General features: G+C 44.5%; 49 protein-coding genes, 2 tRNA genes, 1 pseudogene and 1 CRISPR repeat array. Of the genes and pseudogenes, 32 read left to right on the top strand and 20 right to left on the bottom strand.

Features of this window, described 5'->3' with window-relative positions; genetic code table 11:
• The 7 genes and pseudogenes from BT127_RS16895 to BT127_RS12740 form a co-directional block, all read right to left on the bottom strand.
• Nucleotides 1-522: pseudogene (locus BT127_RS16895) on the bottom strand (hypothetical protein); the annotation flags it as partial.
• A gap of 261 nt (nt 523-783) precedes the next feature.
• Complete coding sequence (gene rsmA / locus BT127_RS12765) at nt 784-1,647, bottom strand: 16S rRNA (adenine(1518)-N(6)/adenine(1519)-N(6))-dimethyltransferase RsmA (protein ID WP_075425368.1); 864 nt, start codon at nt 1,645-1,647, stop codon at nt 784-786.
• Nucleotides 1,647-1,922: a hypothetical protein gene (locus tag BT127_RS12760; RefSeq protein ID WP_075425367.1), complete on the bottom strand. Its 276-nt coding sequence runs from the start codon at nt 1,920-1,922 to the stop codon at nt 1,647-1,649. Before BT127_RS12760 ends, rsmA begins: the two co-directional genes overlap by 1 nt.
• Before the next feature lie 4 nt (nt 1,923-1,926).
• Nucleotides 1,927-3,066: a hypothetical protein gene (locus BT127_RS12755; RefSeq protein ID WP_075425366.1), complete on the bottom strand. Its 1,140-nt coding sequence runs from the start codon at nt 3,064-3,066 to the stop codon at nt 1,927-1,929.
• Nucleotides 3,067-3,098: 32 nt separating this feature from the next.
• Complete coding sequence (locus tag BT127_RS12750; RefSeq protein ID WP_075425365.1) at nt 3,099-4,694, bottom strand: NAD(P)/FAD-dependent oxidoreductase; 1,596 nt, start codon at nt 4,692-4,694, stop codon at nt 3,099-3,101.
• Nucleotides 4,691-5,932: an aminoacetone oxidase family FAD-binding enzyme gene (locus BT127_RS12745; protein ID WP_075425364.1), complete on the bottom strand. Its 1,242-nt coding sequence runs from the start codon at nt 5,930-5,932 to the stop codon at nt 4,691-4,693. The genes BT127_RS12750 and BT127_RS12745 overlap by 4 nt, the downstream gene beginning before the upstream one ends.
• Nucleotides 5,933-5,957: 25 nt before the next feature.
• Nucleotides 5,958-6,809 (bottom strand): mechanosensitive ion channel family protein, encoded by an 852-nt coding sequence (locus tag BT127_RS12740; RefSeq protein WP_318257251.1) that lies wholly within the window; start codon nt 6,807-6,809, stop codon nt 5,958-5,960.
• 658 nt (nt 6,810-7,467) lie between these two features.
• Between BT127_RS12740 and BT127_RS12735 the strand changes: the two genes are divergently transcribed.
• The 5 genes from BT127_RS12735 to BT127_RS12715 all read left to right on the top strand — a co-directional run bounded on the left by BT127_RS12735 (nt 7,468) and on the right by BT127_RS12715 (nt 13,445).
• Entirely contained in the window at nt 7,468-9,903 is a 2,436-nt protein-coding gene (locus BT127_RS12735; RefSeq protein ID WP_075425363.1) for a clostripain-related cysteine peptidase, read from the top strand.
• A 101-nt stretch (nt 9,904-10,004) separates the two neighbouring features.
• Nucleotides 10,005-10,712 carry a dockerin type I domain-containing protein gene (locus BT127_RS12730; protein ID WP_075425362.1) on the top strand — a complete coding sequence of 236 codons (708 nt, stop codon included), beginning with the start codon at nt 10,005-10,007 and terminating at the stop codon, nt 10,710-10,712.
• Between the two features lie 205 nt (nt 10,713-10,917).
• Nucleotides 10,918-11,484 (top strand): RNA polymerase sigma factor, encoded by a 567-nt coding sequence (locus BT127_RS12725; RefSeq protein WP_075425361.1) that lies wholly within the window; start codon nt 10,918-10,920, stop codon nt 11,482-11,484.
• 17 nt (nt 11,485-11,501) lie between these two features.
• Nucleotides 11,502-12,878, top strand: coding sequence for a hypothetical protein (locus BT127_RS12720; RefSeq protein WP_075425360.1), 1,377 nt, complete (start codon nt 11,502-11,504; stop codon nt 12,876-12,878).
• A 363-nt stretch (nt 12,879-13,241) separates the two neighbouring features.
• A complete protein-coding gene (locus BT127_RS12715; RefSeq protein ID WP_075425359.1) occupies nt 13,242-13,445 on the top strand; it encodes an alpha/beta-type small acid-soluble spore protein in 204 nt (67 codons plus the stop codon).
• A 266-nt stretch (nt 13,446-13,711) separates the two neighbouring features.
• On the opposite strand, the gene BT127_RS12710 is transcribed toward BT127_RS12715, so the two are convergent.
• Nucleotides 13,712-14,365: a formate/nitrite transporter family protein gene (locus tag BT127_RS12710; protein WP_075425358.1), complete on the bottom strand. Its 654-nt coding sequence runs from the start codon at nt 14,363-14,365 to the stop codon at nt 13,712-13,714.
• Between the two features lie 296 nt (nt 14,366-14,661).
• Between BT127_RS12710 and BT127_RS12705 the strand changes: the two genes are divergently transcribed.
• Nucleotides 14,662-16,152 (top strand): penicillin-binding transpeptidase domain-containing protein, encoded by a 1,491-nt coding sequence (locus BT127_RS12705; protein ID WP_075425357.1) that lies wholly within the window; start codon nt 14,662-14,664, stop codon nt 16,150-16,152.
• Between the two features lie 143 nt (nt 16,153-16,295).
• On the opposite strand, the gene BT127_RS12700 is transcribed toward BT127_RS12705, so the two are convergent.
• Nucleotides 16,296-17,159 carry an AraC family transcriptional regulator gene (locus BT127_RS12700; protein ID WP_075425356.1) on the bottom strand — a complete coding sequence of 288 codons (864 nt, stop codon included), beginning with the start codon at nt 17,157-17,159 and terminating at the stop codon, nt 16,296-16,298.
• 223 nt (nt 17,160-17,382) lie between these two features.
• On the opposite strand from BT127_RS12700, the gene BT127_RS12695 reads away from it, so the two are divergent.
• The 8 genes from BT127_RS12695 to BT127_RS12665 all read left to right on the top strand — a co-directional run bounded on the left by BT127_RS12695 (nt 17,383) and on the right by BT127_RS12665 (nt 25,902).
• Nucleotides 17,383-18,279, top strand: a complete 897-nt coding sequence (locus BT127_RS12695) for a hypothetical protein (RefSeq protein ID WP_075425355.1) — start codon at nt 17,383-17,385, stop codon at nt 18,277-18,279.
• Nucleotides 18,280-18,292: 13 nt separating this feature from the next.
• Nucleotides 18,293-20,371, top strand: coding sequence for a glycoside hydrolase family 3 C-terminal domain-containing protein (locus BT127_RS12690; protein ID WP_075425354.1), 2,079 nt, complete (start codon nt 18,293-18,295; stop codon nt 20,369-20,371).
• Between the two features lie 13 nt (nt 20,372-20,384).
• Complete coding sequence (gene xylA / locus BT127_RS12685) at nt 20,385-21,698, top strand: xylose isomerase (RefSeq protein ID WP_075425353.1); 1,314 nt, start codon at nt 20,385-20,387, stop codon at nt 21,696-21,698.
• Nucleotides 21,699-21,750: 52 nt separating this feature from the next.
• Nucleotides 21,751-22,380: a hypothetical protein gene (locus BT127_RS17270; protein WP_318257250.1), complete on the top strand. Its 630-nt coding sequence runs from the start codon at nt 21,751-21,753 to the stop codon at nt 22,378-22,380.
• 48 nt (nt 22,381-22,428) lie between these two features.
• Nucleotides 22,429-23,169: an extracellular solute-binding protein gene (locus BT127_RS17260; RefSeq protein ID WP_350339285.1), complete on the top strand. Its 741-nt coding sequence runs from the start codon at nt 22,429-22,431 to the stop codon at nt 23,167-23,169.
• A gap of 76 nt (nt 23,170-23,245) precedes the next feature.
• On the top strand, nt 23,246-24,226 hold the full coding sequence (locus BT127_RS12675) for a carbohydrate ABC transporter permease (protein ID WP_075425352.1): 981 nt from the start codon (nt 23,246-23,248) through the stop codon (nt 24,224-24,226).
• Nucleotides 24,217-25,074, top strand: a complete 858-nt coding sequence (locus BT127_RS12670; RefSeq protein ID WP_075425351.1) for a carbohydrate ABC transporter permease — start codon at nt 24,217-24,219, stop codon at nt 25,072-25,074. Before BT127_RS12675 ends, BT127_RS12670 begins: the two co-directional genes overlap by 10 nt.
• A gap of 201 nt (nt 25,075-25,275) precedes the next feature.
• Nucleotides 25,276-25,902, top strand: coding sequence for a DUF4230 domain-containing protein (locus BT127_RS12665; protein ID WP_075425350.1), 627 nt, complete (start codon nt 25,276-25,278; stop codon nt 25,900-25,902).
• A gap of 350 nt (nt 25,903-26,252) precedes the next feature.
• Here BT127_RS12665 and BT127_RS12660 read toward each other — a convergent pair whose 3' ends face one another.
• The 5 genes from BT127_RS12660 to BT127_RS12640 form a co-directional block, all read right to left on the bottom strand.
• Nucleotides 26,253-26,552 (bottom strand): DUF1294 domain-containing protein, encoded by a 300-nt coding sequence (locus BT127_RS12660; protein WP_318257247.1) that lies wholly within the window; start codon nt 26,550-26,552, stop codon nt 26,253-26,255.
• A 10-nt stretch (nt 26,553-26,562) separates the two neighbouring features.
• Nucleotides 26,563-27,702 (bottom strand): cation diffusion facilitator family transporter, encoded by a 1,140-nt coding sequence (locus tag BT127_RS12655; RefSeq protein ID WP_075425349.1) that lies wholly within the window; start codon nt 27,700-27,702, stop codon nt 26,563-26,565.
• Nucleotides 27,703-27,705: 3 nt separating this feature from the next.
• Nucleotides 27,706-27,912 (bottom strand): hypothetical protein, encoded by a 207-nt coding sequence (locus BT127_RS12650; protein WP_075425348.1) that lies wholly within the window; start codon nt 27,910-27,912, stop codon nt 27,706-27,708.
• The gene (trmB, locus tag BT127_RS12645) at nt 27,912-28,577 is read right to left on the bottom strand and encodes a tRNA (guanosine(46)-N7)-methyltransferase TrmB (RefSeq protein ID WP_075425347.1); all 666 of its coding nucleotides are present in this window, start codon (nt 28,575-28,577) and stop codon (nt 27,912-27,914) included. Before trmB ends, BT127_RS12650 begins: the two co-directional genes overlap by 1 nt.
• 536 nt (nt 28,578-29,113) lie before the next feature.
• A complete protein-coding gene (locus BT127_RS12640; protein ID WP_075425346.1) occupies nt 29,114-29,830 on the bottom strand; it encodes a replication protein in 717 nt (238 codons plus the stop codon).
• A 713-nt stretch (nt 29,831-30,543) separates the two neighbouring features.
• Between BT127_RS12640 and BT127_RS12635 the strand changes: the two genes are divergently transcribed.
• The gene (locus tag BT127_RS12635) at nt 30,544-31,395 is read left to right on the top strand and encodes a prephenate dehydrogenase (protein ID WP_075425345.1); all 852 of its coding nucleotides are present in this window, start codon (nt 30,544-30,546) and stop codon (nt 31,393-31,395) included.
• 161 nt (nt 31,396-31,556) lie between these two features.
• Here the strand turns inward: BT127_RS12635 and BT127_RS12630 are convergent, their stop codons facing one another.
• Nucleotides 31,557-32,306, bottom strand: a complete 750-nt coding sequence (locus tag BT127_RS12630; protein WP_075425344.1) for a sporulation initiation factor Spo0A C-terminal domain-containing protein — start codon at nt 32,304-32,306, stop codon at nt 31,557-31,559.
• 263 nt (nt 32,307-32,569) lie between these two features.
• Here BT127_RS12630 and BT127_RS12625 point away from each other — a divergent pair.
• Both BT127_RS12625 and BT127_RS12620 read left to right on the top strand, forming a co-directional pair.
• Nucleotides 32,570-32,654: transfer RNA gene (locus tag BT127_RS12625), tRNA-Leu, on the top strand.
• Nucleotides 32,655-32,686: 32 nt separating this feature from the next.
• Nucleotides 32,687-32,778: transfer RNA gene (locus BT127_RS12620), tRNA-Ser, on the top strand.
• Between the two features lie 429 nt (nt 32,779-33,207).
• Here the strand turns inward: BT127_RS12620 and BT127_RS12615 are convergent.
• From BT127_RS12615 to BT127_RS12600, 4 genes are read right to left on the bottom strand one after another with little or no spacing between them, the layout of a single operon-like run.
• Nucleotides 33,208-33,747 (bottom strand): hypothetical protein, encoded by a 540-nt coding sequence (locus tag BT127_RS12615; RefSeq protein WP_075425343.1) that lies wholly within the window; start codon nt 33,745-33,747, stop codon nt 33,208-33,210.
• Between the two features lie 22 nt (nt 33,748-33,769).
• Nucleotides 33,770-34,258: a rhodanese-like domain-containing protein gene (locus BT127_RS12610; protein WP_318257246.1), complete on the bottom strand. Its 489-nt coding sequence runs from the start codon at nt 34,256-34,258 to the stop codon at nt 33,770-33,772.
• Nucleotides 34,239-34,703 carry a GNAT family N-acetyltransferase gene (locus BT127_RS12605; protein WP_075425342.1) on the bottom strand — a complete coding sequence of 155 codons (465 nt, stop codon included), beginning with the start codon at nt 34,701-34,703 and terminating at the stop codon, nt 34,239-34,241. The genes BT127_RS12610 and BT127_RS12605 overlap by 20 nt, the downstream gene beginning before the upstream one ends.
• Before the next feature lie 10 nt (nt 34,704-34,713).
• Nucleotides 34,714-35,247 carry a flavodoxin family protein gene (locus tag BT127_RS12600; protein ID WP_075425341.1) on the bottom strand — a complete coding sequence of 178 codons (534 nt, stop codon included), beginning with the start codon at nt 35,245-35,247 and terminating at the stop codon, nt 34,714-34,716.
• Between the two features lie 477 nt (nt 35,248-35,724).
• On the opposite strand from BT127_RS12600, the gene BT127_RS12595 reads away from it, so the two are divergent.
• The 15 genes from BT127_RS12595 (at nt 35,725) to BT127_RS12525 (ending at nt 55,588) form a co-directional block, all read left to right on the top strand.
• Nucleotides 35,725-38,370 carry a CRISPR-associated helicase/endonuclease Cas3 gene (locus BT127_RS12595; RefSeq protein ID WP_075425340.1) on the top strand — a complete coding sequence of 882 codons (2,646 nt, stop codon included), beginning with the start codon at nt 35,725-35,727 and terminating at the stop codon, nt 38,368-38,370.
• Nucleotides 38,363-39,991 carry a type I-E CRISPR-associated protein Cse1/CasA gene (gene casA, locus BT127_RS12590; RefSeq protein WP_075425379.1) on the top strand — a complete coding sequence of 543 codons (1,629 nt, stop codon included), beginning with the start codon at nt 38,363-38,365 and terminating at the stop codon, nt 39,989-39,991. Before BT127_RS12595 ends, casA begins: the two co-directional genes overlap by 8 nt.
• A 26-nt stretch (nt 39,992-40,017) precedes the next feature.
• Nucleotides 40,018-40,560, top strand: coding sequence for a type I-E CRISPR-associated protein Cse2/CasB (casB, locus tag BT127_RS12585; protein WP_175541969.1), 543 nt, complete (start codon nt 40,018-40,020; stop codon nt 40,558-40,560).
• Complete coding sequence (gene cas7e, locus BT127_RS12580; RefSeq protein ID WP_075425338.1) at nt 40,557-41,642, top strand: type I-E CRISPR-associated protein Cas7/Cse4/CasC; 1,086 nt, start codon at nt 40,557-40,559, stop codon at nt 41,640-41,642. The genes casB and cas7e overlap by 4 nt, the downstream gene beginning before the upstream one ends.
• 2 nt (nt 41,643-41,644) lie before the next feature.
• Nucleotides 41,645-42,298, top strand: a complete 654-nt coding sequence (gene cas5e, locus BT127_RS12575; RefSeq protein ID WP_075425337.1) for a type I-E CRISPR-associated protein Cas5/CasD — start codon at nt 41,645-41,647, stop codon at nt 42,296-42,298.
• An 8-nt stretch (nt 42,299-42,306) separates the two neighbouring features.
• Nucleotides 42,307-42,945: a type I-E CRISPR-associated protein Cas6/Cse3/CasE gene (gene cas6e / locus BT127_RS12570; RefSeq protein WP_075425336.1), complete on the top strand. Its 639-nt coding sequence runs from the start codon at nt 42,307-42,309 to the stop codon at nt 42,943-42,945.
• Between the two features lie 132 nt (nt 42,946-43,077).
• Nucleotides 43,078-43,834: direct repeats of the CRISPR family, unit length 25 nt; unit sequence TTCCCCGCACATGCGGGGGTGATCC.
• Between the two features lie 246 nt (nt 43,835-44,080).
• Entirely contained in the window at nt 44,081-46,570 is a 2,490-nt protein-coding gene (locus BT127_RS12565) for a dynamin family protein (RefSeq protein WP_075425335.1), read from the top strand.
• A 32-nt stretch (nt 46,571-46,602) separates the two neighbouring features.
• Nucleotides 46,603-50,286 carry a helicase HerA domain-containing protein gene (locus BT127_RS12560; protein ID WP_075425334.1) on the top strand — a complete coding sequence of 1,228 codons (3,684 nt, stop codon included), beginning with the start codon at nt 46,603-46,605 and terminating at the stop codon, nt 50,284-50,286.
• Entirely contained in the window at nt 50,283-50,792 is a 510-nt protein-coding gene (locus tag BT127_RS12555; protein ID WP_075425333.1) for a hypothetical protein, read from the top strand. The genes BT127_RS12560 and BT127_RS12555 overlap by 4 nt, the downstream gene beginning before the upstream one ends.
• A complete protein-coding gene (locus tag BT127_RS12550; protein ID WP_075425332.1) occupies nt 50,789-51,166 on the top strand; it encodes a hypothetical protein in 378 nt (125 codons plus the stop codon). Before BT127_RS12555 ends, BT127_RS12550 begins: the two co-directional genes overlap by 4 nt.
• Before the next feature lie 208 nt (nt 51,167-51,374).
• Nucleotides 51,375-51,995: a hypothetical protein gene (locus BT127_RS12545; protein ID WP_075425331.1), complete on the top strand. Its 621-nt coding sequence runs from the start codon at nt 51,375-51,377 to the stop codon at nt 51,993-51,995.
• Between the two features lie 271 nt (nt 51,996-52,266).
• Nucleotides 52,267-52,605: a hypothetical protein gene (locus BT127_RS12540; protein ID WP_075425330.1), complete on the top strand. Its 339-nt coding sequence runs from the start codon at nt 52,267-52,269 to the stop codon at nt 52,603-52,605.
• Between the two features lie 303 nt (nt 52,606-52,908).
• On the top strand, nt 52,909-54,795 hold the full coding sequence (locus BT127_RS12535; protein ID WP_075425329.1) for a leucine-rich repeat domain-containing protein: 1,887 nt from the start codon (nt 52,909-52,911) through the stop codon (nt 54,793-54,795).
• Nucleotides 54,796-54,941: 146 nt separating this feature from the next.
• The gene (locus BT127_RS12530) at nt 54,942-55,310 is read left to right on the top strand and encodes a hypothetical protein (RefSeq protein ID WP_075425328.1); all 369 of its coding nucleotides are present in this window, start codon (nt 54,942-54,944) and stop codon (nt 55,308-55,310) included.
• 50 nt (nt 55,311-55,360) lie between these two features.
• On the top strand, nt 55,361-55,588 hold the full coding sequence (locus BT127_RS12525) for a dockerin type I repeat-containing protein (RefSeq protein WP_175541968.1): 228 nt from the start codon (nt 55,361-55,363) through the stop codon (nt 55,586-55,588).
• A 97-nt stretch (nt 55,589-55,685) separates the two neighbouring features.
• Here BT127_RS12525 and BT127_RS17375 read toward each other — a convergent pair whose 3' ends face one another.
• Complete coding sequence (locus BT127_RS17375) at nt 55,686-55,907, bottom strand: IS3 family transposase (protein ID WP_350339284.1); 222 nt, start codon at nt 55,905-55,907, stop codon at nt 55,686-55,688.
• Nucleotides 55,908-55,977 lie beyond the last annotated feature (70 nt).

Here is a 55,977-nt window from a genome sequence, read left to right as displayed (position 1 = left end):
CTGCTGTTTCGGTTCGGACTTGGGCGCAGTCTTCTCCGCAGGCTTTGCCTCTTGCTTGGACTGCGGTTTCGGTTCGGACTTGGGCGCAGTCTTTTCCGCAGGCTTGTTTTCCTGCTTGGACTGCGGCTTCTGCTCGGACTTGGGCGCAGTATTTTCCGCAGGCTTGTTTTCCTGCTTGGACTGCGGCTTCTGTTCGGACTTGGGGACAGTCTTTTCCGCAGGCTTGCTTTCCTGCTTAGGCTGCGGCTTCGGTTCGGACTTGGGCGCAGTTTTCTCCACAGGCTTCTCCTCGGCGGTCAGATCCTCCATAAGCGGCTGTAAACTCGGCAGTTCCGCCTTTTCCGGTGCCGCCTTAAGTCTGACAACTCTTGCCTTTATCCCTTTACGCTTCTTCAGGACAGTTTTTCCCGAAACTGTTTTATTATCTTGCTTAGCAGATCTCTCCGCTTTTGCACAGATAGGACAGCTGCTGTATATATCAGCATCATAGTAATGTCCGTTTCTGCATTTGAAATCTTCCATTTCTTGATCACCCCGGGTGGATACGATACGTTAAAAGTGCAAATTATGCTAATATAATTGTATCACATCTTTAGTAAAAAATCAACAAATCGCAGGAGCATTTTTGGCATTTTGTATAAAACGTCAATTGAATCGCCGTCCTGCAAGCCGAAAACCTTTATTTTCCGAACGTGGAATTTTCACAATTTGTTCATTTTGCACAACACAAAAAAATGCAGCCGCTTTTCGTGGCTGCATCAATGATACGGATATGAGTCCGACTTATTCTTTTGTCTGCTCCATCAGCATGACGGAAAACTTCATCAGCTGCTCCATGCTGAGCTGTTCTATCCTTGCGGCTTCGGGAAGTCCCAGTTCGGAGAGTACGCTGTAAACCGCCGATTTACCGATACCCATGAGGGACGCTATCGAGTTCGCCATAGTCTTGCGGCGCTGTGAGAAGCCTGCCTTGACTACGCGGAAAAAGAACTTCTCCTGTTCTTCCGTAAGCTCACTTTTCTTGTTCAGGTCAATGCGGATAACTGCCGAATCAACATTCGGTGAAGGCATGAAGCTGCCCCTTGATACGCCGAAAAGCTGCTTTACGGTACCGTAATAGTTGACTCCGACGGTTATTGCTCCCGATTCTCTCGTACCAACAGCCGCACATAGACGCTGTGCCGCTTCCTTCTGCACCATTACCGTTATGGAGTCGATAGGAAGTCTGCTCTCCAGCAGAAGCATTATCACGGGAGAAGTGATGTAGTAGGGCAGATTCGCACATACCGCACAGCGGAGTCCCGCAAATTCCTTCTCTATGATGCCACGAAGGTCCGCTTTCATGACATCCTCGTTGTATATCTTAACGTTGTCGAAGTCCGCAAGAGTCTCATCCAGTATGGGAAGCAGTCTCGTGTCTATCTCAACCGCAGCTACCCTGTCCGCACGGAGAGCGAGTTCCTTTGTCAGAACTCCTATTCCCGTACCTATCTCCAGCACTCCGTAGCCCTTTTTAGCATTGCCGTTTTCCGCTATTTTAGGGCAGATATCGGGATTGATTATGAAATTCTGACCAAGTCCCTTTGAAAAATTGAAACCGTGTCTTCCGAGTATGTCCCTGACCGTGCCAATGTTTGTAAGCTCCATTATACGCTCTCCTTGACGCCGTGACGCTGTTTATCGGCAAATTCTTTCTGTTTTGCGTCGTTAAGCTTTTCCATTGTGTTGACCAGATAGTCCGCTGAACGGTAGGCGTGCTGAAAATCAGCGTCCTTGAAATAGAATTTCAGGTCAACGAATTCACCGTCGATAGTGATATCGAGTCCGCAGATCTGTCTTCCGACGTATTTTTTTCTTCCGTAGTCGATATACTCATCGATCTCCCGTGTGCTCATTTCTCCGCCGATAACGTTGATTTTCATAAGATCACTCCTTTACTTCGCAAATGCTGTGTGCAAGCTTTGCCTTTGCTATCACATTTTCATTACCTTCTGATATATGTATGAGCTGCGAACCGTTTGAGCAGATGATGCTGCCGTCATCAAGCAAAGCGTAATCCAGTACGCCCTTTTTAATAACAGTTTCTTTACCGTCCGCATCCACTTTCACAAGAACTCTGCTCCGTGAGATAATACCGGGATTCTTGTCACCTGCCGCAGCGTTCTCCTTTTCATTTTTCTCCGCTTCGATGAGTCTGCCCTCGAAATAGATGTCTCTCTCTGAGCGCTGCTTCGACTTTATGTCACCGTTCTGCGGATTGCCGCCTCTCAGGGAGCTTCCGCCAAAGAGTACGCTGAAGGCGTTGAGGAATCCCAGTATAGCTTTCAGCAGTCTGAATGGGAAAAGCAGTATATCCTTCCAGAGGGGTTCTTTTTCGGGGCCCTGCTGCTTGTAGGGCTGTCTTATATAGTAGAAGCTGCCGCTGCTGTCGTTCTTCGGCTTTAAAAGGTCCGATTTTTCATCGCTGTACAGCTCGTCCATCTCACCTGCATCGAGGTCTATGGAGAGGATGCTTCTCGGAGCTTCGGCTGCCACCATTCCAACGGAGTCCCTTGCGTATCCTGCGCTTGAACAGAATATCCTGCCGTCCGTCGCGGACCAGAAAGGATCACTCTCGCAGGTATCGCCGTCGATTATCTCCCTGAAGCTGCCGTCCTTTTCAAGCACCGCAAGGTGTCCGTCGGCAATAGCGGCTATCCTGCCGTCCTTGATATCTATTTCGCCGATACTCATATCCATGCTTGCGAAGATGTGATCCTCGGGAGCTTTGTCCGATGTTACGTTCTTTCCGTAGATACCGCCCATTCCGCCGAGGTCCGCCGAATAGATGATGCCCGTATCGTTCTTTGCTATGCCGTTTATCCTTACGAGCACCGCATCATCGGAGGGTGTCGGTCTGTAGGCGCCCGTGAACTTCGCACCTGTACCGCTGTGTTTCCACTCGTTCCTGTGGTTTATCTGGATCATGTTCTCTCTGTACTGCGAAGCCTTTTCACTGTTAAGCTCCTTTATTTTGCCGTCGCTGCAAAGGAAGAGCTTGTTGTCCGAAATATAAACTATCTTCATAGCTTTCTCCTTAATTTGTTCTTACTTTATGATCATGCCTTTCTGTCTGCTATTTGTCCGCAGACTGCCTCGGCGCACTTCATGCCGTCAACAGCTGCGGAAACTATGCCCCCTGCATAGCCTGCGCCCTCTCCACAGGGGAAAAGTCCCTTAAGGGAACAGGATTGCAGGTCCTCGCCGCGGTTTATCCTTACGGGAGAGCTGCTTCGGCTCTCGATGCCTGTCAGGAGGGCTTCCCTGTCATCGAATCCCTTTGTTTTCCTGCCCATTTCCGTGATGCCGAGCCTCAGTGACTCGCACACGAAATCAGGGAGATATTCCTGGGGAAGTGCTTTCTTTATCTTCGGTCTGTAGGAGGGCGATACCCTGCCCTTTGCGTCGGAGAGCCTGCCGTCCATGAACTCGCCCACTGTCGAACAAGGTGCGCTGTAGTCGCTTCCCCCTGCGATGAACGCCTTTTCTTCAAGCTCTCTCTGGAAGTACATTCCTGCAAGGGGATGCTCACTTCCGTAGTCCGATGTATCTATGTTCACCAGCAGTGCGCTGTTGGAATTCTCCGCATCACGGGCAAAACAGCTCATGCCGTTAACTGCGAGCCTGCCCTCCTCAGAGGAAGCCGCTACCACCTCGCCTCCGGGACACATGCAGAAGGTGTAAAGCGTCCTGCCGTTGGGAAGGTGTGCAACGAATTTATAGTCAGCGGCTTTCAGTGCAGGATGTCCGGAAAACCTGCCGTACATCGCCTTGTCTATGTCGGTTCGCAGATGCTCTATGCGAACTCCCACCGCAAAATTCTTCTGGGTAAGAGTCTCGCCCTTTTCATAGAGAAGCTGAAAAACGTCCCTTGCACTGTGTCCCGTTGCAAGTATCACGCTGTCCGTTTCAACGGTGTGAACTCCCGATCCGTCCTCGTAGAGCACCGAAACCAGTCCGCCGTCCTTTGTTTCATATCCGCAGAATCTCGACCTGAAACGTACTTCTCCGCCAAGCTCCTCCACCTTCAAGCGGAGGTTCCTTACTGTCTCACGGAGCCTGTCCGTACCGATGTGTGGCTTTGCCTGCCACAGTATCTCGTCGGGAGCGCCGAATTCCACAAGCTTTTCAAATATCCACCTTATGCGCCTGTCCTTTACGCCCGTAGTGAGCTTACCGTCCGAGAAGGTACCTGCGCCGCCCTCGCCGAACTGCACATTGCACTCGGTATCGAGCCTGCCGCCCGACCGGAACTCCTCAACTGCCTTTACACGGCTGTCCACGTCGCCGCCACGTTCAAGGACCAGAGGCGAAGCGCCTGCCATAGACAGCACCAGTGCCGCAAACATGCCCGCAGGTCCGAATCCCACGATAACGGGACGTTTGCTGCCGCTGAAATCAGGTACGCTGTATTCGTACTTCTCTACCCTGACGGCGTTTTTGTTGGTGCGGAGTATCTTCTCCTCGCCCTTTGCGGAAATATCCACGGAAATGATGAAATGCACATCGTTTTTCTTTCTTGCGTCCACGGAACGCTTTGAGAGCCGTGCAGTTTTAAGCTGTCCCGCAGGTATGCCAAGCTTTCGGGTGCAGAAGTCTTTAAGTCCCGAAAAATCGAAATCCAGAGGTACTCTGATGTTGTTTATCCTTATCATTTCCTGCCGCCTTTCAGTGACTCGGCACAGTTCATGCCTGCCCATATGCCCGAGGACCACGCCCACTGAAGATTGTATCCGCCGCAGTCGCCTGCAACGTCCAGTATCTCGCCGCAGAGGTAGAGTCCCCTGTAAGCCGTGGAGCAGAGTTTATCGTCCACACAGCTTCGGTGTATGCCTCCGCAGGTCACCTGTGCATTCTGCCATGCAGCGCATCCCGTTATGGGGAAGACAAGTCCCTTAATTGCCGAAGCAAGCTGTTTTATCTCCTTGCCGCCGATGTTCTCCGCCTTTTCATCGGGAGAACGTCCCAGCACGTTCTTTATGAGGTATACCGCAAGATTCTTCACGAATATACCTGTAAGTATCTCATACGCAGGAAGCTCTTTGCGGTTTCTTCGTGCAGTGAAGAGGATGTCCGCAATTTCCGCCTCGGAAAGATCGGGAAGCAGGTCAGCCGAAAGCTCCAGTTTCCCCTCGTATTCCTGAAACAGGTAAGCGAGGTTGAAAACGCATATACCCGATATGGTGTTCTCGTTGAACTGTATCTCGCCCTGTTCCGTGCGGAGAGTCCTGCCCTCTGAAACTGCCGATATACTGCCTTTTATGCGGACTCCCTTAAGTCCTTTCAGTCTGTCCGCACCGACTTTCAGAGGTCCCACCGCAGGGCATATCTTCGCTGTACGCAGTCCCATGTCCTTGAGTATGCGGAGGAATGAACCGTCCGTACCGAAAGAGGGACCTGCATATCCGCCTGCTGCTGCGATGACTCTCGATGCAGTCACCCTGCCTGTTGAGGTTTCAAGCTGAAATCCGTTCTTAACGGGAGAAAGTCCCGTCACCATGCAGCCGCAGACCTCCTCTATGCCGAGCTCAGCCGCCTTGATACGCAGGGCGTTCAGTACAGTTGCGGAGCTGTTGCTTCTCGGGTAAACGCCGCCTGTACGTCCCTCGCTGCCAACCGAAAGCATAACTCCAAGCTTATCCGTGAAGAAGCTTTTACAGTCGGGAGTCTTTCCCAGTATCTCCATAACATCGAATGAACCGTGATAGTTTGCGGCAGTTATATCCACATTGCTGAGGTTGCATTTTCCGTTGCCCGAGGCTATTATCTTTCTGCCTGTTTTATCGAGTCTCTCGTATATAGTCACCGACGCAGAGGGAGCCTTCTCCTTTGCGGCTATAGCTGCGGCATAGCCCGATGCTCCGCCGCCTATGACTGCTATATCTGTATACATCTTGTCTCTCCTTAGGGGATATCTCTCATTTATCTATTATGTGAACGTCAAGCTGATTGTAGGGTATCTTTATGCCGTTTTCGTCGAATGTCCTCTTGACGCCTTCGATGAGGTCGTATCTTGCGCTGAAATAGTCATCGTTGTTCACCCACACAAGGACGTCGATGCTGACCGAGCTTTCCTTGTGGTCGCTCATGCGTACTATGGGCGAAGGGGAAACGAGTATCTTTTTATTGGCGGTCAACAGCTCGTTGATAACACGGCATGCCTTGTCGAAGTCCGCAGAATATGCGATATTGAAGGTCAGGTCGATACGTCTTGTGGGACTCTCGGTATAGTTGATTATCTTTCCCTCCGAGACCTTGCCGTTAGGGATGAATACCGCCTTGTTATCGAATGTCACTATCTTGGTATAGAGTATGCTTATCTTTTCGACCTTGCCCACGGTTCCGTCCAGTTCAACCGTATCTCCCGATGAAAATGGCTTGGAAAAGAGGATTATGAAGCCTCCGCAGAGATTGGCAAGGCAGTTCTGGAGCGCAAGGCTGACTGCAAGTCCTGCTGCGCCGAGTATCGTTATGACCGAGGACATGGGCACTTTAAGCACAGACAGCGCCATGATAAGCACTACTGCATACAGTACTATCCTTACGACCGAAGCAAGGAAACCTGCTGCCGCATTATCCAGTTTTGAGCGCTTAAGGGTACGTGCGAACATCCTTGAAACAAGCTTTGAAACAAACACGCCGACCACGAAAACAACAAGTGCAAGAAGCAGCAGCGGAAGCGCATCGCGCAGGTAATCCCCTGCATCGCTGAAGAAATCCGCAGCCTTTCCTACCTGTTCCTGTATAGCTCCTGTATCGGTAGCATCCAAATCAATCAGCTCCTAATTTTTCAGAATTTGCGTTCCCCGAACATAGTTCGGGACAATGACCGCCTGATGTCGGTTATTGAGTACACATTAATTATATCAAATATATATCATTTAGTCAACCTTAACAGCGATTTTTCCGCAGAATGAGTTGATTTTTCTTATATTCCACCCTTTTCAATCCGTAATATGTAATTGCAGTATCTGATGTATTTAATTGTAGGGACGACCATTGGGCGTCCGCATCGTATAATGCAAATACTGATGATAACGGACGGCGGATCGCCGTCCCTACGATCGTTTTTTTCGTTGGTTGATGTAGGGGCGAGTTCCGCTCGCCCATTGGAATACGTACAATTAACCGTCCCCTGATACCATGTAGGGACCGCCTTTGGCGGTCCGTTATTGGTAACCGAATTATTGGATTATGCGGGCTGCCAAAGGCAGCCCCTACGATCGTTTCGTCATAATTATACAGTTATTTGAGGGCGCTCGGAAAGCGCCCCTACTGCTTTCTGATTTCTGCGCACTGATTTCTGATTTCTGAGTTCTGAAAAGCTTTTTTCTTGACAATTTATGACGAATAGTGTAAAATGTATTTGTATAAGTGCGTTCAGATCGTTCTGCGCACCCATAAACTATGTAAAAACGGAGGAGTATTATGGATCAGAATCAGAAAAGACCTCGCGCAAGAGAAAAAGACGTAACTACAGGCGGAAGCGGTGTTCATAAAAGAGAAGAAGGACTCGGCACAGGCAAAGTCGGTTCACATGATTATTCGGGCAGGCGTCCCTCAGGCGGAGGCGGCGCAAAACGTGCTGCTGCAGGCGGCGGAGGCGGTCTGCTTCTGATAATACTTGCAGTTATCTTCCTTCCGAAACTCCTTGGAGGAAGCGGCGGAGGCGGTATCGACCTCGGCGGTCTTACAGGCGGAAGCGGTTCTTCGGGCGGACTCGGTCTCGGAGATATCGCAGGTACACTTCTCGGCGATGTGGGTTCCGTCCCCGAGGGCTTCTCATTCAGCAATGAGGACACTGTCTCAGGCGGAAATATCGCTGCATCAGAATCCACAGTCGATAACAATGTTGCAGCAGGTTCACGCGCAAAGAGAACCGTCATCAAGGGCAACAATGAGGATACTGTTACTATAATGGTATATATGTGCGGTACCGACCTTGAATCAAAGTACGGCATGGCTTCATCGGATATGCAGGAAATGGCTCAGGCAAAGTACGGCGACAACGTTAACATAATCGTATTCACAGGCGGATGCAGCCAGTGGAAAACAAGCGGCATCAGCAACAGGGAAAATCAGATCTATCAGGTAACTCAGGGCGGACTCCGTCAGCTTTCCTCAAACGCAGGAAACAAGCCTATGACGGATCCTTCAAACCTTGCTTCGTTCATCCAGTACTGCGCTCAGAACTTCCCCGCAAACAGAAACGAACTCATCCTCTGGGATCACGGCGGCGGATCAGTCAGCGGCTACGGCTACGACGAGAAGAACAAGTCGGCAGGTTCTATGGACCTTGCAGGCATCAGCAAGGCACTTAAGAGCGGCGGAGTTAAGTTCGATTTCATCGGCTTCGATGCCTGCCTTATGGCTACTGCCGAAACTGCCCTCATGCTCGACGATTATGCGGACTATATGATCGCATCTGAAGAGACTGAACCCGGCGTCGGCTGGTACTACACAAACTGGCTCACCAAGCTCGGCAGCAACACTTCCATGCCTACAACAGAGATCGGCAAGAACATCGTTGACGACTTCGTTACTACCTGTGCAACAAAGTGCAGAGGTCAGAAGACAACTCTTTCCGTTATCGACCTTGCTGAATTCGCAAATACAGTTCCTTCAAAGCTCAACGCTTTCGCAAACAGCGTGAGCCAGCAGATAGCTTCAAACAACTATCAGACCATTTCCGACGCAAGATACGGCGCAAGAGAGTTCGCTCAGAGCTCACGCATCGATCAGGTCGATCTCGTAAATCTTGCCGAAAATACAAATACAGAGGCAGGCTTCCAGCTTTCATCCGCTATCAAGAGCGCTGTAAAGTACAACCGCACCTCATCAAACATGACCAACGCTTACGGCGTTTCGATCTATTTCCCATATCAGCGTACTTCCTACGTTGATACCGCATGCAGCACCTACGATCAGATAGGTATGGATTCGGCTTACTCAAAGTGCATCAGACAGTTCGCAAAGCTTGAAACAAGCGGACAGATCTCCGCAGGCGGTACAGGTTCGCCCCTGGGCTCACTCCTCGATCTGGGAAGTGCTTTCGGCGGTTCATCGGCTGCTTCGGGCGGAAGCGCTGATATGATAGGTTCACTCCTCGGTGCATTCCTCGGCGGCGGCACTTCGGGACGTTCTATCGCAGGCCTTGACAGCTCCAACACAGACTTCATGTCCGACAGCGCTATTTCAAACGACGATGCTGCAGACTACATCTCAATGAACTACTTCGATCCTACAAACCTCGTTTGGAACGAAGAGAACGGCGAGTACAAGATGTCCCTCCCCGAGGAACAGTGGGGACTCGTTCATACCCTCGACCTCAACATGTTCTACGATGACGGCGCAGGCTATGTGGACCTCGGACTCGATAACGTATACACCTTCGATGACGACGGAAACCTCATTGCAGATACCGCAAAGAACTGGATCTCCATTAACGGTCAGCCCGTGGCTTACTACCACACAGATACAATGGAGAACGGCGACGACTATACTATCTCGGGCTACGTTCCCGCACTCCTTAACGGAGAGAGAGTAAACCTCATCCTCGTATTCGATCAGGACAACCCCAAGGGCTATATCGCAGGCGCTACAACCGACTATATCGGCGGCGAGACAGATACCGTTGCAAAGAGCATGACAGAGCTCGAAAACGGCGATAAGCTGGACTTCATCTGCGATTACTACACCTACGACGGCGAGTATCAGGACAGCTACATCCTCGGCGATACACTTACTGTTTCCGACAATATGCGCATCAGCAATACGGACGTCGGCGACGGCAATATCAAGATAATGTACTGCTTCACAGATATCTACAATCAGGAGTACTGGACAGAGGCTATAGTTAAATAAGAAAAATATATCATATTGCTGAGAAATAGCCCTCTCTCATACGTCTCTTTAATGAAAGCAGAAATGCTTTGCTGAAAAGTAACTACACAGGAGGGATCACTATGAATAAAAAGCTGTTAAGTTTTATCACCTCAGCAGTAATCACTGCATCAGCGCTTCCCTTTACAGTCAGTGCGGCAGAAAACACCGCTCCGAAGCTCACTAAAGAGGAATTCCTTGACTTAGTCATTTCAGAGGACAGCGACTTCTCGGACGGCGGATATATTTACAGCGACGTCCTGAAATTCGACGCTGTCGATAATCAGTACGGCGGCTATGACCTGATAGTTTACGGCATTGATCCGAAGAATGTATATTACGGAGCCTATCACGGCAATGAAAAACACGAGAACTGGAAGGATTACACAGTTGCAATGCCTGCGATGTTCTTCTGCGGAGTAGGCTATTATGTAATTGCTGATAAAGAAAAATCCGCAGCCTACACAGAAGGCTTCGATGTTTATTACTTCATGAACAATACTATCCCGGGCGTCATGCCGACCAACAAGACTATCGTGGACGCTTCTGCCAATCAGCACCTTGATATCGCTAAGTACATCTACCCTGTCATCACCTCGGGCGATATCGATAACGACGGCATGATAACAGCTTCCGACGCTACCCTCGTGCTTCAGGCTTACTCCTACGCTTCAACAGGCGCAAATATGAACCTGAACACCACACTGTTCGATTACAACAAGGACGGTTCGATAAATGCGTCTGATGCAACGGATATTCTCGAAGAATATGCCGCTCGTTCCACCAGATGACACTTCTATCCATAAAACCACGGGGACAGCAAGTCTGTCCCCATTATATTTTCCCGAAGGGTACTGAAATACTGTACCCTGTTATGCTTACAAAACATTTCATAACAAAAATATTCCGCATCGTGTTATAAATCATTGTTTCCCTGCGAGTGTAGTGTATAGAAAGCCAAATACACTCCGCAGTCATTTACAGGAGGTACCATATATGACAGACAGCGAGCTTCAGAATCTGCTGAAAAGCTCGCCGCAGGCTGGCCATAGAGCTGTTATCGAAGAATATACGGGTTATGTCTACGCCATAGTTTACAATAAACTCAGAAGCTGCGGTACGAATGAGGATGTGGATGAGTGCGTCAGCGACGTTTTCGCTTCATTCCTTATGAAATACAAGCCCGACAGCGGTTATGAAGGTGACCTGAGAGGATATATCGGTACTATCGCAAAACGTACCGCCATAAGCCGCTACCGAAGCCTTTCAACGAAATTCGGAAGGTCGGTCTCGATAGAGGAGGAATCCGTCGGTGAACTCAGAGACACCGCCGATATCGAAGAATCCGCAGAAAAAGCTGATACGCAGCGAATACTGATAGATGCAGTCGAAAATCTCGGCGAACCCGATTCTACCATAATTTTGCAGAGTTTCTTCTATAACAGGACCGCTAAGCAGATAGCGGAAATGGTCTCTATGACCACAGCGGCAGTTCTTATGCGAAAAGGCCGCGCCCTGAAACGCCTTAAAGATATATTGTCGCGTTCAGGCATTACCCTATAGAAAGGAGGAGGTTTTCTATGAAGGATAAGTTCGATATCCTCGAAAATGCGGAGAACGACGTTCTCGAACGTCTTGCTTCGTCACATCCAAAGCCCGACAAAGCCTATATAGACAAAATTTTCGCTATGACAGAACAGAAGCTTTCCGAGAACGAGACCTCCTCTGATGAGTTCTCTCCGAACTCGGTAATAGGCGTTGAGCATTACAGGCGCAGCATCGGTGTTCGTTCCGCAGTTGCAGCTGCTTTTGCAGGTCTGCTTCTTATCGGCGGCGCTATCGGTGCATTCAGACTAATGAAAAACGTAAAAGTCGTTGAACCTGATCCCGTTATCCCACCAAACATAGTTACAGCAGTCGTTACTACTGCTACAGATATATCAAATGAAACCAATACAACTTCAAAAACAGATACAAAAAACACAAGAACTGCTGCGGTAACTGTCAAGGCAGATACCGAAACCACAGCCGTTACGGTCAATGCAACTGCGGTCAATACAAATGCCGCTTCGGCAAATGCACAGCAGCCTGTCGCTACAAATGCGGGAGGACGTCAGATAGTTCGTGTATCTCCGCCAACTACTACAAGAGTTACCACTACCGCCGTTACAACGTCCGCCGAACCTGTTCCCGCACCTACAGCCGCAGCCACCGAACCTGCCGCAAATACCACGGAACGTCCGCACGTTGAAATGAACAGCAATGACATAGGACTTCTGCTGAATAACTACCTGAAATACGACAATATTATAAACAAGGTCAATGTTTCAAAGAGTCCAACCGATATAATCGAGTTCAGGTCGTTCAATTACCACCGTCCCGACGGCACTACCTACGTTCCCGACCACGACGGCAATACGGTATTCAGATACGCTCTCGTTACCGACAGCGCTTTCAGCGATCCCGATGACTTCACCGAGTATATCACCAATATCGCGGCAGACCAGAACAGTATCATCGATAACCTTTCCGCCCGTATGCCTGCACCTGTCTTCACGAACTATACTCCCGACTATGAAGGTCCCAGCGGAAACGTAAGGATACCCGAACTTGATGAATACTTCGCAGAAACGGAAAAAACCAACGTAAATATAACATTCCCGCTTTTCCTTGAATATAACGGAAAACTCTATGCAACTCTCGACATGAGCTCCAATGACGATTTCATCTGCTCAGGCTTCGATACAGCAAATATGACTACAGAGGTCAGAGAGGACGATCCGGACACTATCTACGTAAGCTGTCCATACGCAAACGCAGATCCTAACCTCTGGTACTGCAATGATTTCATGTTCTACTGCGAACTAAAACACGATACCGAAAATGACGTATGGTACGTAAAGAACGTCAAGCACTCATACCGTGAATGGTACGATTTTGCTGACGAAGAAAACTGACATAAGATCACCGTAACTCACTGTGATTTTGTGGTATACGGGTGTGTTCCTTTCAGGCATCCGTATCAAATAGATATATGTTATGATTTTGTAATCATTTGTTATTGATTACAGAGGATACATATGCTATAATATTACTGAGAGGGTTGGTACCAATGAGACTGCACACTCATTTCAAGTACCTGATTGGGTTTGTATCCTTCGGGATGAATCAGTGAACAGCCGGTGTAATGCCGGCTGTTCGTCATTTTTTACCAATAATAATTGTCATGCTCAGTGTTATAATACTATTGCTCCACCGTAATCGATAAAAACGGCAGAGCATTTTCGGCATCAAATACTATTTCAAAGGAGATAAACATTATGAGCAGCAATAACAACGGAAGCAACAACGGAGAAATGACTCAGAAGGGCAGAGACGCTCTCGAGAGATTCAAGATGGAGTCAGCAAGTGAGCTCGGCATCAATCTTAAGAACGGCTACAACGGCGACCTTACTTCACGTGAGGCAGGTTCGATCGGCGGACAGATGGTCAAGAAGATGATCGATTCCTACAAGATGCAGTAATAAACAGGGGCGGATGCAACATCCGCCCTTAACTCTTGGTGTAATGTGGGACTCTGTCCCACAATGCACAAAGCGCTCCGCAAGAGAGGACGTTCCCTTAAAAGCAAAAGGGCGGATAAATTACCCGTCCTTTAAGTGTCAAAAACTGATTTAAAATATGAATTCAGCGGGCGACCAATGGTCGTCCCTACACCAGCAAATGATAACAGCCAAATTGTAGGGATGCCCATTGGGCATCCTCATTCATTTTTATGGTTCAATTATTTTTATACAGCTCTTTCAGTGTTCTCGTCAAACAGTTTTTTCACAAGTGGTATAAGCATACCGCCGCAGGCATTTCCAATTGCAACAATAAGTATGTACAGCGCTCCCTCCACCGACGCATCTGCCGCAAACATATAGAAACAGTCCGCAACGGAATGATTGAATCCGCAGAATATAAACAGCATTACAGGTATTACCGTACCGAACACGTATGACATGTCACTCTTGCATTTCTTGCACCTTTTTCCGTTATCAACCGCAAGATACATAAGAAGTCCGCAGAACACGCCCATTACAAGCTGACTCAGGACGCTGTCCCCCATTTTGACTTCCATACAAGCCGACGCATTCTCGTGTACCTTTGCACCTATCCTCGTAAGTCTCACAAGAAGCGCCGCTCCCCCTGTACCGATAACGTTGCCGAGTAAGGTGATAGCCACTTCTCTGAGGTATTTCGGCTTGTTTTCGGGGATATACCCGACCTTTCCCGTATAGAGCGCAAATCCGCACTGTATTATGGTGAACAGTCCGAAGCTGAACATGAATCCGCCGATATACTTGTTATCCACCATGAGATAGACGATACCGCCTACACCGATCATGAGTCCCGAAAGTACTGCTTTTGCCAATATGCTTATGAATGATTCCGATCTCATTTAAAATGCTCCTTTACTGACAGTCAAAAAGACTGTTAATATTATAACATTATGTGAAAAAAATGTCAATATCTCTTTTGAATCATTTTTTATCAGCAAAAAAATGTAATAAACACCCGTTTTTTTTGAAAAAACTATTGAATCGATATTATTTTTATGTTATTATATTATATGTAACAGCTCCGACATAAAGAAACAAAAATATCGGGTAAGTCTCTGCAGCAGTGCATGAACGTTCTGTCAGACTCCGCCCGGAAAAATGCTGTTGCTGAATATGATTTAAGGGATGAATATTAATGGAACTTGGTCTCAGAAGAAAATTAGCTGCTTTTCTTTGCGTTTCGATGTCCGCATCGTTCGTGTCATGCGGAGATATCGTGGAAAAAGCCTCCGACAGTCCGACAAGCTCTGCTGTAACCTCGGAAGCTGTCAGTGAAGTGTCGGAAGACGCCGAAGCTTCGGCTCAGACGACTGCTCCCGCTGTAACTACCTCCGCAGTTTCAACAACTACAGTTGCCGACGTTAAAAAAGGCATACTGTACGATGCAGACGGCGATGTACTGGTCAGCGGTGACGTAAATGAGGAAAACGAGGAGATACGTGTCCTCAACCCCGATTACAAGATACCTATGGCTAACCTCGTAAGCGAGATGTCGGAAGGACTTGACATGACTTTTGAGAAAAAGCTCCGTACTCCCAACCCTTCGCCCGTAAGCGGTGACGAAAAAGTGGGACAGTCCATACAGCTCACTCTTGACGCCGATAAGCAGAACGCCGTTTATCAGTACATGGCTGACATGAACATAGTCGGTGCGGCAGTGGTAATGCGTTCGGACGGTTCGATCATGGCTGAGGTCTCATACCCTTCCTACAATCCCGATGACTACTACAAGGTGAAGCACAACGAGGACCTTGCATGGGGAACCTACGGCAACAAGGCTTTCCAGAACGCCGAACCGGGTTCGGTATTCAAGATAATGTCCGAAGTCATCTCGGATAAGCACGGCATCTATTCGCTCTACGACGACGGCACATGGTACTACGACGGCACCTCTATCGTCAACTGGGATCACGATACGAATTTCTCCTACCCCATCCCCGACAGGTCCCTTTATTCGGCATTCATAAACTCCAGCAACATCTACTTCGCAAAGGCTTTCGACCAGATCGGTGCAGAAGCGGTTCTCGCCGACCTTAACGATATATTCCACTTCGGAACCGATATCGACTGCGATTTCGGCAACCTCCACAACAACGTTGAGATCTACTGTCAGGACGACCTGAGAAGAACTGCCTTCGGACAGTCCTACGTCCTCACCTCTCCCATGTACCTTGCGGCGCTTACCCGTGAGGCAGTGTTCGGAGACATGGTACGTCCCTTTGTACTGAAGAACGTTGTGGATACAAACGATTTCGGTACGGTCATTGAAGAAGGAAGCAAGCCGAACGAGGTCATAGCCTCTATCCCGACGAATTGCAGAGAGGGACTTCTCAACTGCATGAGCGGCGTTGGTGCAAATATCGGCATCTACGCACCCGAAGGCTACAATTTCTACGCCAAGACAGGTACCGCAGAGACATGGATGGGCGATTTCCTTTACATAACAGGCTGCATGAAGAACGTCAACGATAACGGAACGGCAGTCTACGGCGACTACTCCGATTATGCGGGACAGGGTTCCTACATAGTGGTCATACAGATAAGAAACGGCGGCGATCACGGCTTCGAGTTCGCAAGTGAGTCCGCACAGGTGTATCAGGGCATAGTCAACGCAGTAATGAACTGATCTCACCGCAATTTTTGGTAAATAAAACAGGGCATAATTTGTTTTATGCCCTGTTTTTTATATAGTCTGGTTTTAAAAATGTCAGCAGAGAAATTTTTCATTTATTGCGAAACGGTTACAAAAGAAAAATGACCGATCGTTTTTTACATCTTCTCCGAGAGCTTGTACAGCTTCTTGAATTCGCTCGGAGTGCAGTTTTTAGCCTTCCGGAAGGCTCTGTTGAAGGTCGTGAGGCTGGCAAATCCCGAACGCATGGCAACTTCCGTTATGGATAATTCGGGATCCACGAGAAGTCTTTCCGCCGCCTTAATGCGCTTGTTGTTGATGTACTGTATATAGGACATGTTGTTGTATTCCTTGAAAATACGGGAGAAATGATACTTGCTGTAGCCTGCGATAGATGCCAGTTTTTCGAGGGAGATCTCCTCTGTGTAGTTCTGGTTGATGTACTTCATGACATAGCTGAATTTCCTGCTGTCGTCGGTGCTTATGGAGTTCATTGCGGCTTCGTTCACCTGACGTATCTGGAACTCCCTTACCGCCGTAAGCATACGGATAAGATTGATATAAATCTTCACATCCGCCATAGGTTCGCGGGAATAATACTCGGTATAGATGTCGAGGATGCCCTTTCTTGCGATAACATAGAGGTCCTTGTCGAGTTCGGGAGTTATATGTATAGCAGAGGCAAAAACAGGGGTTATGGCTTCAAGGGTAGAGACCTCGCTAAGTACCGAATTATCGCACTGAAAGATGATCCTTCGTCCCTCTCTTGCAGGCATCTGATGGAGTTCGCCCGGAGGGATTATTATGATCTCCTTTTCATTTAAATTGTATTCAACTCCGCCCGAAGTTACGGAGAAGCCGTTGTGGAGCGGTATGATTATCTCAACCGCATTATGCCAGTGTACAGGGTATTCCTCGTAGTCATCATTATCATATAGCATGACAAAACGCTTGTTTTCGTACTCGACAGTCTCGTACATGCCTGACAGATTTTTAATCATGGTTAGCCTCCTTGACCAAATATTGTTATCAAAACAACGGAAAACGGCGTTCTGTTTCGATCCCATTGTCACTATTATACATCAAAACAACAATATTTGTAAAGAGTGTTTGATTATTTTGTGCAAAGATAGCAATAGTTGACCAGATAGGCGCAATATTTGATTAGTACAAAATGACAGAAAGTACTATAATATGTTTAGAGCATATGAAAAGGTGATTGTTATGGCTATAAAATGCTATCAGACAAATTACAAAAATTTTGGTAATTGTGTCTGCATTGAAAACGGTACTATCAAACTGATCGCTACTATAGATGTAGGTCCGAGGATCGTCTTCTTCGGCTTCATCGACGGGGATAACGTTCTCTTTGAAGATACCGAAAGAAATTTTTACGAGATCAATAAGGGCTACGGAGTCTGGTACGCTTACGGCGGCCACAGGATATGGTGTGCTCCCGAAAAAATGCCCGAGACTTATTTCCCCGACAACTCAGCCGTTAATGTCGAGTTCAGGGACGGTGTCCTCACACTTACCCCCGAAAAGACAGCCTTCGGCAAGCAGTTCAGTCTTGTCTGCACTATGGACGAGTCAAACGCAGTCCGTATCGAAAACAGGATAACAAATTGCTCGGGAAAGACCGTAAAGTTCGCCCCCTGGTCCGTAACTGGACTCGCAGCAGGAGGTACGGAGATCATCCCGCTTTGCAGTGACGATAACGGATTCCTTCCGAACAGGACAATGTCCCTCTGGAGCTATTCCGATATCAACGACAAGCGCTTCACGCTGTCGGATAAATACGCTCTCCTGAAACATGATTCCGATGCAACCACTCCTTTTAAAGTAGGATTCAATGTAACAGGAAAGCAGGTCGTTTACGTTGTAGGCGATCAGATATTCAAAAAAACGTTCGCAGACTACAAGAACGCGGATTATCCCGATTTTTGTTGTAATTTTGAAACTTACACCAACAAGCTGTTTCTCGAATGTGAGCTTCTCGGTGAAATGAAGAATTATCACAACGGAGAAACTGCCGTGATTTCCGAGCTTTGGGAAATAACTCCTGCTGAACATGATCATGATATGATCGTAAATCAATATATCAAAGCTATGCAAAGCTAAAGGAGGATCAGGCTTGGATAAATACAAAGATAAATCACTCTCACCTCTCGAAAGAGCAGAGGATATCACACAGCGCCTTACGGTGGAGGAAGCTGCAAGTCAGCTCAAATACGACGCTCCGAAGGTAGAAAAGCTCGGCATTCCCGAGTACAACTGGTGGAGCGAAGGTCTTCACGGTGTCGCAAGAGCCGGAACTGCTACAATGTTCCCGCAGTCCATCGGTATGGCTGCAATGTTCGATGAGGACGCTGTTTTCCGCGCAGGCGAGATAACTTCCACAGAAGCAAGAGCAAAGTACAACGAGTACTCCGCTCACGGCGACAGGGATATATATAAAGGTCTGACTCTCTGGTCACCTAACATCAATATATTCCGCGATCCGCGCTGGGGAAGAGGTCAGGAAACATTCGGCGAAGATCCTTTCCTTACAGCACGTCTCGGTGTTGCTTATACAAAAGGTCTTCAGGGCGACGGTGAGGTCCTCAGAACTGCTGCATGTGCAAAGCACTTCGCAGTTCACAGCGGTCCCGAAGCTACACGCCACGAGTTCGACGCTGTTGCCGGTGCAAAGGATATGGAAGAAACTTACCTCCCAGCCTTCGAGGCACTTGTCAAGGAAGCTAAGGTAGAAAGCGTCATGGGTGCTTACAACCGTGTGAACGGTGAGCCCGCATGTGCAAGCTCCTTCCTTATGAAAAAGCTTGAAGAATGGGGTTTCGACGGCCACTTCGTCTCAGACTGCTGGGCTATCAGAGATTTCCATACAAGTCATCATGTTACAAAGACCGCTCCCGAATCAGCTGCTATGGCACTGAAGGCAGGATGCGACCTTAACTGCGGTAACACTTACCTCCACCTCCTCATAGCTTATAATGAGGGACTCATCACAGAGGAAGAGATACGCAGATCATGCACAAAACTCATGCGTACAAGAGTTAGACTCGGAATGTTCGACGAGTCCACAGAGTTCGACAAGCTGGATTACAGCATCGTTTCCTGTGAAGAGCACAAGGCTCATGCATTAAAGTGCTCGGAGAACTCAATGGTACTCCTTAAAAATAAGGGTATCCTCCCTCTTGACGCTTCAAAACTGAAAACTATCGGCGTTATCGGTCCCAATGCGGACAGCCGTCCTGCACTTGAGGGCAACTATAACGGTACTGCCGACAGATATATAACATTCCTTGAAGGAATACAGGATGCTTTCAGCGGAAGAGTTCTCTACTCTCTCGGAAGCCACCTCTATAAAGACAGGGCAATGGGACTCGCAATGGCTGACGACCGCCTTGCAGAAGCCAAGATAATCGCAGAACACTCCGATGTCGTTGTATTGTGCGTCGGACTTGATGCCACTATCGAAGGCGAAGAAGGCGATACAGGAAACGAGTTCTCCTCAGGCGACAAGAACGACCTGAGACTTCCCGAAGCACAGCGCAAGCTTGTAAAGGCAGTAATGGAAACAGGCACCCCTGTTATAATAGTAACTGCCGCAGGAAGTGCTCTCAACGTCGAAGCAGACTGCGATGCTCTCATCCAGGCTTGGTATCCCGGACAGATGGGCGGTAAAGCCCTCGCAAACATACTCTTCGGCAAGGTCTCTCCTTCAGGAAAGCTTCCCGTTACCTTCTACGAGAACGCCGATCTCCTTCCCGATTTCAGCGACTACAGCATGAAGGGACGTACCTACAGATACTGTAAAGGCAATGTACTTTATCCTTTCGGTTTCGGTCTTACTTATTCCACTGTTGAATGCTCGGACCTGAGCTTCGCAGACGGTAAGGCAAAGGTTACTGTTACAAATACAGGCAATTACGATACCGATGAAGTAGTACAGTTCTACATAAAAGGCACAGGTGCAAACTTTGTACCGAACCACAATCTCTGCGGATTCAAGCGAGTTTCCCTTAAAAAGGGTGAGTCCGTGACCGTTGAAGCCGACATCTGCGAAAGAGCTTTCCAGTCAGTCGACGAAAACGGAAACAGAATAGTTGAAGGCAATGAATTCACTCTCTTTGCAGGTGTTTCACAGCCCGACGAATTAAGTGAAAAACTGTCTGGCAGCAAATGCCTCTCAGTCAAAATAAATATCTAACGGAGGATGTTAAATGGAATTTTTCAGCAATATCGGAAAAATAAAGTATGAAGGCAAGGACAGCACAAACCCTCTTGCATTCAAGTACTATAATCCCGATGAAGTCATTGCAGGAAAGCCAATGCGCGAGCAGCTGAAGTTCGCTCTTTCCTGGTGGCACACAATGGGCGGCGACGGTACTGATATGTTCGGTGTCGGAACTGCTGACAAGACATGGGGTCAGGCTGATCCCGCTGCAAGAGCTAAGGCTAAGGTCGATGCAGCTAAGGAGATCATGGATAAGCTTTCCATCGATTACTACTGCTTCCACGACCGTGACCTCTCTCCTGAGTACGGCAGCTTAAAGGACACTAATGCACAGCTTGATATCGTTACAGACTATATGAAGTCTGCTATGGGCGACAAGAAGTGCCTCTGGGGTACAGCTAAGTGCTTCGATCACCCTCGTTTCATGCACGGTGCAGGTACTTCTCCTTCAGCTGATGTTTTCGCATTCAGCGCTGCTCAGATCAAGAAGGCTCTCGAGTCTACTGTAAAGCTCGGCGGTACAGGTTATGTATTCTGGGGCGGCCGTGAGGGTTATGAGACTCTCCTCAACACAGATATGGGCATCGAGCTCGACAATATGGCTCGTCTCATGAAGATGGCTGTTGAGTACGGACGTTCGATCGGCTTCACAGGCGATTTCTACATTGAGCCTAAGCCAAAGGAGCCTACAAAGCACCAGTACGATTTCGATACAGCTACTGTTCTCGGATTCCTGAGAAAGTACGGTCTTGACAAGGATTTCAAGATGAATATCGAAGCTAACCACGCAACTCTCGCTCAGCACACATTCCAGCACGAACTCGCTACAGCAAGAGTTAACGGCGTATTCGGTTCTATCGATGCTAACCAGGGCGATCCGCTCCTCGGATGGGATACAGACCAGTTCCCAACAAACGTCTATGATACAACAATGTGCATGTACGAGGTCATCAAGGCTGGCGGCTTCACAAACGGCGGTCTCAACTTCGATGCCAAGGCTCGCAGAGGCTCATTCACTCCCGAGGACATCTTCTACAGCTATATCGCCGGTATGGATGCATTCGCTCTCGGTTACAGAGCAGCTCTCAAGCTCGTTGAGGACGGCAGGATCGATAAGTTCATCGCTGACCGCTACTCATCATGGACAACAGGTATCGGTAAGGATATCATCGACGGCAAGGTCAATATGGCAGACCTCGAAAAGTATGCTCTTGAAAAGGGCGAGGTCACAGCTTCTCTTACAAGCGGCCGTCAGGAAATGCTGGAGTCTATCGTTAATAACGTTCTCTTCAGTCTCTAATTCACGTTCCAAATAACATTGGTATAAAAAAATTATATTGGAGGTTATTAAAATGAAAAAGGTATTATCATCAATCGCAGCACTCGCTATGATCGCTTCTTTCGCATCATGCGGAGCACAGGGCTCATCCAGCGAGACACCCGCTTCTTCAAACGGCGATGCTTCATCAGCATCTTCTGAGGCAAGCAACGGCGGCAGCGGCAACGGCTCAACAACTCTGAACTTCTGGTCATTCACAGACGAAGTTCCGGGCATGGTTGACAAGTTCATGGAGCTCAATCCTGACTTCAAGGATCAGTACAAGGTTGAAGCTACTGTAATCAACACAGATAGTGGTTATCAGGAATCACTCGACCAGGCTCTCGCAGCTGGCGGCAAGGACGCTCCTGACCTTTACTGTGCTGAGGCTGCTTTCGTTCTTAAGTATACAAAGGGCGATGCAGCAAGCTATGCAGCTCCTTACAAGGATCTCGGAATCGACGTTGACAAGGAGATCGCTGACGCAGAGATCGCTAACTATGCAGTTGAGATCGGTTCAAATGAGAGCGGCGACGTAGTTGGTCTTGGTTACCAGGCTACAGGTGGATGCTTCATCTATCGCCGTTCGATCGCTAAGGACGCTTTCGGTACAGACGATCCGGCTGAGATCTCAAAGGTTATCGGCGGCGGCACACAGAGCTAGGATAAGTTCTTCGAGGCAGCTGAGACTCTTAAGGGTAAGGGCTACGGCATCGTTTCAGGCGACGGCGATATCTGGCACGCTGTTGAGAACAGCTCCGATCAGGGCTGGGTTGTAGACGGCAAGCTCACAATCGATCCTAAGCGTGAAGCATTCCTCGATCTCTCTAAGCAGCTCAAGGATAACGGCTATCACAACGATACTCAGGACTGGACAGACGCTTGGTATGCTGATATGGCTGGTACAGGCGATAAGGGCATCTTCGGATTCTTTGGTCCTGCATGGCTCATCAACTACGTAATGGCTGGCAACTCAGGCGGAACTAAGCCGGGCGAAGGCACATACGGTGACTGGGCAGTTTGCGATCCGCCTGTAGGCTTCTTCTGGGGCGGTACATGGCTCCTCGCTAACAAGAACGGCGCTAACAAGGATGCTGTCGGCAAGTTCATCGACTGGGTAACTCTCGATGCTTCAGATACAGGTCTTCAGTACATGTGGGCTAACGGCACACTCAACGGCGAGGGCGGTACTAAGGACGCTGTTGCTTCAGCAGCTGTAATGGCTAAGTCTGACGGTACTCTCGACTTCCTCGGCGGACAGAATATGTTCGATTACTTCGTTCCTGCTAACGATTATGCAAACGGTAAGAACCTCACACAGTACGATCAGACTATCAACGATCAGTGGCGTGACCAGGTTCGTCAGTATACAGCAGGCAACAAGTCTCGTGAAGACGCTATCAAGGACTTCAAGTCAGCTATCACTGACAACCTTGATGTAACAGCAGATTAATAACCATTCCAATATAATGTGCGGCGGCAGAGGTCCTCTCTCTGCTGCCGCATAAAACAAAAGGAGGTCAAGCAAATTGGCAAAACAGCCTAAAGGTATCAGTTATGCCAAGTACGGATACCTTTTCAGCATACCTTTTGTTGTTGCATATCTGATTTTCTCGCTGTATCCGACTATCTATACTGCTGTCCTGGGCTTTACGGACTGTAAAGGTATGGGCAACAAAAACTGGCATATACTTGAACATCCCTTTGAGAATTTTAAAATGGTTCTGAGTAATGATTCATTCATTACATCCCTGAAGAATACCATAGCTATCTGGCTTATGAACTTCTTCCCTCAGATCGTTATTGCCCTTCTTCTTACCGCTTGGTTCACTTCTCATACCAACGAGATCAAGGGTAAAGGTATATTCAAGGTAATCTTCTATATGCCGAATATTATTACAGCGGCTACTGTTGCAATACTCTTTACCGCTCTGTTCGGCTATCCTGTCGGCCCTGTAAACGATATCCTCGTTTCAACAGGTATCAAGGATTCTGCTTTCTACTTCCTCGTAGACAGAAAAGCCGCTCGTGGTATCGTTGCTTTCATACAATTCTGGATGTGGTACGGAAATACTATGATCGTACTTATCTCAGGTGTTCTGGGTATCAGCCCTGATATCTATGAAGCTGCCGATATCGACGGAGCTAACGGTATACAGACATTCTTCAAGATCACTATCCCGAACCTCAAGACTGTTCTTCTTTATACTCTTATTACAAGTCTTGTCGGCGGTCTTAATATGTACGATATACCAAAGGTATTCCTCAACGGCGGTCCTGATAAAGCAACACTTACAACAAGCGTATTCATTTATAACCAGGCATTCAGCGGAAGCTATCTGTACAACCGTGCAGCCGCTGCAAGTATGATAATGTTCCTTATTATTGCTGTCTGCTCCGCAATTCTCTTCTATATCATGAGAGATAAGGACGAGGAAAAGCTCAATAAGGAGATCAAACGTGCTAAGAAAAATGCTCAGAAGGCAGCAAGGGGGCAGTCATGGCGGTAGTAGATAAAAAAAGTGCAGGAACTATAGCATTCAAGGTATCAGCTTACGTTTTCTGTGCACTCCTCACAGTTATGAGTTTGCTTCCTTTCATCATAATGATCGTGAATTCAACAAGAAGCTCTGTTCAGATACAGCAGCACGCTATATCTATTATCCCGAGCAAATACCTCTTCAGTAACTTCGAGGTTCTTAAGGATAAGGATATGTTCAGTCCTATCCGCGGATTCGTCAACTCGATCATTATCTCAACAGGTTCAACTATATGCAACATCTACTTCTCAACAATGACAGCTTTTGCTCTTGTTGCATATGACTGGAAACTGAGAAAACCGTTCTTCACATTCATCATGGCGATCCTTATGATCCCTGCACAGCTTACAAGTATCGGTTTCTATCAGTTTATGTACAGCATCGGAATGAATAACAATTTCCTGGCACTTATCCTGCCATCAATTGCAGCTCCGACAACTGTATTCTTTATGAGACAATACATGATACCTTCACTTCCGATGGAAATATTACAGTCTGCAAGAATAGACGGTGCGAGCGAATTCCGTATATTCAACCAGATCGCTCTTCCTATGATGAAGCCGGCTATGGCTACACAGGCTATCTTCTCATTCGTAGGAAGCTGGAACAACCTGATGCTTCCATCGATCCTTCTTACAAAGAACAATTTATATACCATGCCTATGATGGTACAGCTCCTTACAGGAGATACTTACAAAACTGAGTATGGTGCAGTTTATCTTGGACTGCTCCTGACAGTTATACCGCTTCTGTTAGTATACTTCCTCCTTTCAAAGTATATTATCGCGGGCGTTGCCCTCGGCGGTGTCAAAGGATAATGATTTTCTTCTCCTCACTTTCACTTTAATACATAGTCACAGGGTTCGCATTAACTGCGGACCTTGTGGCTTGTTTTTTTGCCCCTCGGAAAAGTCGGTATATGGATACAATAAAGTTACAATTCAGTGCATTTCTTGACTTGATGCGCCGTTTATGGTATACTAAATTCATCAATCGACACGATCGGAGGTCTGACCTGTATGAAAATGAGAATAGGGACGAAAATTTTTGCAGTGCTGCTTCTTGCAGGCGGCTGTACCTGCGGCGGTATGCTTGCAGGCGCAAGACTGAAAACCGAAAAGCCTCCGAAAGAGATAATCAAGGAAGTCAACACCGTCGATTCCGTAACTCTCGAGGAGATTCTCGCTCCGGCAAGCGAACTCGTAACGCTTAAGTATACCTACACCGACCTCGATATTTTCGAGAACCACGTAGAGATGTTCGGAGTGAAGGTGCCCTTCTCATCGGATAAGATAGTCTTTACCTATACGGGTACGGTGAGCGCAGGAATAGAGCTTGCGGACGTTAAATACAAGATAGACGACGAGCATAAGGTCATCTACCTCACCCTCCCCCAGCCGAAGCTTTTCTCCCACGAAATGAACGAGGACGACTTCAAGTATTACGACGTTATGAACTCTATCATGACCGAGACAAAAATGGAGGACTACACCCGTCTTATTTCCGAGCTGAAAGCCGAACAGGAGCAGAAGCTTGCAGCTGACGGAGAGTTCTACCAGTCCGTGACAGATAACGCCAAAGAGGTTCTTACAAGCTTCCTGACGCTCTCTGACAATACCAAGGACTATACTGTAATATACAAATAAATCAGTTCAGCAACGTATTATACAGATGTTTTATGTGTTATTGAGGGAAACTCTTTGAGTAAGGGTTTCCCTCAATCATTTTCAGAGCCTTTACTTTAAATTTTAAGCCTTACAGGGTACTCATGTATACTACCGTTTCAGTAATACTATGAGAGAGTACCTTGTAAGGCTTAAAATTTGGGGCAAAAAGTCTTTGGAAAAGGGGTTCGGGGGAAGAACCTTTCCTCAGAAAGGTTTTCCCCCGATAATAAGGGAACGCCCTCTCTTGCAGGGCTCTGCCCTGCACCTGCCAGAGGCGCCGCCTCTGGACTCCGCTAAAGGGATGGTATCCCTTTAGAATCCCCAATTATTTATGACTTTTTACTCATCAGGTACAGCAGTCCGACTGCGGCGGCTGTCTGCCATATCGCTCCAAGAACATTGATGACCGTGAAATACCAGTGCTTAGTCTTGTGGCGGAAAGCCTTCATTCCTGCAATAGCTCCGAAAGCTCCACCAAAGAATCCGAACCCCAGCAGCACCGACTCTTTAATGCGCCATTTGTTCTTTTTCGCCTTCCTCTTGTCCGCACCGTAAAGTATGAACGCCGTGATGCTCATTACAAGGAGAAAGCCGATATAGCACAGAAAATAAAGCGTCATTTTATCCATAGTCTCCACCTCACTCGCTTACACTGAAATCAGTGTCCAGCGCACAGATAACGCTGTAATCGGGGTATTTGCTCTTTACAGCGTTGATGACTTCAAGGTAGACCTTGTTCCTGTCCTCGGCGTCGAAATCCACTATAACATCGAATTGCAGGCGCTTTTCCTCCTCACGAAGGTAAAAGCCGTGGACCTGTATTACGTGGTCGATATCCATAGCTGTCTTGTAGACGTCATTGCGTATGGCGATGATTTTCTCGTCGGTAGTGTTCACCGCATAGACGCTCAGCGCCGTAAGGATGATACCGTGCTCGCAGTAGAGCTTTGCGGTAACGTTGCGCTGAAGCTCGTCTATCTCGTCCGCAGTCATCGTGTGTGGTATCTCAATGTGAGCCGAGCAGTTTATCCTCTCGGGACCGTAATCGTGGAAGATAAGGTCATAAACGCCCTGAATCTGCGGAAAACTCATAATCGAATCGTGAACTGCCTTAGCGGTCTCTTTATCGATACGCTGTCCGAGAAGCTCCGAAATGGTGTCACGGAGCATATCGATTCCCGACTTGATGATGAGGAGCGATATCACTGCACCGAGCCACGCTTCTGTACGTAATCCCGTAACAAGGAATATGATAGCCGCAAGAAGAGTGGATGCGGATATTACCGAGTCCATGAGAGCGTCCTTGCCCGAATTCACAAGCGACTCGGAGTTGACTTCCTCGCCTTTCTTCTTGACGAACCGTCCCAGAACTATCTTGACCGCTACCGCCGACGCCACGATGATGAGTGAAGCCGCAGAATAGTCGGGTACTTCGGGAGAAATTATCTTCTTAAGGGACTCTATAAAGGCGGTAACACCTGCATAGATGATGATGCCCGAAATCAGCATAGCGCTGAGATATTCTATCCTGCCGTGTCCCCAGGGATGCTTCTTGTCAGGCTGTTTCTGCGCCAGACGGGTACCTATTATCGTGATGAGTGAAGAACCTGCATCGCTGATATTGTTTACGGCATCAAGCACGATAGCAATGGAGTGGGAGAGCGCTCCAACAGCCGCCTTGAACGCTGCAAGGAGCACATTTGCGGCAATACCTGTGATACTCGTCCTTATGATGACTTTGTCACGGGACGCCCTGTCCGTTTTCCGTTCTTTACCCATAGGTTATTTCCTCTTTTTTCTGCGTCTGCCGAGGCACACGATGCCTGCAACTGCCGCCGCCTTTGCACCTGTTTTCAGTATAGCCTTCACATCGGGCTTATACTTCATGGAACGCGGTACTTCCTCGGAGTGTGCAAGGTCTCCCCTGCCCGCGGTTTTTGCAGTTCCGAAGCCGAAAGAGAATTTGCCGAAGTCTTTCTGGTATTCCATTATTTTTCCTCCGTTATAGGTTCGGCAATAAGGAATTTTATCTTCTTGCCTTCCTCTGTGAACATATTCTCGTGCTCTGTGATGAAGTTCTCGATACCTGTTTCGCTGTGCAGGTCACGGGTGCTGAACTTTATCCTGTAGCCTGCCTCTGCAAAGTACTCGAAGGACTCGTCGAACAGCTCGTCATCATCGGTCTTGAACCACAGTTCACCTCTCAGGAACTTCTTGTAGTTAAGAAGCTGACGGGTGTGAGTGAGACGTCGCTTCTTGTGCTTCTTCTTAGGCCACGGATTGCAGAAATTTATGTAGATGCGGTCCGCACGGTCATTCTCGTCCCATGCCAGTTCAAGGCGCTCGATATTCTGGATAGCTATGCGGACATTGTCGGGAGCAGTCCCCTTTTCCTTATACGCCGCTTCAAGCTTGCGCTTTGCCAGCACCAGCATCTCGTTCTTTATGTCCATTGCGACGAAGTTGACCTCGGGATGTGCAGGTGCAGCCTGAGAGATAAAGCCTCCCTTACCGCATCCCAGCTCTACATAAAGCGGCCTTTCGGGATGCTGAAAGAGTCCGCACCAGTTGCCCTTCTGCTCAGCAGGCTGAGCTATATAAAACGGACATGCCTCCAGTTCAGGCTTTGCCCATGGTTTATGACGTATTCTCATTTTTACCTCCGATAGAATTATTTTTGCTTTTCTTTTCATTCCATTATATCACACTTCGCCGCTTTTTTAAAGAGTTTTTTGCATTTATTTTCCCCGTACAGTTAGACAGTGAAAATCAATTCGTAATGCATAATTGTGGTAAACGTACAATTAACCTTCCCCCTGATACCCTGTAGGGGCCGCCTTTGGCGGTCCGCATGTATAATGTAAATACGGATGAAAACGGACGGCGAATCGCCGTCCCTACAATCGTTTTTTCCGTTGGTTGATGTAGGGGCGAGTTCCGCTCGCCCATTGGAACACGTACAATTAACCGTCCCCCTAATACCATGTAGGGGCCGCCTTTGGCGGTCCGTTATTGGTAACCGAATATATTGGATTATGCGGGCTGCCAAAGGCAGCCCCTACGATCGTTTCGTCATAATTATACAGTTATTTGAGGGCGCTCGGAAAGCGCCCCTACTGGTTTCTGGTTTCTGATTTCTGAAAGGAACGCCGAGGGCGGCGTCCCCTACACTGCTTTCTGACTACTCCAATCAGGGAATGTTATTTATCACGAACCTGTATTTCTCCATATCGAAGGAGTCCTTTTCAACGCCGTCCCTCTGAAGCCACAGCCTTATGGTCGCATCATAGTCCGAGAAGCTCCGTCCCGTGGACTGCACCCACCTGTCCACACGGTTTATATAGTCCTTTGCGACGCTTTCTCCGTAGTCATCAGACAGCTTTGTGAACTCCTCATCAGTCAGTCTTACATTGCCGTATTCTCCGCGCGGGACTATCTTTCTCCTCTTTTCTTTATATCTTTCTTTTATTTCTTTATATGTATCATTCCCGTTTTCGGGAACGTTAGCATTCCTGTTTTCGGGAACGTCAGGGTTCCCGTTTTCCGGAACCTCAGTATTCCCGTTTTCGGGAACAGTTACGGTTTTCGGGAATTCCTGTTTTTGGGAACCTGTATCAGCTTCGACAGAGATGACCTGCGGTTGAACTCCCTGACTGTTCCTGCGGTTTATCAGTCCCATTTCCTCAAGCTTTTTCAGCGATTCTGAAACGTGATTTGTACGCATCCCAACTGCCTTTGCTATCTCCGAGAGAGGAAGCTCCGCAGATGTACGGTTGAAGCCGTAAGTTTTGCGGATTATCCAGAGCATTATCCGCATTTCGTTTCCCGATACTCCGAGAGCGCACAGGGATTCAAGGAGCTCATTTGGTATACGTGTAAAGCCGCTTTTTATCTGTAGTTCAGCCATTGTGAACACCGTCCTTTCATAAGAGGGCGGTAAAGTAAGGCGGTTCAACCTAAAAAGGTTGAATGAAATCCCACATTTAACAGAAAATTTACATCTTAGCTGTCAGAGCGCAGAAAGCAGTGTAGTATGCACAGTAATCAGAAATCAGAAAGCAGTAGGGGCGCATTCCGTGCGCCCGTCATTACACGTACATCCACCTGTAACCATGATACCATGTAGGGAACGCCGCCTCGGCGTTCCGTTGGCGCACGTACATCCACCTGTAACCCTGATACCCTGTAGGGACGGCCATTGGCGGTCCGCATGTATAATGTAAATACGGATTAAACGGACGGCGAATCGCCGTCCCTACGATCTTTTTTTCGTTAATTGATGTAGGGGCGAGTTCCGCTCGCTCATTGGAACACGTACAATTAACCATCCCCCTGATACCATGTAGGGGCCGCCTTTGGCGGTCCGCATGTATAATGTAAATACGGATTAAACGGACGGCGAATCGCCGTCCCTACGATCGTTTCGTCATAATTATACAATTATTTGAGGGCGAGCGGAACTCGCCCCTACTGCTTTCTGATTTCTGGTTTCTGATCTCTGAAAAGAACGCCGAGGGCGGCGTTCCCTACACTGCTTTCTGACAACTAAATGATCGGGTTGACTTTTCCCTTTTAAAGTGATATACTATGTATATATTTCTCTGAAAGGTGTGTTTCTTTATGAAAATACTCGTTGTCGGTCTCGGACTCATAGGCGGTTCGCTCTGTAAGGCAATGAAAAAATATACCGACCACTTCGTAGTCGGCTCCGACCTGAAACAGGATATCGAATTTGCAGCTCTCCGTGATGTTGCTGTGGATGACTCTTTCAACGGCGATTTCAGCGGCTTCGACCTCGTCATCATGGCGCTCTTCCCCGACGCTACCGAAAAATACCTCCGCGAAAACATAAGCCGTATGGACAAAAATACCCTGATTACCGACGTCTGCGGCATCAAGGGCGCTTTCTCCGAGAGGATAAAAAAACTCGCCGCCGAAAACGGTATGCGCTATGTCGGCATACACCCTATGGCAGGCAAGGAGTTCGGCGGATATCATAACAGCTTCGCTGACCTCTTCCAGAAAGCCAACTTCATAATCGCTCCCGACGAGGACAGCCTTCCCGGGGACGTTGAGACTCTCCGCAGTCTCGCCGCAGAGATAGGTGCAGGCAAGATAGTTGTGACTACTCCCGAAAACCACGACAAGATGATTGCCTATACCTCCCAGCTGGCTCACATAGTTTCAAGCGCTTACGTAAAGAGTCCCGAACTCAGCCTTGAATGCGGCTTCAGCGGCGGAAGCTTCCAGGATATGACTCGTATCGCTACCATGAACGAGAAAATGTGGACGGACCTCTTTATGCAGAACCGTGAAAACCTCCTCTACGAGCTTGATACTCTCATCGAGAACCTCAATAAGTACAGCAAGGCGCTGAAAGAAAAGGACTCCGAGGAAATGTGCCGCCTTATCGCAGAGGGACGTCAGCTTAAGGAGGATAACCTCCGCCACCGTGTCGGTCAGCCTAACTGACGGACTGCATGTCCCGCTTCGGAAAGTTCTAAATAAATAAAACGATCCCCGACCGCTTATGTTAGTCGGGGACCTTCTTTCCCATTAGTATATTCAATTCAATTCACACCCTTTTAAAACTAACATTTATTTACCGAAATTAACCGCTTACCTGTTCAGATTCAGTTCCCTGCCCTCATATCCAGACGAAGTTTATCCGCCGCAAGTGCTATGAACTCGGAATTTGTCGGTCTGTCCCTTTCTGACATGAACGGACACCCGAATGTGTCTATAAATCCTTCCATTCCGCTCTTCACCCACGCTGTCTCTATCGCATGTCGCATCGCTCTTTCAACCCGTGCAGATGTGGTGTTGAACTGCTTCGCTACCGCAGGATACAGGTTCTTGGTAACTCCTTCAAGTATGTATCGGTTGTCCGCAGCCTTCATTATCGCCGAACGCAAATAGTAGTATCCCTTTATGTTCGCAGGCATCCCTACCCGACGTATAACATCCGTTACCATAAGCTCGATATCCTTCTTGCTGCCCTCTGTATTTCTGTCAGCAAGCGAACTAACTATTCCCGCAAGTTCCTCAGCAGTGTAAGGCTTCGTCAGATAATATGACGCACCATTGCTCAATACCTGCTTTTCAATGAACCTGTTGTCCAGATCGGACATAACTATGAATGCAGGCGTTTCGTCAGCTTCCTCCCTTAACGAATGGATCAGCGTCAATGCATCTGTGTCACTCAGCGTTAGATCAAGTATCACCACATCAGGTTTATCGCTGATTATCGACTTTGTTATCGTTTCTCCGCTGTTCCTTCGTGTGTAGGCGTACATCCCTGCATCCCGAAGCTCGGATGCTATGTGTACTCCCTTCTCCGCTGTGTCGTCCCCGACAAGTACTTTAATTGTTTCTTTTTCCATTGTTTTTGCTCCTTCTCTTTTTCCTACGATTATATTTTACACCTTTTTCAGTTTTTTTCAAGTAGCAGCTCTGACATCATTTGTCGGAATATCGGCACTTTTACGCATTTCGTCACTTGATAATACTATTTCTTCCGTTTACATACCAATTTTATATAATTTTAACAGTCCTCGTTTTTTATCAGTCAATAAAAGTTAAATATAAATTATTTTTATTCCCCTCTTGACTTCTGCGTGTCAAAGTAGTATAATATATTAGTAATGCGAGTGTGCTGGAATAGGCAGACAGGCACGTTTGAGGGGCGTGTGTCGAGAGACGTATGGGTTCAAGTCCCATCACTCGCACCACGGAGACTTCTTGTTAAGTCTCCCTATATTATGGACAGATGGCTGAGCTGGTCTAAGGCGCACGACTGGAACTCGTGTATACGTTAATAGCGTATCGAGGGTTCGAATCCCTCTCTGTCCGCCAGAATGGTAAATGAGATAAATGGCTGTATCGCGTAAAATAGCGGGATAGAGCCATTTTTCTTTTTGTCCGGAATTGAAGCCGCTTTCAAATAATTGAAATGGAATGAACGTAAAATAGGCATTTTTCAGACCTATTCCATACAGAATTCCATACGACTTACTCTATGAACTCCTTTTTTTGAGGCTTGTATATCAGACCGGTATCTGAATTATCCCGTTCTTTGTATTTAGCAATTTGGGGTTATTTTACGATTTGATTATTCCTTGCTCCATAAATTTTCACCGTTGAAATTAACGATATATAGCCAAATAATTATGGAATGGCATACATCATTACATACAAAGCCGTATTTATCGCCGCAAAATGTTGCTAATGCAACAAACATGAGTTGATATAGAGAAACCGCCCACACGGGCGGTTTTAAGTTTATTAATCATAATATCCACAGAATCTTGCAAAATCTTCTACAAGTTCAATTCCATTCGCACGAATATTCTGCTCACCTATCTCGTAATAGTATTCAAGTTCATGAATAAGTACTGGTATTTCACGTCCAAATGTCTCTTGAATAAAACCTGATTCGTGCAGTTCTCTTACAATATCAACAAGTATTTCTACGAACGCTTCCGTTATCTCGGACGCATATTCAACAGGAGTAGTATCACAAGCCTGACAATACGCAAAGCCGCTGTTTATTATCCACTGTCTGACAATATTAGCTGTTTCACCCTTTCCAAACACATAGTCATCATTTTGCAGCCAAAACGCATAGTTCCAGCGTGCTTCCTCTTCATCTGAAGCGAATTCAAGCTGCTCGTTCAAATATGATTCCGTATTGTATCCGACTGTTACGGTAGGACGGCACGGGTCATCGTTGTCATCATACACATAAAGAGAAACAACATATATATCAGACTCGTCCCACGACGCTATTGTCTGCATTATCGCTTCTTTAAGCTGTTCTTTCATATGTTCACTCCATTATCTATCATTAGCTTGTAACTATCTCACCGGTCCAGTCGATGATTCCGCCGAACTCGTAAATGTTGGTATATCCCATATCAGCCAGCTTCTGCGAAGCCTCCTTGCTGCGCCGACCGCTTCGGCAGTATATGAGAATGACCTGGTCGAGGTCGGGCAATTCCTTTGGCTGCTCCGTACCTATGGACTCGTTGGGAATAAGTATCGCACCGGGGATATGACCGCTGTCGTACTCGTCCTGCCGCCGTACATCGACGATAATGTGTCCGTCCTCAGCCTGCATCATTGCCTTTGCTTTTTCCTGCGTTATCTGCTGATAGGTCGCCGCCGCAGAAGTTGTTGTCCGTACTTCCGACTGAGCACCTTCCGACGAACTTGTCCCATTGCCGCAGGCACACAGTAACAAGCATAAAGAAGCGAGAACTGTCAGAGCTATTGTTCTTCTCATTTCACACACTACCTTATGGCAGGTTCTGCCTTTAATACTGATCTTTTCCATTTTTCTCCAAATACACAAATTCAAGTTCATCGTTCACGGCTTTTCGGGCAAATATTTTATATCCCAGCTTCTGATACAGACGGATATTGCCAATGCTTCTTGTACTCGTAAAAAGTTCGTACCGCTTATCAGGAAAGCATTTCTCTATCTCGGACAGAAGCATTGTACCATAGCCCTTATGTTGATGGTCAGGGTGTACCATAAGCTTACCTATATAAACAGTACCGTCGATTTCTTTGGCACGAACTGAGCCGATAATATTATTTTTACCGTCAATCATTTTCAGTATAATGCCGCTATTGAATTCCGCAATGACTTCATCAAGAGTCTGCTTCAGCGGAGGGATATCTCTGCTACCAAAAAGGTCTGCTTCGCTCTGATAGGCAAGGTATTGAAGCTGCAATATTGTTGGCAGGTCAGCATGTTCAGCATTTATTATAAACATACAAATTCTCCTAAATCGAAGCTCCCAGCTCATACGCCTCTTCCAGTGCAGAGCTATTTTCAATGTCGCCTATGTCCTTTACTCCGCGAACCAGCACATTGCCGATACTTTCAAGCTTGAAGAAGTCCAGCACCATTTGATACTGCATCAGTATCGGATCAAACAGATTCGGAAGTTCAGCCGCTCCCACGAGGATAAGTCCGAGCTTCTTGATATGAAACATGTTTCTCATGGGAGTGTGAAGTCTGTCCACGACTGCTTTTAGTTGTGAGCTGATACCGTAGAAGTACACAGGCGAAGCGATGACAACGATATCCGCCTTCCTTAGCTTCTCATATATCTGCACCATGTCATCCTTCTGAAAGCATTGGTTACCTTCGCGCGTGAAACAACTGTTGCAGCCTAAGCAGGGATTCACCTCATAATCGGCAACAGACACTATCTCAACGTTATTATTGGCAGCTCCTTCTGCAAAGCTCTGCGCCAGCCGCGAAGTATTGCCGTTTTTTCTCATACTGCCGACAAGTATTACTATGTTGCTCATTACAGTCCCCCACTAATCTCAAATCTTATATGCATATTATAGCACATTGCAGATAGTATGTAAATACATAAAACAGAACCGCCCATATCAATAAATGGACGGTTATAAGCATAATAGCTTTAGATATGTTTTAATCAACTGTAAATAGAACTCTGTTTTTCTATTTTACCATTTTTTCCGATAGTTACCATTGGTTTTGCTAACTCATTTTTCATGAAGACGCTTCCTATAAATAAGCTCAAGATTATTACAACATAAAAAAATATCCCTGCGAAAGTCAAAGCGGATGTTGAAGTACATATGTACCCCAAACAGGAAATTGATCAAATAATAGTATTGAACTTATAATCATAAAGGAATAACAGATATTTTTTTGCTCGTCTCTTGATTATTATTGTTGAATATGCTATAATTATTTAAATGCTATTCTTTTTATTTGTGACTTTGAAAAATATCTTGAGAGCATCTTAAAAGGAGATGATTGATATAGATAAGCTGCTGATTGCTAAATCAGGCGGAAATAACAACGAATGGCTGCCACTACGTATGCATCTTAAGGATACAGCCGGAATAATGGAGAAGCTTCTTAGTGAATTTATATCAGGTTCATTTTCTGTTTCATGTGATCTCAACAAATATGAATTGATCCAAACTGCTGTATTCCTGGCTTATGTACATGATATAGGCAAGGCTACGGTTGGATTTCAATATAGGATATCTCGAAATGTTCCAGGACGCATCGGAGAAATCGAACGGAATGGTATTAATCTGGATGGGACTATAAACAGCCATTTTTCTCATGCATTGGCTGGCGAGGTTATTTTGAGATTTTTCGGATGTTCTGAAAGTGTTTCTGCTGTAGTTGGTGCCCATCATGGAGTTCCGACTGAATCAAAGGAACTTCGTGACCGCGATCTGACTCAATTAAAAAGTGAAATAGTTGATTATGAAAATTTCTTTGGTGTCTGTGAAGAGAACAGAATAGTCCTTGAAAAATTGTGGAAAGAAATAATAGATCATGCTTTGTCTGAAGTTAATTTGACATCGATAGAAGAATTGCCGGAACTCAACTCAAAAGCACAATTACTGCTCACCGGTCTGCTGATAACTGCTGATTGGATAGCAAGCAATACAGTTTTTTTCCCGCTTATAGATGTTGATGATTATGTTACTGAAAAATATTATCCCGGACGCATTGAATCAGCATGGGAAAAAATAGAATTTCCTGAAATGTGGAGATCATTTACAGAAATCTATCATGATGATTTATTTCAGGATAATTTTGGTTTTGTTCCAAGAGCAACTCAGCGAGCTATGCTGAATTTGGTTGCTGAAGCAAATGAACCGGGAATAATTATTCTTGAAGCTCCGATGGGAATAGGAAAATCAGAAGCTGCACTTGCATCAGCTGAATTGCTTGCAGCTAAAAATAATAAAAATGGATTGTTTTTCGGACTTCCGACTCAGGCAACAGCAAACGGAATATTCCCACGCATTAAGTGTTGGGCAGAAAAGCAATCTAATGAGTATTTTCATTCTATTCAATTGAAACACGGAAGTGCTGCAATGAACAAAGCTTTCCAGAAGATACAGCGCGGCATACCTGATGAAGAAACAGATAGCGGACTTATTGTTCATTCATGGTTTTGTGACAGTAAAAAGGCATGTCTTGCAGATTTTGTTGTGGCAACAGTGGATCATATGCTTATGTCTGCATTGAAACGACGTCACGTTATGCTGCTTCATTTAGGTCTATCCGAAAAGGTCGTAGTGATAGATGAGGTTCATGCTTATGATGCATATATGAATCAATATCTTGAACGTGCATTACAATGGTTTGGAGCATACCATACTCCTGTGATACTTCTTTCGGCAACATTGCCATCGCAGAGACGAATGTCACTTATTCGTGCATATCTTCAGCAGAATAGTTCTGATAGCGAATTTGAAGAAAATGAGGCATATCCGCTTCTTACATGGACTGACGGAAAAGAGATAAAGCAGTCACCTCTTCCTTATGATGGTCGTCATAGTTCTGTAAGTGTAGCCAAGTGCAATAATAATGATATACCGGAAGTTGTAAAAAAGGCAATAAAGGCAGGCGGATGTGTTGGAATTATCCTTAATACAGTTTCAAGAGCACAGAATATTTCCGAGATGATACGAAGAGAGATAACCGATAATACGCTTCTTTATCATGCTCAATATATAATGCCTGACCGAAGCAAAAAAGAAAACGAACTTTTGGCAAAAGTTGGTAAAACAAGTAATTCCTCTACGCGAAGTGGATTTGTAGTTATAGGTACTCAGGTTCTTGAGCAATCTCTGGATATTGATTTCGACCTGTTGATAACCGATATCTGCCCTATGGATCTGCTATTGCAGCGTATCGGAAGACTTCACAGGCATGAGCGTGACAATCGTCCTGATGAATTGAAAGAGCCTGTTTGTTATGTTATCACCGATGAATTTGAAAATGATAAGACAGGTTCAAAATATATATACGGCGAATGGCTTCTTAAAGAAACTCTGGAAGTGCTTCCGGAAACGCTGATGCTTCCTGATGATATATCACCTTTGGTTCAAAAGGTTTATAATGCTTCTGACGAAAGTGAAGAATTCTATGAATATCAAAACTCCTTAGAAGATTCAAAGAGCCGTGCAAAAGCATTTCTTCTGAAAAAGCCTAAATGTAAAGATATTCACGGATTTCTTGACAGAACGGTTGAAACTAAAGATACGGAGGCAGAGGCTTCTGTACGTGACGGTATATCGTCAATTGAAGTTCTTCTAATGCAAAGATGCGGTGATGGACAGATAAAATTTATTGACGGCTCATTACTTTCAACGGAATTGGGCGAAGAAGAATGTGAACATATTGCAGAGCAGGTTCTAAGGCTTCCGAGCAAGTTCTGTCAGAAATACAATATAGAAAAAACGGTATATGCTCTTGAAGAAAAATGCATGGCTTTCATAAATGAATGGCAACGTTCACCATGGTTAAAAGGCAAATTGGTATTGTTCCTTGACGATAATATGGAGGCTGAATTATTGGGATACAAACTCAGATACAGCTATGAAAATGGTCTGATCTGTGATAAGGAGAGTGATGAATGTGAATGATACAGAATTTAATCTTATTGACGAACCGTGGATAAGAGTTACAGATAAGAACTGCAATATTATTGAAGTTTCACTCAAAGATGCAATAATAAATGCTCATGAATACAAGGCATTGAAAGGTGAATTGCCGACTCAGGACGTGGCAGTTATGCGACTGATCCTTGCGGTCATTCATCCTGTGATATCAAGGTATGATGAAGATGGTGAAGAAAATTTACTTGATGATGACGAGGATGAAGCTCTTGAACGTTGGAAGTCATGGTGGGATAATGGCAGATTTCCCGAAAAAGCTGTATCGGAATATCTTGATAAATGGCATGAAAGATTCTGGTTGTTTCATCCTGAGAGACCGTTTTTTCAGGTCGGAGGACTACATATAGGCACAGATTATGGTTCGCCTAAATTGAATGGAGAGATATCTGAAAGCGGAAATAAAGTCAGGCTTTTTTCTTCTTATTCGGGTAATAAAAAGAATAGTCTGACATATTCTCAATCTGCAAGATGGCTGTTGTATCTTAATGCTTATGATGATACTTCCGCTAAACCTTCAAAAGAAGGTAAGATAAAAGCAGGAGGAAGTCTTCCGTCTCCGGGAGCAGGCTGGTTGGGAAAACTCGGACTTATCTATCTCACAGGAAATAATCTGTTTGAAACTCTTATGCTTAACCTTGTGCTGATAAATGAAGATAAAGTTCAGTATGACCAAAAGCCGATATGGGAATGCGAAAAAGTATCCGATGCGGAACGTGTTCAGATTTCTATTCCTGATAATCTGGCTCAGCTATACACATTACAATCGAGAAGAATACTTCTAAACAGGAAAGGAAATGAAGTGATAAGCTATAAACTTCTGGGAGGTGATTTCTTTGATAAGGAAAATGCCTTCTTTGAGCCAATGACTGTTTGGAGGGTTCCTAAAAATGATAAAAATAAGAATGAGCCTGTAACGCCTAAAAGACACGATTCATCAAAACAGATGTGGCGTGAATTTTCAGTAATCTATAATGACGAGAAAACCGAGGATAAAAACAGACGCTCCGGCGTTGTTAATTGGTATTGCAACTACCTTTATGGCCGATCCTGTTTATCGAATAATCATTTCCTGACAACTGCTATAACAGCAGTAGAATACGGAGACAAGGATTTCTTTGTCAAAAACATTTTTTCCGATTCTTTGACATTGCATTCAGCTTTACTTTCAGATCTGGGAAGAAACTGGAGAAGCATTATTGAAGATGAGATAAAAAAGTGTGAAAAACTTGCAGGATATACTGTTTATCTGGCCAAAGACCTGTATGTTGCTTCGGGCGGAAGTAACAGTTCAAAAGACAAGCATTATAATGAGATAACAAACACAGCAAAAGAACAGCTATATTACAGGTTGGATATGCCTTTCAGAGAGTGGCTAAGTAATATCGATCCGGACTGCGAAAAACAGAAAATACTGAACGATTGGCAGAAAACAGCCAAAAATATAGCATTGAAATATGCAGAAGAACTTGTCTCGGAACAGCCTGAAACAGCTATTATCGGTCATACGATAGACGGAAAAATATATTCATCACCTAAAGCGTTGAATGAATTCAAAGGCAAGGTGAAAAAATTATATGAAGGAGCGTGATATAAATGTCGGATGTGAGCCAGTATATGAGTAAGCAGCTGAACTCGCTTATTAATCAAAAGGATTCATCAGGAGGAAAAGCCCGACTCGCAAGATTAAGACGCGGAGCAGGCAGAGTTCCCGGAGAGATACCTGAGTTATGGGGAGAATTCCTTAATGGAATGCCTGAGAATTTTATCAGCAGTAACGGCGAACCTACTTATGCAGAATGGGCGATATATATTTCTCTGACATTGTTTGCTCTTCATCAGCAGGGAAATACAAACAGTGTCAACTGCAGGGGGAAAAGTCTTGGCATGGCAGCAGCAGAACTTATGAGCGAAAACACCGATGAAGAACGGGAAAGAGTTCTTCGCAGATTCGGACCTGTTGTAACTGCAAAGGATATGTCTGAACTGTCTTACCACCTGAGATGTCTGATACAGCTTTTCAGTTCAAAGGGAATTGGTATTGATTATGAAATGCTCGCAGATGATATTATGTGGTTTCAGTTCGATGATAAACGTAAAAATGTCCAGTTAAGATGGGGACAGGATTTCTATTATAAAAAAGGAGAAAATGAAAAATGAGCATATATATTGATTTTCATGTATTACAGACATTGCCTCCCAGCTGTGTGAACCGTGATGATATGGGCAGTCCGAAAACTGCTGTCTATGGAGGTGCAGTAAGAGCAAGGGTTTCTTCACAGGCATGGAAACACGTTATGCGAGAAGAATTCAAAAAGCTCTTCACAGAAGAAGAACTTGGTCTTCGCACAAAAAATGTTGTAGAAATGGTAGAAAAAGAAATGATTGCCTCAGGATGTGATCTTGATGATAAAAAACGTCACAGTCTTGCGGTTGAAGCACTTGAAATTGCCGGAATCAAGGTGAAATCTGCTAAAAAAGATGAGCCTGAAAAAGCTGAGGCATTGTTCTTTATGAGTAATAAGCAGGCTAAAGCTATTGCCGAACATGCTCTTTCACTTGACCTCAAGGCGAAAGAAGCAAAAGATATATTAAAAAAGGATCTCAAGGACAATCCCTCGGTTGATATTGCTTTATTCGGAAGAATGGCTGCAAGCGATCCCACACTTAACTGCGATGCTGCCGCTCAGGTGGCTCATGCGATATCGACTCATGCAGTTCAGAATGAGTATGATTATTTCACAGCGGTTGATGATTTTCAGGAGGAAGATAATTCCGGAGCAGGTCATCTTGGAACAATTGAATTTAATTCATCCACCCTTTACAGATATGCAACAGTAAATGCATCCGAACTTGTTAAAACTCTTGGAGCAGACAATACTGCTGAAACTGTAAAAAAATTCGGACAGGCATTTATATGTTCTATGCCCACAGGAAAAGAAAACACTTTTGCTAATCGTACATTGCCTGATTCAGTATACGTAACGATACGCAAGGATCAGCCTGTTAATCTTTGCGGTGCTTTTGAAACACCGATAAAACGAAGCATGAACGGCTATGCAGAAGAATCTGAAAAGAAACTTGCAGAGTATGCGGAAAAAGTTTATTCACGTTTTGCTGCAGAACCTGTCAAAGCCTTCTGTATCGGTGACTGTTTCTCAAATAAGGCTGAGTCACTGCCATTGAACGCACTTCTTGATGCGCTCGAAAAAGCCGTTGCAGCTGAAATAAATGAGGTATAATAATGGCAACGCTGTTACTGAGACTTGCTGCTCCTTTGCAGGCGTGGGGCAGCGATTCAAAATTCAACATCCGCAATACTGAACGTGAACCTACTAAAAGCGGTGTTACAGGCATGATAGCGGCCGCAATGGGAATACAGAGGAATGATTCTCCCGAACTGCTTGAACCTCTTGCAAAACTGAAATTTGGCATACGTGTTGACAGAGAAGGAAAATTGCTGAAAGATTTCCATATGGTCCATGAGTATAAGAACGGCAAAATGGATGATTCTCACCTTACCACAAGATACTATCTTTCAGATGCGGTATTTCTTGCAGGTTTAGAATCAGAAAACAAAGACTATCTCGAAGAGATAGTCAAAGCACTGAATAATCCTGTTTATCCGCTCTTTCTTGGCAGGCGCTCTTGTCCGATCACACTGCCGTTAATTATCGGCATATGCGATGAAGGTCTTGTTGATGCACTGGAACATGCATCACCGCTGGTCAATAGCAAAGATAGCTTCCGACGTATTGTATATGAATCCGATGATGGCGGAAGAATGATCCAGGACGTTCCTGTATCTTTTTCTCAGTTGCACAGGATACATGGTTACCGATATATGAAAGAAAAAATGCTTGCTTTGGAAGAACATGATCCTATGGCGGAATTGTGAGGTGCAGAATGTATTTATCAAGAATCAAACTTAATACTTCACTGAGAAAAACCATGCAGGCATTGGCTGCACCTAATCTTTTCCATGGAGCGATCGAAAGTGCAGAAAATGGTGAAAGAACAAGGAAACTCTGGCGGACAGATACTTTGTTCGGTGAACAGTATCTATTGATATTGAGTGAAAATAAAATCGATTTTTCTTCTGTTGCTGTGCAGTTCGGCTATGGATGCGAATATGAATGTAAAAGTTATGACGGTCTTCTTGAACGCATAACCAACGGTAGTAAATGGCAGTTCAGACTGACGGCAAATCCGACTATGCAATCAAAGCATCTGCCTGATAAAAACGGCAGAGGCAAAATAATCGCCCATATAACTACGGAATATCAGGAAGAATGGCTGTGCAGAAAGGCGGAGAAAAACGGTTTCTCAGTTGCTGAAGGAGAATATCTTGTAACTGCATCGAGATGGTATATGTTCAAAAAAAATAAGGAGCAGAAAAGCAAGGTAAAACTGCTTTCGGTCACATTTGAAGGTATACTCACCGTAACTGATGCCGATGCTTTCAGAAAAGCTCTTGTAAATGGAATTGGACGAGAAAAAGCTTATGGTATGGGACTTCTTACTGTTGCAGGAGGAAGAAAATGAACACACAGAGTGGAATGGAAAAGCCCATATTGTCTGAATTGCCTGCTATTAGCGACAGAATGACATTTTTATATCTCGAACATTGCCGTATCAGCCGTGAGGATGGTGCTGTTACTGTCAGAGATTCTGCTATTCCCCGCACATGCGGGGGTGATCCTTCAATTGCAGCTATTCGTTTACCTTCTTCAATCTATTCCCCGCACATGCGGGGGTGATCCTGTTGATTATGATGAGTTTGAAGCGCTTGATTACTATTCCCCGCACATGCGGGGGTGATCCTAAAGCAAAGTCCCTACCAATGGTAGAGATAAACTTTTCCCCGCACATGCGGGGGTGATCCCTACGCAGAAGCAGACCCCAATGCCGCAGGTTGCTATTCCCCGCACATGCAGGGGTGATCCTAACGTCTGGGAAGCGTATCTCATATACAAAGGCTATTCCCCGCACATGCGGGGGTGATCCCGGCGAGTGGTCGGTTATCCTTGAACATCCTATCTATTCCCCGCACATGCGGGGGTGATCCTAAATCAGGATGTAACCACATCGTTCTCGTTCTCTATTCCCCGCACATGCGGGGGTGATCCTACCATAGAGGCAAGGCGGAGAGACCTGCGGCACTATTCCCCGCACTTGCGGGGGTGATCCTGATGCTTTCAAGAGCAGTACGCCAAAAAACGGCTTTTCCCCGCACATGCGGGGGTGATCCTAACCCACAGGGCATTATACAGCACCTTATGCACTATTCCCCGCACATGCGGGGGTGATCCCGTTGATATTTGTGAAAAGTCGGTCTTGAAAAACTATTCCCCGCATATGCGGGGGTGATCCCTCGAAAGCCGCATCACGTCCAAGACGTTCAAACAATTCCCCGCACACGCGGGGGTGATTCTAATATTACCTATAAACTTTGTTTATGTGATTTAATTGGAATTTTTGTTTAAATAGTACATCAATTGTATAGACAATGTGTTAGTAAAAATATGTACAAGTTTTTTATCAAAAGTCAGCGGTTGCTCTGACTAAGAAAATAAAGCATGTTATATATTGACGTATTTATATCTTAATGGTATAATGTTATTATGAAAACTCAACAATTAACAGCTGTTTGAGTAATAATCAGCATAGGAGAAAAATAATGGCTCGTTTAAAGATAATTAGCAATCCTTATGAGGAGATAATCTCTATAAGTCAGTTTGACAGTTCTACATCGGAATGGGAATTGGTGGACTATGAAAACAGCAAGCTTCATAGCGAAAAAATTGAAAAGGGAGTTTTTCCTTTTGTTGTTAAAAAAATAGCTGATTCAATATTTGAGGAGTTTCAGGCTGGCAGTGAACCTATTACAATTGTATTTGAAGGCACAGATGACGAACTGAAGGAATTGCAGGAAGTCTGTTCGGATGAATCGTACAGAGGCTTGATCAATGTTGAAGCATCTTCGGTTACTATCCGTAACGCCCGCGATATACTGCCCGAGGTCAAGGAGATCTTCGGTAAGATGGAGCCGCTTATAAATATAAGCGTTAACGATAATGCGGAAGTAAATGATGCTAAGAAGAGATTTGCTGATGTATCGAAAGAAGCGATACCTATATGTGTTTTCGGAAACTACAGCTCAGGAAAATCCACATTTATCAATTCTCTTGTAGGATACGAGGTGCTTCCAAGCGGCGATGATCCTCTTACGGCAAAGATACATCGTATTGAACGTTCTGCATTTAATGATCGTGCATCGATCAGTTTTGAATATGAGGAAAAGAAGATAGAGATATTGTTTAATGAGAACGGATCACCGTCCGTAAATATACGTATAGACGATGATTTCTTCAGAAAATTGGGGCAGGTAATGGAAGAATCTTCAGATGAACCTATGATGCATAGGGTATACAAGGTGCTTGAAGTCTTAAATGATGCAGAAAATGAAGAGATAACAAAAGGTCTTTCCGATATCATAAGTTTAAAAGTTCCTTTTAATCCTGCCGGAGTTCTTGGAAGATCAATGCACAAGATCGTTATTTTCGATACACCGGGAGCTAATTCTGCTTCTAACCAGAAGCATTTTGATGTTCTGCGCCATGCTATGGAGAATCTTTCAAACGGTCTTCCTGTATTTGTTTCAGAGTATGATGAACTCGATACAAAGGACAGTAAAAATCTCTGCGATACCATAAAGAGTATGTATCGTCTTGACCGCAGATACACAATTATTGTTGTTAATAAAGCAGACCAGATAAACTTTGGTAAAAAGCCTATGGATACAGGGCGTGTATTGAATCATACAATTCCGAAGAATCTTGAAGTAAACCGTATTTTCTTTGTATCTTCGGTTATGGGACTCGGTTCTAAAAACAGCGGAAACTTTCTGAATGAATATTATGAAGAGATATTCAGCGATCTTGAAGAAAAATTCTCTGATCCATCTTCTAAATTCTACAAGCAGCTTTATAAATATGACATTATGCCGGAGCATCTTAAAAATCGCTCTGTAGAGAGGTCTGATGAATGTGAAAACAATATCTATGCTAACAGCGGACTTTATTCGATAGAAGAAGAGATCGAGACATTTGCAGGAAAGTATTCTCCGTATAATAAGTGTCATCAGTCCAAATTATTTCTGGATATCGTAACAAAAGTGACGGAACAGGCCATAACAAATGAAAAGCAGCTTTGCATGGAAGAAAAAGCTGACCTTGAGCAACGGCTTGATGCAGGTGAAAAGAAACTTGTTGAGGACCTTGATAACGGTAGTAAAGCTATCAGAGAGCAGTTCGTAGATGAACATGTTGTACTTATGAAGACAAGCACAGAGGAAAATATCACTTTGCTCGATAAGGATCTGCTTCAGAATAGAGAAGCCGAGATCACAGAAAAGATAAGATCAGAAAGAACAGTTACAGACTCTGCTTCAAATATAACTGAAGCTCCGGAAACGAAGAAAGGCAAACTTGCTGGTCTTTTCAGTGATGTAAAGGGCAGCATTGATAAGGCTAAAGAGCAGCGTGATAACGAACGTGCTATAGACAAGGAAGCTGCTGACAGGATACTTGAGGAGATAAAGGGCGGTTTTACTGAGTATAATTCAGAGGCACAGGACAAACTTAACGAGATATCACAGCATTACTGGACAGATTGTTCAGATAAGATGAAGAAGAGACTGATAGAAATAGTTACAGGTTCAGATGCAATATCTGAGGAACGCCGTTCCGAGATCGAAGAGATAATCATGACATACGCTCCTGTTAATTTTGATCGTCTTGCTGATGAAGTGTTTACTAAGACAGATTTTGAACACAGGTCACTGACGCTGTTCGGAGTTAAACTTATAGAAAATAATAAGCTGAATCTCGGAAAACTGGCTAAGGTATTCAATGCAGAACATACAAAGGTTCTGGATGAAACAGCTGAAAGTATTAAGGAAAGTCATTCGCGCAGTTTCAAGGAATGGAACAATGAGTTGTTATGTGAAATAAAAACAAATATTACTGAGTTCAATCCGGAACTGCAGAAACTTGTACGTTTTATTGCCGAAAAAGAAAAACGTATCATAGAGCTTGAGGAACGACTCGCAAGACTCAGTGGATATACTAATGAGATTGCTGAACTTATGGAATGGCACAAAGGTTAGTATATAGATAACTTATGTAAAGGATGGAAAATATGGGTGTCAGGAACTGGATAACCAAAAGAGGACAAAAAGCAGGTGACAAGATAGCGAAACTGTCAACGCTAAGTCCCGGTCAGATAGAAGAGATACACAAGCACCGTGACGAATATTATTCTTTGCTTGAAAATGCAGATCCTGCGTCTGCAGTATATCTTACAGAAAGTCTTATTGCAGCAAGCAGTATAGAAATTTATAATGCATATCTTCCGCAGCTTGCCGAATTATATGATCCTGTTGAACGCAATTTCGGAGTCAATGACGGATTTCGTACTCATAACAATATACGTTATATGAACATTACCAAGTGGGTAACAGATAAGGAGGAAAACAGCCTTGAAAAGCTTGTTAATGTCTATGAAGTACTTTCAGGAGAGGACTGCAATATTTCTCTGATATTCAGGCGAACATGTGAGCTGACAGAGGTGTATCTTGGTGTTACCAATAACCTAAATGAGGTTAGCAACGGCAGAGTTGATGATTATTATAGAAGACTTGCGGATGCTGTCAGAGGTAACTTTCCCGGTTCGGAATACAGCAGTAAAGCTATGACAGGTACTCCTGAGTTCCTTGATAATGATATACGTTATTCGGTTGCATCATGTTCAAATGTTCCGACTGAGAAATCAGATAAGTTCATAAGCCAGACAATTGAGAAACTGCTTGATGGTATCATACCTGACAGCTATGAAAAAGAGTATACTATTATTCTTCTTGCAACTCCGATTCAGGATATAGAAGAAAGGAAGCTCCGCCTTGCCGAACTGTATTCCGGTCTTGCACCGTATGCTTCATGGCAGACGAATTTCACATATACAGAGACTGACGGTGTAAGCTCATCTGCACAATTGGGTGTTAATGTCGGCGCAAGTGCAGGTGTGCAGAATGGTCAGAATCAGTCTGTTACCCAAAGCCAGTCTCAGGCAGAATCAAAGAGTCACGCAGATGCAAATACACAGGGCGGCAGTGAATCAAACGGACAGGGAAACACCGAAACTAATAATGAAGCAATAACTGATACTGAATCACAGAATATTACCAAGAATAAATCAAAATCAACAGTTGATACAAAGAATACTTCTAATACTCAAGGAAATCAGATTACGCATACAGATCAACACAGTACAGCATCAGGGCAAACAGAAACAAATAACGTAAATGGTGGCCTGAATGCAGGAGTTGGTTTAGGACCTGTGCATATTGGCGGCGGAATATCTACTGGTCATAGTGATAGTCTTTCGGAATCTGTACAACAATCTATTAGTGATGCTTTTTCAAATTCTAATAGTGTGACTGAAGGAATATCAAAAGCAAAAGGGATTATTGAAGGCGTTTCTGATACAAAAGGAAGAGCGCTTGCAAAGACATATGGAAAAGCAATTGCCAAATCAGTGACGAATACAGTAACAAAGAGTGCTTCAAAAACAGTAACCGATACCATCGGAAGAACTATAACAAATACCCTTGGAAGAACTGCAGGTACATTCAAGAGTGTTAATCTTGGAACTAATTTCGGGGTCAATTTTGCACGTGCTTCTAATGTTACAGCATCTGTTGGAAAGAATGAAGGAATAACACAGTCGTTTACAAACTTCAATATCAAACACGCCCTTGAAATGCTTGAAGAACAAATGAAGCGCTATGAACAGAGTACTGCGCTTGGAATGTGGGATTTTGCTGCTTATATCCTAAGCGAAGATCTTAATACAGCTAATAATGTAGCACATACTTACCTTGCACTCACACAGGGAGAAAAGTCATATATGTCCAGAGCTTCGGTCAATCTATGGAGAGGTGATACGTCTAACAGTACTGCAGCAGAGGAAATATGCGGTTACCTCAGAGAGTTAAGGCATCCTGTATTCGGACTTGACCTGGAAGTTACAGAAAACGAGCCGGATTATAATGTGTATCCTCCGCTTGTTACTGCAACTACAGCGCTGTCAGGTAAAGAACTCGCTTATTCACTTAATTTCCCGAGAAGATCACTTACCGGATTCCCGGTAATAGAGTGTGCAGAGTTTGGCAGAAGCATTAATTCCTATGTGGAAACAAACGACGAGAATAACCTTCGTATCGGAACTGTATTTCATATGAATCATGAAGAATCAACTTCTGTAGAACTTGCGGTAAATTCTCTTGCTTCCCATACATTCATAACCGGAAGTACAGGTACAGGAAAGAGTAACACTATATACAAAATTCTTACAGAGGCACGGAACAGCGGTATAGGATTCCTTGTTATAGAGCCGGCAAAGGGAGAATACAAGCATGTTTTCGGCAATGATAAAGATGTCTCTGTATACAGTACCAATCCTTCAATATCACCTCTTTTGAAAATTGATCCTTTCAGTTTTCCTGAGGGAATCCATGTTCTTGAACACATAGACCGACTTGTTGAGATTTTCAATGTGTGCTGGCCTATGTATGCTGCAATGCCTGCCGTATTAAAAAGTGCTGTTGAAAGATCCTATATAGCCTGCGGTTGGGATATGACACGTTCTGTTAATCGCTTCGGTAAAAAACTATATCCTGTATTTGCCGATGTTGCAAGAAATGTGAAAGCTATAATTGACAGCAGTGAATACGATGCCGAGAATAAAGGCGCATATAAGGGCTCGTTGCTGACAAGACTCGATTCGCTTACAAACGGAATCAACGGCTTGATATTTGCCTCTGAAGAACTTTCGGTAACACAACTTTTTGATGAAAATGTTATCATTGACCTGAGCCGCATAGGCTCGGCTGAAACAAAGTCTCTTATTATGGGAATGCTTGTCTTGAAGCTTCAGGAGTATCGTATGACAGGAAACGGTATGAATGTTCCTTTACAGCATATAACAGTGCTTGAAGAAGCGCATAATCTTCTTAAACGCACATCATCTGAACAAAATTCTGAAGCAGGAAATCTGCTTGGAAAAAGCGTTGAAATGATTTCAAATGCTATAGCTGAGATGCGTACATACGGAGAAGGATTTATAATTGCAGATCAGGCACCGGGACTGCTTGATATGTCAGCTATAAGGAATACTAATACAAAAATTATCCTTCGTCTGCCTGATCAGGGCGACCGTGAACTCGTTGGTAGATCTGCAAACCTTAATGATGCTCAGATAACAGAACTTGCCAAGCTGCCGAGAGGTGTAGCAGCTGTATATCAGAACGAATGGGTACAGCCTGTTCTTTGCAAGGTAGATGAGGCAGGTGTTAACGGAACGATTTATCATTACGAACCGAAAAATGATGAGCGTACAGATATGAGCGAAGGTCTGTATATTGCTGAGCTCCTGTGTAAAGGTACAAGATTGAATAAAGAAGTTATTCTTGGGAGCATTTCAGAAAAACTCGAGAGTATGCATATCATACCCTCGCTCAGAGCAAAGATATTCAACATGCTTCTTGAACCTCCTGCCGAGCCGAGAATGACAAAACTTGCGCCGATAATAAGCGCACTTCTTCCGGATATGCTTCTGACTATGGAAAAGGTTTATTCTGAAAGCAATGATCCTGTGTCATGGACTAAATTATGTGAGGATCAGCTTAGAAAAATCACGTGTCAAGAGATAGATGATCAGACTCGACGTGATATAGTACAGGCTATTGTTACAGATCATCTGTTTAATCACTTAGGCAGAGCAGATGAACTTCGGAAATGGCAAATTGAAGGAGGCTTGAAATGAGTATCGAAAATATGAACAATGCTGCCTCTGAGATCAGGTCAGCACATAGCAGCGATTTGAAAAACTTTGATCCGGATAAACGTCTTGATATTTCTGAAAGAGCGGAGAAGAATGAGAATAAAATTGATGTCTTTGATCCGGATAAGAGGATAGAAAAGACAGATATTCAGGGTGGAAAATATGCTGATCTGAAAAAGGCTGATAATCTGGATGGAAAAGAAATTCATCATACGCCTGCCGATTCTGCAAATCATATGGATACTAAAGAAGGTCCGGCAATAATAATGGATAAGGCTGATCATATGCAAACGGCCAGTTGGGGTAATTCAAAGGAAGCGCGCGAATATCGGGCGAAACAGGAAAAACTTGTGAGTGATGGTAAGTTTCTCGAAGCGTTTGAAATGGATGTTGCAGATATCAAATCTAAATTTGGAGATAAATATGATCAGGCGATAAATGAAGCAAGAGAATATGTGAACAAAATAGAACAAGGAGGAAAAGTATGAAAAGAATTAATGTAGTCCCTTTAGAGAGTGTTGACGGCGTTAGATTCGGAACCAAGCGTTCTGAAGTAAGAAAACAATGGGGAAGTTTTGACGAGTTTAAGAAATCAGCATTCTCCGAGAATACTACGGATGATTTTGGTTTCTGCCATGTTTATTATGATGCCAATGATAACATGGAGGCAGTGGAGATATTTGATGCTGATGTATATATAGGTGATATTAAGGTATTTCCTGTATCAGAGACTGAAGTAAAAGGAATAATTGATGATCTTGATAATGAACTGATAAGTGTGTCAAAGTCAATAGGTGTCTATGCACCGTATGGTAAAGCGGAATGTATCCTTTTTGGATGTAAAGGTTATTACGATTGTTAAAGTTCTTTATTCTATAAACCATGATTTTTAATACTATCCAAATTTCTAATTGCACAGATAACACATCTACACAATGTCAGCAAAAAAGATGAAAATGATTGGATTCAGATTGCAAAATTCCATGCTGAATGGAGTCGTAAGTTATATGATGTTATAGTCCCTTTTATCCGATAAATATGTTGGGTGCGTTGAAACAAGGAGGTCTGTTATGAAATATAAAAAGCTCGCTTCTGTTTTTTCAGCGGCAGCAATTGCTGCTTCAATGGCTGGAACAACAGTATATGCTCAGGATTCTGAGATTCCTGAAGAAAAACCCACAATAGTAGCTGCCGATCCTCCCGAAGGCACAGATAATATTTCCTATGAACCGCAAATAGGCGACATGGTTTGGGTAACGGATGATTTAGTTATATATAATACACCTAACAAAAGATTCAGTGCGAAATTGCAATCTAAAATTGAATATGAAATATATATAATCGATCGGTATGATGAGCATAACTGGCGTGTATACATTCCAATGCTTAACGAACCTGAAAGAGTATTGCTTCTTGCCGATTCATATAACATTGTATTGAAAAGGCACGATGAACTCATTTTAGGCGACCTGTGTCCTGATGGGATAATAAATGTATTCGATCTTTGTAAGCTGAGAGAAATAGTCATGGATGATTTTTCAGACCTAAATGATTATTCCGATATTGACAGACTTATTGAACGAACAATAGTACGTCAGCTGGCAGACGTGAACTCTGATTCAGAAGTTTCTGTTGCAGACTTAGTATGTATGTCTGAATATCTGCTGGGTGATCATATGTCATTCAGATGATTTTCAAAAATATTATATAATATAGATGATCTATGATTTTGACCCCTCAACAGTCAAACAAGCAAAAATGTTCGAGCTTGATATTTTAAGGTTTATGTACTATTTCTTCAAGAATGATTCTTCTCCGGCTTTACGCCGGAGATGTAGACGTGTTTATTTGAATAAGGAGTTCTTGTAATCGCGAGAAAAATATATTTCCCTTTAAAGGCGAAATTTATTTCTTGAAAACTGAATCTTGATATGAAATAATCATAAAACAAGAGGTGAGCGAATGGCAGGCAATAAGAAGCAAAGGCAGTTCTTCAAAGATTACAGTGTGGCAAAACCCTTTCTTGAAAAAGTATTCTACTACGGAAGCTATTCCGCACAGGATTTCGCAGAGGCAGACATCTGCGGAAAAAGCAAGTACTTCGATATGCAAAAGACCCTCAGATACGTTTTTGGCAGTCTTATCGAAGAGACCAGGAACGCCAAAGGACAGAAAACCCTCAATCTGCATATAGACCACCTCTACGATCCCCACAGAGCCTTTCTGCGCTTTTTCGCACTCAAGAGCTTCACGAGTGTAAGCAGACTTCTCCGTATCTGCTATATCCTAGTCACGCCATGATCGTGTCTAAGACGATGTATGGTACTGCTGCTGATGTTGCAATCCGACATCAACCATGTTATAATATGAAAAAACAGAGTAAGGAGCGAAATTATTCCGTTAATGTTTATTCGTGATGATATATTAAGAATACAGCTGTCCTTCGGGGCAGCTGTATGTAACTTATCCCCTTGAAACGGCAACTTACCTTTCTGAATCTGCATCTTACCGGAATTCTGTTGACTCCTCATTTTATTGTGATATAATATCCATATCCCAAGCACAGTCAAGGATATAATACACATAAAAAGGAGAAGATTATCTATGAACAACAAATTCAAACGCAGTATAGCAGCTGTACTTGCAACAACAGCAATATGCAATCCATTATGCACTTTCACTTTTCTTTCTGACTTTGGTGCTGAACCTATATCTGCTTACGCAGCTCCATACCATTCTTCAGGATATACTACAAGAAATGGTGAGTTTACCATTAAAAGTGCAGATGCTTCATACACTCTGTATTTCGATGTTAAAGACAGTAAAGCAAGGACGGCTGTCGTTTGTGGCTGTTTTACAGCTAAATCCGGGTTAACTATTCAAGTGCCTGAAAAGGCAAGCTGGCGAGGTGTTGATTACACGATAACTGAAGTCGGTGACTGGGCTTTTGATGAAAACGAAAACATATCCAGCGTTATCTTACCGAAAACGATCACTAAAATAGGCAGCGATTCATTTATAAATTGTTCCAATCTGACTAATGTTTCACTTACTCCGCAAACAGTTGGTGTTATGGATTATAAGTTGAACGAAATCGGTGAAGAGGCATTCTCCGGCTGTGAGAAACTATCGGCCTTTTCTTTTGATAGCGTTGAAGTAATAGGTGACAGAGCATTTGAAAAATGCAGCAGCTTAACGAGTTTATGTCTTCCAAAAATACGTTCATTAGGCAAGGGCGCTTTTTATTGCTGTCCTGCTCTTAATGAAATTGATCTCTCAGCATCGACATTAACCGAGATACCTGAAAGTGCATTTGAGTGTTTTCCAACTTATAAATCGGATACTGATATCAAGCTTCCTTCAACAGTAAAAACGATTGGTAAAAAGGCATTTTATCATATGGATGGACTCAGAATGATAAACCTTTCACACGTGACAAACATCGGAGAATCTGCATTTGAATTTTGCGGAAGACTGAAAACTGTCTATACAAGCGATGATCTTGCTTCGATAGGCGATCACGCCTTTTATGGCTGCAATGATATGACATATTTTGTCTGTAAAAATCCGGATGTACATATAGGAAATGATGCCCTCGGATATGATTATGTCCGCAATTATTATCAGGGCAAAAAACAGGATTTCACATTATGGAGCAGCAATGGCGGCGGAAATGTAAGGGCATACGCTGCCGCTGATGGAAGAAATTTTCAATACAAGAATACAGAGGATGCACCGGCTGAAGCAATAGCAAATTTCAAAGACTATATGTGGCAAACCGGTACATGGACACCAAACTGCCCGGAGTATCTGGCTTACAATAATAAATATCTGTTTATTGACGGACATAAACCATATGTAGAGGAGAAAAATCTTTCAGCAAAATTCACCGGTTCGTGCGCCGGACTTGCTACGATCTGCGCTCTTACTTATAATGGCTATCTTACAACAGATCAATTTGCACCGGGTTACTCCATAATATCTGATATCACTCAGGAGTGTTCACCTTTTACAAAGTCATTTATAAATACGGTATGGTCAAATTTCAATGAAAACAGCTGGCAAAAAGCTTACGGAAACATTGTCCCCAAATTCGGCAATGAGGATGATGACATCATCAAATATATAGAATACATAACTTACGGCGAAGATGTTGCCGTAATGACGCATGGAGTCAGCCCTGATGATGAAGACACTCATGGAATCGTTTGTATTGGAATGGAATACATAAATGATGAAGAAAGCGGTATGGACAGAAGAATACTTCTTTATGATGTGAACAATTATGATTTTAAAACTAACTATTGCATAGAATTCAATAGCAATACAGGTGAATGGCGTAAAGGAAATTACAGTCAAAAAAACTTATATACTTCCAGTAAAAATCCGAACTTCTGTGTTAACTTATATACAGATCCGGATAAAATGGTTTCAAACGGTTCGCTGTCAGGAATGGAGCTTATAAATAAGCTTCTGAGCATAAAGCAGTAAACAAGTCTCTGCATAATCTATCGCAGCATTTCTGAACATAAAAATTATCATCAATTCTCCCGCCGCACAGATACTTGAAATATGACAATAACTGTGATAAATTATATATAGAGAAACCTATTTTCATCTGATCAGAGGGGGAATTTATGAAAAAACAGCTGTTAAGCATTATTCTTGTACTGTCCGTTTTGATCGGCATAATGCCATATACTGCATTTTCTGAGGATATCGGTCCGAACAGTTCCCAAGCGGACTTTTACGGTGATTTTATTGACGGTCAACAGGTTATCAGTGATATGATCGAAAAAAACGGAATGTTCGCTCATCCGCGTATCATAATGTCTGATGAAAGATTTACAAAGCTGAAAGCACATATCGGAGATGATTCCGTAACAGCGATCCTTCTTGAGAAACTTCGCAGCGAAGCGGACAGGCTCCTTGATACGTCTGTAACAGTGATTACAGAAAGCTCGCTGTCCATCTTACGAATACCCAGGATACAACGATATCTGTAGCTTGTATTCCACTGAAACATGGAGAAGTACAGCCCTCATGGACTCCGTCTATGGAAGCAATTTCAAAATGGACTACACATATGACAGAGGGTGATGTCAATGCAGACGGTAAGTTCGATGTAGCTGATGCAGTTCTATTACAGAAGTGGCTGCTTGCCGTACCCGATACAGAATTAAAGAATTGGAAAGCAGCGGACTTTTGCAATGATAATGTCCTGAACATATTTGACATCTGTATGATGAAACATGAGCTTTTGAAACAAATGATGATTAACTAAGATAAAAAACAAAAATAAAAGCCTGTGGAGAAGTATTATAATCTGAACCGCACCACATTGTGCGTACAGCACAAAAAAGCCCCTATGGCAAATAGAATTAAGCTACGAACTGGCTTCGCAATTCAAGCGGAGTCAGTTTTGTTTTGAGTTGAATGCGCTGGTGATTGTAAAAGTAGATGTAATCATCGATGAGCCGTCTTGCATCGGCAAATGTTTTGATCTTTGTCCTGTGAATACACTCTGTTTTTAGGATCGAGAAAAAATTTTCCGCTAAAGCATTATCATATGGGTTCCCACGTCTTGACATTGACGGCGTAATGTTGTATGATTTAGTTAGGTTATAGTACGCTGGTGAAGTATACTGAAACCCTTGGTCACTGTGGAGTTGC

The organism is Ruminococcus sp. XPD3002, assembly GCA_900119535.1.
Classification (GTDB): Bacteria; Bacillota; Clostridia; order Oscillospirales; family Ruminococcaceae; genus Ruminococcus; species Ruminococcus flavefaciens_H.
The sequence above is the reverse complement of the archived record's forward strand: the minus strand, read 5'-3'. Positions and strand labels throughout refer to the sequence as shown.

Excerpts from the sequence above, each read along its gene's own strand:
- rsmA (WP_075425368.1), bottom strand. The coding sequence starts at position 1,647 with ATGGAGCTTACAAACATTGGCACGGTCAGGGACATACTCGGAAGACAC.
- BT127_RS12760 (WP_075425367.1), bottom strand. The coding sequence starts at position 1,922 with ATGAAAATCAACGTTATCGGCGGAGAAATGAGCACACGGGAGATCGAT.
- BT127_RS12755 (WP_075425366.1), bottom strand. The coding sequence starts at position 3,066 with ATGAAGATAGTTTATATTTCGGACAACAAGCTCTTCCTTTGCAGCGAC.
- BT127_RS12750 (WP_075425365.1), bottom strand. The coding sequence starts at position 4,694 with ATGATAAGGATAAACAACATCAGAGTACCTCTGGATTTCGATTTTTCG.
- BT127_RS12745 (WP_075425364.1), bottom strand. The coding sequence starts at position 5,932 with ATGTATACAGATATAGCAGTCATAGGCGGCGGAGCATCGGGCTATGCC.
- BT127_RS12735 (WP_075425363.1), top strand. The coding sequence starts at position 7,468 with ATGGATCAGAATCAGAAAAGACCTCGCGCAAGAGAAAAAGACGTAACT.
- BT127_RS12730 (WP_075425362.1), top strand. The coding sequence starts at position 10,005 with ATGAATAAAAAGCTGTTAAGTTTTATCACCTCAGCAGTAATCACTGCA.
- BT127_RS12725 (WP_075425361.1), top strand. The coding sequence starts at position 10,918 with ATGACAGACAGCGAGCTTCAGAATCTGCTGAAAAGCTCGCCGCAGGCT.
- BT127_RS12720 (WP_075425360.1), top strand. The coding sequence starts at position 11,502 with ATGAAGGATAAGTTCGATATCCTCGAAAATGCGGAGAACGACGTTCTC.
- BT127_RS12715 (WP_075425359.1), top strand. The coding sequence starts at position 13,242 with ATGAGCAGCAATAACAACGGAAGCAACAACGGAGAAATGACTCAGAAG.
- BT127_RS12710 (WP_075425358.1), bottom strand. The coding sequence starts at position 14,365 with ATGAGATCGGAATCATTCATAAGCATATTGGCAAAAGCAGTACTTTCG.
- BT127_RS12705 (WP_075425357.1), top strand. The coding sequence starts at position 14,662 with ATGGAACTTGGTCTCAGAAGAAAATTAGCTGCTTTTCTTTGCGTTTCG.
- BT127_RS12700 (WP_075425356.1), bottom strand. The coding sequence starts at position 17,159 with ATGATTAAAAATCTGTCAGGCATGTACGAGACTGTCGAGTACGAAAAC.
- BT127_RS12695 (WP_075425355.1), top strand. The coding sequence starts at position 17,383 with ATGGCTATAAAATGCTATCAGACAAATTACAAAAATTTTGGTAATTGT.
- xylA (WP_075425353.1), top strand. The coding sequence starts at position 20,385 with ATGGAATTTTTCAGCAATATCGGAAAAATAAAGTATGAAGGCAAGGAC.
- BT127_RS17270 (WP_318257250.1), top strand. The coding sequence starts at position 21,751 with ATGAAAAAGGTATTATCATCAATCGCAGCACTCGCTATGATCGCTTCT.
- BT127_RS12670 (WP_075425351.1), top strand. The coding sequence starts at position 24,217 with ATGGCGGTAGTAGATAAAAAAAGTGCAGGAACTATAGCATTCAAGGTA.
- BT127_RS12665 (WP_075425350.1), top strand. The coding sequence starts at position 25,276 with ATGAAAATGAGAATAGGGACGAAAATTTTTGCAGTGCTGCTTCTTGCA.
- BT127_RS12660 (WP_318257247.1), bottom strand. The coding sequence starts at position 26,552 with ATGGATAAAATGACGCTTTATTTTCTGTGCTATATCGGCTTTCTCCTT.
- BT127_RS12655 (WP_075425349.1), bottom strand. The coding sequence starts at position 27,702 with ATGGGTAAAGAACGGAAAACGGACAGGGCGTCCCGTGACAAAGTCATC.
- BT127_RS12650 (WP_075425348.1), bottom strand. The coding sequence starts at position 27,912 with ATGGAATACCAGAAAGACTTCGGCAAATTCTCTTTCGGCTTCGGAACT.
- trmB (WP_075425347.1), bottom strand. The coding sequence starts at position 28,577 with ATGAGAATACGTCATAAACCATGGGCAAAGCCTGAACTGGAGGCATGT.
- BT127_RS12640 (WP_075425346.1), bottom strand. The coding sequence starts at position 29,830 with ATGGCTGAACTACAGATAAAAAGCGGCTTTACACGTATACCAAATGAG.
- BT127_RS12635 (WP_075425345.1), top strand. The coding sequence starts at position 30,544 with ATGAAAATACTCGTTGTCGGTCTCGGACTCATAGGCGGTTCGCTCTGT.
- BT127_RS12630 (WP_075425344.1), bottom strand. The coding sequence starts at position 32,306 with ATGGAAAAAGAAACAATTAAAGTACTTGTCGGGGACGACACAGCGGAG.
- BT127_RS12615 (WP_075425343.1), bottom strand. The coding sequence starts at position 33,747 with ATGAAAGAACAGCTTAAAGAAGCGATAATGCAGACAATAGCGTCGTGG.
- BT127_RS12610 (WP_318257246.1), bottom strand. The coding sequence starts at position 34,258 with ATGGAAAAGATCAGTATTAAAGGCAGAACCTGCCATAAGGTAGTGTGT.
- BT127_RS12605 (WP_075425342.1), bottom strand. The coding sequence starts at position 34,703 with ATGTTTATAATAAATGCTGAACATGCTGACCTGCCAACAATATTGCAG.
- BT127_RS12600 (WP_075425341.1), bottom strand. The coding sequence starts at position 35,247 with ATGAGCAACATAGTAATACTTGTCGGCAGTATGAGAAAAAACGGCAAT.
- BT127_RS12595 (WP_075425340.1), top strand. The coding sequence starts at position 35,725 with ATGATTGATATAGATAAGCTGCTGATTGCTAAATCAGGCGGAAATAAC.
- casB (WP_175541969.1), top strand. The coding sequence starts at position 40,018 with ATGAGTAAGCAGCTGAACTCGCTTATTAATCAAAAGGATTCATCAGGA.
- cas7e (WP_075425338.1), top strand. The coding sequence starts at position 40,557 with ATGAGCATATATATTGATTTTCATGTATTACAGACATTGCCTCCCAGC.
- cas5e (WP_075425337.1), top strand. The coding sequence starts at position 41,645 with ATGGCAACGCTGTTACTGAGACTTGCTGCTCCTTTGCAGGCGTGGGGC.
- cas6e (WP_075425336.1), top strand. The coding sequence starts at position 42,307 with ATGTATTTATCAAGAATCAAACTTAATACTTCACTGAGAAAAACCATG.
- BT127_RS12565 (WP_075425335.1), top strand. The coding sequence starts at position 44,081 with ATGGCTCGTTTAAAGATAATTAGCAATCCTTATGAGGAGATAATCTCT.
- BT127_RS12560 (WP_075425334.1), top strand. The coding sequence starts at position 46,603 with ATGGGTGTCAGGAACTGGATAACCAAAAGAGGACAAAAAGCAGGTGAC.
- BT127_RS12555 (WP_075425333.1), top strand. The coding sequence starts at position 50,283 with ATGAGTATCGAAAATATGAACAATGCTGCCTCTGAGATCAGGTCAGCA.
- BT127_RS12550 (WP_075425332.1), top strand. The coding sequence starts at position 50,789 with ATGAAAAGAATTAATGTAGTCCCTTTAGAGAGTGTTGACGGCGTTAGA.
- BT127_RS12545 (WP_075425331.1), top strand. The coding sequence starts at position 51,375 with ATGAAATATAAAAAGCTCGCTTCTGTTTTTTCAGCGGCAGCAATTGCT.
- BT127_RS12540 (WP_075425330.1), top strand. The coding sequence starts at position 52,267 with ATGGCAGGCAATAAGAAGCAAAGGCAGTTCTTCAAAGATTACAGTGTG.
- BT127_RS12535 (WP_075425329.1), top strand. The coding sequence starts at position 52,909 with ATGAACAACAAATTCAAACGCAGTATAGCAGCTGTACTTGCAACAACA.
- BT127_RS12530 (WP_075425328.1), top strand. The coding sequence starts at position 54,942 with ATGAAAAAACAGCTGTTAAGCATTATTCTTGTACTGTCCGTTTTGATC.
- BT127_RS12525 (WP_175541968.1), top strand. The coding sequence starts at position 55,361 with ATGGAAGCAATTTCAAAATGGACTACACATATGACAGAGGGTGATGTC.